Origin of the sequence: Blautia sp. DFI.6.71 (assembly GCF_020593585.1) — a bacterium.
In the GTDB taxonomy this organism is placed as follows: Bacteria; Bacillota; Clostridia; order Lachnospirales; family Lachnospiraceae; genus Blautia_A; species Blautia_A wexlerae.
The window spans coordinates 1-57,671 of sequence record NZ_JAJDMJ010000005.1; the positions used below are offsets into that span (position 1 = coordinate 1).

The 57,671-nt window shown below is 42.9% G+C and carries 47 protein-coding genes and 1 tRNA gene; 10 read left to right on the forward strand and 38 right to left on the reverse strand.

From position 1 onward, the window contains the following. The 7 genes from LJE12_RS04050 to LJE12_RS04080 form a co-directional block, all read right to left on the reverse strand. Positions 1-322: MerR family DNA-binding transcriptional regulator (locus LJE12_RS04050; protein ID WP_227292089.1), on the reverse strand; the 322-nt coding region annotated here is incomplete at its 3' end. A gap of 441 nt (positions 323-763) precedes the next feature. After that, positions 764-2,341 (reverse strand): Na+/H+ antiporter NhaC family protein, encoded by a 1,578-nt coding sequence (locus LJE12_RS04055; protein ID WP_390388391.1) that lies wholly within the window; start codon positions 2,339-2,341, stop codon positions 764-766. 162 nt (positions 2,342-2,503) lie between these two features. Then, the gene (locus LJE12_RS04060) at positions 2,504-3,352 is read right to left on the reverse strand and encodes a hypothetical protein (protein WP_118613578.1); all 849 of its coding nucleotides are present in this window, start codon (positions 3,350-3,352) and stop codon (positions 2,504-2,506) included. 18 nt (positions 3,353-3,370) lie between these two features. Then, positions 3,371-4,462, reverse strand: a complete 1,092-nt coding sequence (locus tag LJE12_RS04065) for a DUF6077 domain-containing protein (RefSeq protein WP_227226811.1) — start codon at positions 4,460-4,462, stop codon at positions 3,371-3,373. Beyond that, a complete protein-coding gene (locus tag LJE12_RS04070) occupies positions 4,459-6,876 on the reverse strand; it encodes a xanthine dehydrogenase family protein molybdopterin-binding subunit (protein WP_227226810.1) in 2,418 nt (805 codons plus the stop codon). Before LJE12_RS04070 ends, LJE12_RS04065 begins: the two co-directional genes overlap by 4 nt. A 2-nt stretch (positions 6,877-6,878) precedes the next feature. Beyond that, positions 6,879-7,346 (reverse strand): (2Fe-2S)-binding protein, encoded by a 468-nt coding sequence (locus tag LJE12_RS04075; RefSeq protein ID WP_008703339.1) that lies wholly within the window; start codon positions 7,344-7,346, stop codon positions 6,879-6,881. Continuing rightward, entirely contained in the window at positions 7,336-8,154 is an 819-nt protein-coding gene (locus tag LJE12_RS04080) for an FAD binding domain-containing protein (protein WP_008703340.1), read from the reverse strand. Before LJE12_RS04080 ends, LJE12_RS04075 begins: the two co-directional genes overlap by 11 nt. A gap of 598 nt (positions 8,155-8,752) precedes the next feature. On the opposite strand from LJE12_RS04080, the gene LJE12_RS04085 reads away from it, so the two are divergent. Beyond that, positions 8,753-9,340 carry a cytidylate kinase-like family protein gene (locus tag LJE12_RS04085; RefSeq protein WP_227226809.1) on the forward strand — a complete coding sequence of 196 codons (588 nt, stop codon included), beginning with the start codon at positions 8,753-8,755 and terminating at the stop codon, positions 9,338-9,340. A 79-nt stretch (positions 9,341-9,419) separates the two neighbouring features. Here LJE12_RS04085 and LJE12_RS04090 read toward each other — a convergent pair whose 3' ends face one another. Further along, positions 9,420-10,520 carry a DUF362 domain-containing protein gene (locus LJE12_RS04090; RefSeq protein ID WP_227226808.1) on the reverse strand — a complete coding sequence of 367 codons (1,101 nt, stop codon included), beginning with the start codon at positions 10,518-10,520 and terminating at the stop codon, positions 9,420-9,422. Between the two features lie 97 nt (positions 10,521-10,617). Then, the gene (locus tag LJE12_RS04095) at positions 10,618-11,160 is read right to left on the reverse strand and encodes a phosphatase PAP2 family protein (protein ID WP_118330412.1); all 543 of its coding nucleotides are present in this window, start codon (positions 11,158-11,160) and stop codon (positions 10,618-10,620) included. Between the two features lie 248 nt (positions 11,161-11,408). Here LJE12_RS04095 and LJE12_RS04100 point away from each other — a divergent pair, with 248 nt between their 5' ends. Beyond that, positions 11,409-12,791, forward strand: a complete 1,383-nt coding sequence (locus tag LJE12_RS04100) for an MATE family efflux transporter (protein WP_082809136.1) — start codon at positions 11,409-11,411, stop codon at positions 12,789-12,791. Positions 12,792-12,948: 157 nt separating this feature from the next. Here LJE12_RS04100 and LJE12_RS04105 read toward each other — a convergent pair whose 3' ends face one another. The 3 genes from LJE12_RS04105 to LJE12_RS04115 form a co-directional block, all read right to left on the reverse strand. Next, positions 12,949-13,380, reverse strand: coding sequence for a DUF6465 family protein (locus tag LJE12_RS04105; protein WP_008703348.1), 432 nt, complete (start codon positions 13,378-13,380; stop codon positions 12,949-12,951). A 108-nt stretch (positions 13,381-13,488) separates the two neighbouring features. Next, entirely contained in the window at positions 13,489-15,882 is a 2,394-nt protein-coding gene (locus tag LJE12_RS04110; RefSeq protein WP_227226814.1) for an ABC transporter permease, read from the reverse strand. Between the two features lie 11 nt (positions 15,883-15,893). Continuing rightward, positions 15,894-16,592: an ABC transporter ATP-binding protein gene (locus LJE12_RS04115; RefSeq protein ID WP_008703350.1), complete on the reverse strand. Its 699-nt coding sequence runs from the start codon at positions 16,590-16,592 to the stop codon at positions 15,894-15,896. A 399-nt stretch (positions 16,593-16,991) separates the two neighbouring features. Here LJE12_RS04115 and LJE12_RS04120 point away from each other — a divergent pair, with 399 nt between their 5' ends. Together LJE12_RS04120 and LJE12_RS04125 are read left to right on the forward strand one after the other, a co-directional pair. After that, positions 16,992-18,227 (forward strand): iron-containing alcohol dehydrogenase, encoded by a 1,236-nt coding sequence (locus LJE12_RS04120; protein ID WP_227226807.1) that lies wholly within the window; start codon positions 16,992-16,994, stop codon positions 18,225-18,227. A gap of 114 nt (positions 18,228-18,341) precedes the next feature. After that, positions 18,342-19,721, forward strand: a complete 1,380-nt coding sequence (locus tag LJE12_RS04125; RefSeq protein ID WP_227226806.1) for an aldehyde dehydrogenase — start codon at positions 18,342-18,344, stop codon at positions 19,719-19,721. Positions 19,722-19,730: 9 nt separating this feature from the next. Here LJE12_RS04125 and LJE12_RS04130 read toward each other — a convergent pair whose 3' ends face one another. Beyond that, positions 19,731-20,450 carry a GTP pyrophosphokinase gene (locus tag LJE12_RS04130; protein ID WP_025578246.1) on the reverse strand — a complete coding sequence of 240 codons (720 nt, stop codon included), beginning with the start codon at positions 20,448-20,450 and terminating at the stop codon, positions 19,731-19,733. A 503-nt stretch (positions 20,451-20,953) separates the two neighbouring features. On the opposite strand from LJE12_RS04130, the gene LJE12_RS04135 reads away from it, so the two are divergent. After that, positions 20,954-21,622: a restriction endonuclease gene (locus LJE12_RS04135; protein WP_227292087.1), complete on the forward strand. Its 669-nt coding sequence runs from the start codon at positions 20,954-20,956 to the stop codon at positions 21,620-21,622. Positions 21,623-21,627: 5 nt separating this feature from the next. On the opposite strand, the gene LJE12_RS04140 is transcribed toward LJE12_RS04135, so the two are convergent. The 4 genes from LJE12_RS04140 to LJE12_RS04155 form a co-directional block, all read right to left on the reverse strand. Then, entirely contained in the window at positions 21,628-22,212 is a 585-nt protein-coding gene (locus LJE12_RS04140) for a DNA-3-methyladenine glycosylase I (RefSeq protein WP_227226804.1), read from the reverse strand. A 142-nt stretch (positions 22,213-22,354) separates the two neighbouring features. Then, the gene (locus LJE12_RS04145; protein ID WP_227226813.1) at positions 22,355-23,032 is read right to left on the reverse strand and encodes a DUF4317 family protein; all 678 of its coding nucleotides are present in this window, start codon (positions 23,030-23,032) and stop codon (positions 22,355-22,357) included. After that, positions 23,025-23,297 (reverse strand): hypothetical protein, encoded by a 273-nt coding sequence (locus LJE12_RS04150; protein ID WP_227226803.1) that lies wholly within the window; start codon positions 23,295-23,297, stop codon positions 23,025-23,027. Before LJE12_RS04150 ends, LJE12_RS04145 begins: the two co-directional genes overlap by 8 nt. A 219-nt stretch (positions 23,298-23,516) precedes the next feature. Beyond that, positions 23,517-24,470 carry an RNA-guided endonuclease InsQ/TnpB family protein gene (locus tag LJE12_RS04155; protein ID WP_255610763.1) on the reverse strand — a complete coding sequence of 318 codons (954 nt, stop codon included), beginning with the start codon at positions 24,468-24,470 and terminating at the stop codon, positions 23,517-23,519. 20 nt (positions 24,471-24,490) lie between these two features. Between LJE12_RS04155 and LJE12_RS04160 the strand changes: the two genes are divergently transcribed. Together LJE12_RS04160 and LJE12_RS04165 are read left to right on the forward strand one after the other, a co-directional pair. Then, a complete protein-coding gene (locus LJE12_RS04160; protein WP_227226801.1) occupies positions 24,491-25,249 on the forward strand; it encodes a DUF4376 domain-containing protein in 759 nt (252 codons plus the stop codon). A 51-nt stretch (positions 25,250-25,300) separates the two neighbouring features. After that, positions 25,301-25,777 carry a putative ABC transporter permease gene (locus LJE12_RS04165; protein WP_173683709.1) on the forward strand — a complete coding sequence of 159 codons (477 nt, stop codon included), beginning with the start codon at positions 25,301-25,303 and terminating at the stop codon, positions 25,775-25,777. 30 nt (positions 25,778-25,807) lie between these two features. Here LJE12_RS04165 and LJE12_RS04170 read toward each other — a convergent pair whose 3' ends face one another. The 3 genes from LJE12_RS04170 to LJE12_RS04180 form a co-directional block, all read right to left on the reverse strand. Next, complete coding sequence (locus tag LJE12_RS04170) at positions 25,808-26,431, reverse strand: hypothetical protein (protein ID WP_173683710.1); 624 nt, start codon at positions 26,429-26,431, stop codon at positions 25,808-25,810. 509 nt (positions 26,432-26,940) lie between these two features. After that, on the reverse strand, positions 26,941-29,571 hold the full coding sequence (ppdK, locus tag LJE12_RS04175) for a pyruvate, phosphate dikinase (RefSeq protein ID WP_227292088.1): 2,631 nt from the start codon (positions 29,569-29,571) through the stop codon (positions 26,941-26,943). A 356-nt stretch (positions 29,572-29,927) separates the two neighbouring features. After that, positions 29,928-31,184 carry a 6-phosphofructokinase gene (locus LJE12_RS04180; RefSeq protein WP_008703460.1) on the reverse strand — a complete coding sequence of 419 codons (1,257 nt, stop codon included), beginning with the start codon at positions 31,182-31,184 and terminating at the stop codon, positions 29,928-29,930. Positions 31,185-31,669: 485 nt separating this feature from the next. Here LJE12_RS04180 and LJE12_RS04185 point away from each other — a divergent pair, with 485 nt between their 5' ends. Continuing rightward, positions 31,670-32,545: an aldose 1-epimerase family protein gene (locus LJE12_RS04185; RefSeq protein ID WP_173701257.1), complete on the forward strand. Its 876-nt coding sequence runs from the start codon at positions 31,670-31,672 to the stop codon at positions 32,543-32,545. A 148-nt stretch (positions 32,546-32,693) separates the two neighbouring features. After that, positions 32,694-33,566, forward strand: a complete 873-nt coding sequence (locus LJE12_RS04190; RefSeq protein ID WP_173679521.1) for a homocysteine S-methyltransferase family protein — start codon at positions 32,694-32,696, stop codon at positions 33,564-33,566. 256 nt (positions 33,567-33,822) lie between these two features. Here the strand turns inward: LJE12_RS04190 and LJE12_RS04195 are convergent, their stop codons facing one another. The 11 genes from LJE12_RS04195 to glgB form a co-directional block, all read right to left on the reverse strand. Beyond that, positions 33,823-34,956, reverse strand: coding sequence for a DUF362 domain-containing protein (locus LJE12_RS04195; RefSeq protein WP_227226800.1), 1,134 nt, complete (start codon positions 34,954-34,956; stop codon positions 33,823-33,825). A 5-nt stretch (positions 34,957-34,961) separates the two neighbouring features. Continuing rightward, entirely contained in the window at positions 34,962-36,596 is a 1,635-nt protein-coding gene (gene ptsP, locus LJE12_RS04200) for a phosphoenolpyruvate--protein phosphotransferase (protein ID WP_025577630.1), read from the reverse strand. A 25-nt stretch (positions 36,597-36,621) separates the two neighbouring features. Next, the gene (locus LJE12_RS04205; protein WP_025577627.1) at positions 36,622-37,656 is read right to left on the reverse strand and encodes a polyamine ABC transporter substrate-binding protein; all 1,035 of its coding nucleotides are present in this window, start codon (positions 37,654-37,656) and stop codon (positions 36,622-36,624) included. Positions 37,657-37,745: 89 nt separating this feature from the next. After that, positions 37,746-39,590: an extracellular solute-binding protein gene (locus tag LJE12_RS04210; RefSeq protein WP_227226799.1), complete on the reverse strand. Its 1,845-nt coding sequence runs from the start codon at positions 39,588-39,590 to the stop codon at positions 37,746-37,748. 11 nt (positions 39,591-39,601) lie between these two features. Next, on the reverse strand, positions 39,602-40,417 hold the full coding sequence (locus tag LJE12_RS04215) for an ABC transporter permease (RefSeq protein ID WP_022381260.1): 816 nt from the start codon (positions 40,415-40,417) through the stop codon (positions 39,602-39,604). Next, entirely contained in the window at positions 40,417-41,463 is a 1,047-nt protein-coding gene (potA, locus tag LJE12_RS04220; protein ID WP_020993963.1) for a spermidine/putrescine ABC transporter ATP-binding protein, read from the reverse strand. Before potA ends, LJE12_RS04215 begins: the two co-directional genes overlap by 1 nt. Positions 41,464-41,507: 44 nt before the next feature. Further along, positions 41,508-42,281 (reverse strand): ABC transporter permease, encoded by a 774-nt coding sequence (locus LJE12_RS04225; protein ID WP_227226798.1) that lies wholly within the window; start codon positions 42,279-42,281, stop codon positions 41,508-41,510. Next, positions 42,278-43,141: an ABC transporter permease gene (locus LJE12_RS04230; protein ID WP_118571072.1), complete on the reverse strand. Its 864-nt coding sequence runs from the start codon at positions 43,139-43,141 to the stop codon at positions 42,278-42,280. The genes LJE12_RS04225 and LJE12_RS04230 overlap by 4 nt, the downstream gene beginning before the upstream one ends. Continuing rightward, positions 43,128-44,336 carry an ABC transporter ATP-binding protein gene (locus tag LJE12_RS04235; protein ID WP_118613545.1) on the reverse strand — a complete coding sequence of 403 codons (1,209 nt, stop codon included), beginning with the start codon at positions 44,334-44,336 and terminating at the stop codon, positions 43,128-43,130. The genes LJE12_RS04230 and LJE12_RS04235 overlap by 14 nt, the downstream gene beginning before the upstream one ends. A 634-nt stretch (positions 44,337-44,970) precedes the next feature. Beyond that, a tRNA-Thr gene (locus tag LJE12_RS04240) sits at positions 44,971-45,043 on the reverse strand. 60 nt (positions 45,044-45,103) lie between these two features. Further along, positions 45,104-47,404, reverse strand: coding sequence for a 1,4-alpha-glucan branching enzyme (gene glgB, locus LJE12_RS04245; RefSeq protein WP_022381049.1), 2,301 nt, complete (start codon positions 47,402-47,404; stop codon positions 45,104-45,106). Between the two features lie 253 nt (positions 47,405-47,657). Here glgB and LJE12_RS04250 point away from each other — a divergent pair, with 253 nt between their 5' ends. After that, a complete protein-coding gene (locus tag LJE12_RS04250) occupies positions 47,658-48,632 on the forward strand; it encodes a carbohydrate kinase family protein (protein WP_022381048.1) in 975 nt (324 codons plus the stop codon). A 195-nt stretch (positions 48,633-48,827) separates the two neighbouring features. Here LJE12_RS04250 and LJE12_RS04255 read toward each other — a convergent pair whose 3' ends face one another. From LJE12_RS04255 to tgt, 7 genes are all read right to left on the reverse strand, one after another. After that, positions 48,828-49,991, reverse strand: coding sequence for a phosphoglycerate dehydrogenase (locus tag LJE12_RS04255; RefSeq protein WP_008703483.1), 1,164 nt, complete (start codon positions 49,989-49,991; stop codon positions 48,828-48,830). Continuing rightward, positions 49,991-51,073, reverse strand: a complete 1,083-nt coding sequence (gene serC, locus LJE12_RS04260) for a 3-phosphoserine/phosphohydroxythreonine transaminase (RefSeq protein WP_119245638.1) — start codon at positions 51,071-51,073, stop codon at positions 49,991-49,993. Before serC ends, LJE12_RS04255 begins: the two co-directional genes overlap by 1 nt. Beyond that, a complete protein-coding gene (ilvB, locus tag LJE12_RS04265) occupies positions 51,057-52,748 on the reverse strand; it encodes a biosynthetic-type acetolactate synthase large subunit (RefSeq protein ID WP_055151287.1) in 1,692 nt (563 codons plus the stop codon). The genes serC and ilvB overlap by 17 nt, the downstream gene beginning before the upstream one ends. Before the next feature lie 75 nt (positions 52,749-52,823). Next, positions 52,824-54,497 carry a dihydroxy-acid dehydratase gene (gene ilvD / locus LJE12_RS04270; protein WP_118521614.1) on the reverse strand — a complete coding sequence of 558 codons (1,674 nt, stop codon included), beginning with the start codon at positions 54,495-54,497 and terminating at the stop codon, positions 52,824-52,826. A 107-nt stretch (positions 54,498-54,604) separates the two neighbouring features. Next, positions 54,605-55,687, reverse strand: a complete 1,083-nt coding sequence (gene leuB / locus LJE12_RS04275; RefSeq protein ID WP_008703487.1) for a 3-isopropylmalate dehydrogenase — start codon at positions 55,685-55,687, stop codon at positions 54,605-54,607. A gap of 188 nt (positions 55,688-55,875) precedes the next feature. Further along, positions 55,876-56,175, reverse strand: a complete 300-nt coding sequence (gene yajC, locus LJE12_RS04280; protein ID WP_008703490.1) for a preprotein translocase subunit YajC — start codon at positions 56,173-56,175, stop codon at positions 55,876-55,878. A gap of 248 nt (positions 56,176-56,423) precedes the next feature. Further along, positions 56,424-57,575, reverse strand: coding sequence for a tRNA guanosine(34) transglycosylase Tgt (gene tgt / locus LJE12_RS04285; RefSeq protein ID WP_008703492.1), 1,152 nt, complete (start codon positions 57,573-57,575; stop codon positions 56,424-56,426). Positions 57,576-57,671: the final 96 nt, after the last annotated feature.

Here is a 57,671-nt window from a genome sequence, read left to right on the forward strand (position 1 = left end):
TATAGTTTAAACCACTGCCATACTCTTCAATACATTGGTCTACAATCATTCCTCTGGCATTACAGAATTGACGTAAAAACGATACCTGATCCTGTAAATCATCCTTTTGATCTCTTGTAGAAACTCTTGCATAAATAACAACCTGTCGAGTATCATTCTCTGTATTTATGCCTTTGAATTGAAGATATTGGCTGTAAGTATAATAACGCCTGTCAGTTGGAGTTCGATTTGCTTTTAGCGTTCCTTCCCTGTCCCAACGCTGTAATGTTTTCACAGAGACACCTAATAATTCAGCAAAATCTTTTGGTTTATAATTAGTGATATTCGATGTGTTCATAGCAATACCTCCATGAGCACATTTTAACATATTTAATCACTAATATCAATATTATTGATCGCTTAAAAATCCTCCTTTTTGATAAAATCAGTGACAAAAAAGATATCGTTACTGAGAACAAAATGAACAGTAACGAGATATCCTGTCACTCGATATCATACAATAAAATCCAACAAAATACAAGGCGATTCCCCATTCCTGCCCTTTTGAAAAAATTTCCAGGTTACTGTTCACTACTGTTCACTCCGTTCACAGTAACGTAGCCAAAATTCCAGATTGCCTGCGGCAATGGAATTTTGGCTTGTATGTCTCGAGATTTTGGCATATTCATGCCAAAACACCTCGCGGGATAGTGATGTGTGAACAGTAACCTTGTTATAAAAAAATTATGGGCAGTCATGCATTGTGCTGACTGCCCGGTTTTATTTACATTTTCAGATCGTCGAATTTTAATCGGATGATCACCAGGGTGATCGCCATAAGAACGATTCCTGCAGGAAGTGCGATCCATGCTGTCTGTACAAATCCTGCGATAATATAAGTCAGGAAAGATACTGCTGCTGCAACCATTGCATAGGGAAGCTGTGTGCTGACATGATTTACATGTTCACACTGTGCACCTGCTGATGCCATGATGGTTGTATCGGAAATCGGTGAACAGTGATCTCCACATACAGCACCTGCCATACATGCAGAAATAGAGATGATCATCAGTTCATGATTTGTTCCTGAGAATACATTAACAACAATCGGGATCAGGATACCAAAGGTTCCCCATGAAGTACCTGTCGCAAATGCGATAACAGCCCCGATCACAAAGATAATTGCAGGAAGGAAATTCATCAGCCCGCCTGCAGAGCTTTTAACAATTGCAGATACAAATACAGATGCACCAAGGCTGTCTGTCATGGCCTTCAATGTCCAGGCAAAAGTAAGGATCAGGATCGCAGGTACCATTGCCTTGAATCCGTCCGGAATACACGCCATACAGTCTCTGAAATTCATAACACGACGTATCAGATATAAAACAATCGTGATAACCAGTCCGAAGAAGCTTCCAAGCACCAGTCCCACAGATGCATCACTCTGTGAAAATGCAGTTACAAAATCAGTTCCGCTAAAGAAACCACCTGTATAGATCATACCGATTACGCAGCATATTACAAGGCTTATGATCGGGATCAGAAGATCGATCACCTTGCCACGCGGATTACTTTTCTCATCTTCAGACGCGTTTGCATAAGGACGTGCAGGTGTTGTGTAGATATCGCCTTTTAAAGCATTTGTCTCATGAACACCCATTGGTCCGAATTCTACTTTCATAAGAACCATTGCCACCATCATGAAGATCGTAAGCAGTGCGTAGAAGTTATAGGGAATTGCATGTACAAACAGAGTAATTCCATCCTCTCCTTCTACAAATCCGCTGACTGCCGCAGCCCATGAAGAAATCGGTGCAATGATACATACCGGTGCTGCTGTGGCATCGATCAGGTACGCCAGCTTTGCGCGGGACACATTGTGCTTATCTGTCACAGGACGCATAACGCTTCCTACTGTCAGACAGTTAAAATAATCGTCAATAAAGATCAGTACACCAAGAATGATGGTTGAGAGTTCCGCACCAACTCTGCTTTTAATCCTCTTACCGGCCCAGCGTCCGAATGCTGCGGAACCGCCTGCCCTGTTCATCAGACATACCATGGTTCCCAGAATAACAAGGAAGATCAGGATACCCATATTATAAGAATCTGTCAGAACGCTGATCATTCCGCCTTCAAAAATATGAAGGATTGTTCCTTCGAAATTAAAATTAGAGTAAAACAGTGCACCAACCAGTATTCCTACAAACAGTGAACTGTATACTTCTTTGGTGATCAGTGCCAGTGCAATGGCAACAAGCGGCGGAACCAACGACCAGAATGTGCCGTAAAATTTCGCAGATGCAGCCACCTCTTCCTCTGCTGCAAGTACAGTCAGCGGACTTGCCAGTATCAGCAGCATCAGTGCTGAAAGGCAGAACGAAAGTCTTTTTATGTTACTTTTCATTTCTTTTCTCCTTCTCTTGTAAGATATATGATATTTCGATCATAGCACGCCTCTTAATTAATGCATTTGAAACAGCTTGGCAGAATTTCACGCTCTGATGAGCCGGATCAATATGCATTATTTACGAGGATTGCTATAATCAAATCTGTAAATGTAGCAAGATTCCGTCTGTGCGATCAGTTCACAACCACACTCTGTCAGAAAATCATGGTCAACCAGCCCGATCTGTGTTACTACGAAATCTGTCTTTGATTTCTTCAACGCAGCCTGAAACCCTTCTTTATCTTCATAGATATGATAATCGATCACATCCAGCAATGCTTTCTGTCTTTTATAGAAACTGCTGTTCTCATCATAGTTTCCCGCCACTGTACTGCCTGATCTGTAGATACTTGCATTTCTGCTTATTACAGTGGCGATCCCCGCATCATACTGTCGCACAATGCTGTTAAGACTGCCGTCAAAAACAACCCTTGGAAAATCATTCTCCTGGTTCTGGTGGATCACGTCGCAGACTGCACGCAGATCATTGGGCACCTTATAAATATTCTCTGCCATTGCAAAATTGGTCACTACCCCGTCCAGCGGATTTCCCAGGATCACAAAACCTGTCAGCGCAGCTGCAGCCATAAGAACTTTTATCCAGGTCTTTCTAAAAGCGGTCACAAGTCTGACTCCATAGTAGGCAACCGCCGGGATCACAGGAAGAATCCAGATAAACCGGTAATATTCATTCTCAAACTTCGCCTTTGCAATAAGATATTTTACAACTAGCGGATTATATACTGTCAGCAGCAGAAATACTGTATAGCCGATAAATATCCCGGACTTTCTTTTTCTCCCCAGGACCAGTGTGCAGATCAGTCCTACAGCAAACAGAAGAGGATACCAGCAGGAACCCCAGTACAGCTTCATACATGCATCAACAAAGCGCAGTCCCAGTTCCTGAATTGTTACACCTGCCATTTTTTTCTCCTTTCTGTATTATGATGCAGCCAGCGTCAGCAGACCAATTCTGCATGCAAAAAATACAGCTGCATATAATGCCGACGGAAGCATACACACTGCACAATATACCAGCCCTGAAAATCTCTTATTCATAACTGCCGCCGGAGCCATTCCCGCTGCGATCACGATAGGAAAGATGATAGCAGAACCGGAAAATGTCAGCGCACTGACCGCTGTGACAAACAATATGATCCAGACATTCCTGCTGTTTTTCTCCTGCAGATACCAGACGGCACACATGAGAACTGCAGGGATGGCAATGTTGGCAAGGATGGCTTTTCCCTCGTAGCTTCTGGTAAAGAAAAAAGTTCCGGAGGAATAAATCGTACCGCAAAACAGCTGTAAAACACAGACAAAGACAAGCATCAGATCTGCTTTCTTCCTGTTTCCGTCAAACAGTCTCTTACCGATCTGATAAATGATCAGATTGGCAGTCACTACATTCATACATGACATTACCTGCTTTGCCTGCACAATGGGATGGATTCCCAGAAGTCTGCACCACACTGCATTATGCATCGGATATGCGGAAAAAACATATCTGGCCTGAAATGCCTTCTGAATCGCTCCGTTAAAGGGATTATATCTGCCAAGAGTATCTGTGTATACAGAAGTACTCACTGTACCTACATAATACGCCGCATCTACTGTTGTATCCTCGTAAAAGATCACAATCAGACACTGCAGCAATACTACGGCACCTGCAAGGATAATCATCACAGAGTGATTTTTCCATATTTCAGAAATGCTTCCAAAAATCCCACTACATGTTTCCATTTGTCCGGCACGTATTCTCCGTTGTTTTTTTATTGTGTAGATCACAGCTGCGCAGATAACCAGAGCCATAATTCCTGCCCATATATAAGCCGCAGCTGTCAGGGATACCCATTTCAGTGTCATCGGTACGATTACCAGTTCAAACACTGCAAAGTAAACCAGATATCCCAGTATGAAAGTCAGGGAACAATCCCCTTTTACTTTCAATATCCGGACCAGAACAATGCCTGCTGCATAAAAAACTATAAACTCCAGGGCAAAACCTGCACAGGCAAGGCATAATTCTCTCATTCTTCCACCTTTGTCCCTGACCGGATGGATTCGCGGTTTTTCAAAATCTCCATGGCAATCTTCTCAGGAGTCATCGGAAGCTCTGTCAGACGCACACCTGTTGCATTATAAATTGCCTCAGCCAATGCCGGACATGGAGTATCAATTACAAGCTCACCAATGGATTTGGCACCAAAAGGACCGCTCTTTTCGTAACTGCACTCGAAATCCACGCGGATATTTCCGATATCCTGTCTGGTTGGGATCTTATACTGCATAAAAGAGTTGTTGCGGATCTTACCTTTATCTGTATATTGTACATCTTCCCAGAGAGCCATGCCAATTCCCTGTGCAATACCGCCCTCCGTCTGTACACGTGCAAGATTCGGATTGATCGGTGTACCGCAGTCAACAACCGCCACATAATCCAGAACATCCACACTGCCTGTCTCTGTATCCACCTCTACTTCTGCCATACCTACCATAAACGGCGGCGGCGAGATCGGTGAAGAATGCTGTTTCACAACCTGAAGCTCGATATTGTTAAAGAAAGTGCTCTTTAATGCGATATCTTCCAATGAAACTTTCTTCTGGGCATTTTCAGAACTGATGGCATCCATATCAACACTATAGCCCTCTTCTGCATCTGTCATATGACCTGCTGCATTTCCGTCTGCCCCATCGCTTATCTCAAGTGTCTCATCATAGAATACACAGGATCCGTCAAAATCAACTTTTCCCTCATCTACTTCCATCATCTTTGCGCCAAGCTTACAGATTTTTTTCTTCAGCTCCTCGCAGGCCTTCATAACCGCTACACCGGTGGTATAGGTTGTGGCGGAAGCATAGGAACCAGAATCATAAGGAGAGATATCCGTATCCACACTGAATACTACTATGTTATCCATAGGCGTATTCAGACAGTCAGCCGCAATCTGCGCCATAACGGTATCACAGCCTGTTCCCATATCTGTACATCCAAGTGCCAGTGTATAAGAACCATCTTCATTCAGCTTAATATCTGCGCCGCCTACGTCAACTCCTGCAATAGAGGATCCCTGCATAGCCATGGCAACACCGACTCCGCGGACCTTTCCATTTCCCATATCCCTGCATGGATATTTGGAATCCCAGTCCATCATCTCTTTGGCGCGCGCCATACAGCGGTCCATGGAACAGCTCTGTGCATAAGGAACATCCGGATATCCAGGAAGAGGACCGCCCTCTACAGGCATATTCATTTCTTTTACCTTAACAGGATCCATTCCCATCTTATGTGCCAGCTCATTTACTGCAGATTCCACTGCAAAAATACCCTGGGTTGCACCATAACCACGATAGGCACCTGCAGCCTGCACATTTGTATAGACAACATCAAAAGCAAACCTGTGGGCTTCTGTATGTCTGTAAAGAGCGATTGATTTATGACCGCTGAGTCCTACTGTTGTAGAACTGTGTTCTCCGTATGCCCCAGTGTTGGACAAAGTATAAAGATCAATTGCCTTGATGATACCATTTTCATCTGCACCTGCGCGTACTGTGATCTCCATCTCATGGCGCGGTGAAGAGCAGATCATGGACTCATATCTGGAGAAGATCATCTTGGACGGGCGGCCTGTTTTCCAGGTCACGATCGCCGGATAGATCTCACTGACAGAGGTCTGCTTTGCACCAAAGCCGCCACCGATCCTTGGCTTGATCACACGTACTTTGGAAGCAGGAATGTCCAGTGCCCTTCCAACGATCCTTCGCACATGGAATGGGATCTGTGTTGAGGACAGAACGATCAGTCTGCCGAAATGATCCATATAGCAGGCTGTGCGGAAAGTCTCCATCATAGTCTGCTGGTTTGCTCTTGTATGATAAGTGCGCTCTACAGTATATTTACACTTTGCCAGAACTTCATCTACATTTCCATGTTCTTCCACTGCAGATGCACATAAGTTTCTTTTGTTGTCTCCGCCAAGAGGAATTTTCAGCTTCCAGTCATCCTCCGGATGGACCAGGATCGGATTATCTTTTGCCTTGTGGATATCCAGAACCGGTGTCTCCACGCGGTAATCTACGCGGATTCTCTTCAATGCTTTATCTACCGCCTCTTCTGTCTCACCCGCAACAATGGCAACTGCATCTCCCACAAAACGTACATGACGGTCAAGAATCAGTCTGTCATCCGGACTCATCTCCGGTGCAGTCTGGCCGGCAAGGGTAAAACGTTTCTGAGGCACATCTTTATAGGTAAGGATACATGCAATTCCGGCCACCTTCTCGGCAGTACCTGTTTTAATATCTTCCACCCAGGCGTTGGCGTGGGGACTTCTCAGTATCTTCACGATCAGGCAGTCCCTTGGTGCCAGATCATCTGTATAGACAGGCTTTCCGGTTACCAGTGACATTGCATCTGTTTTACGTACAGGTTGATTTACATATTTCATCTTTATGCTTCCTCCTGTGCTTTCTTATATTTCAGGAACTTCAGGATACTCCTTGTCTGGGAAACAAAACCGGAACATCTGCACAGATTTCCCGCAAGATATTCTTTGATCTGCTCCTCTGTGGGATCTTTGATCTCGTTGAGCATCGCAAATACATTCATGATAAATCCCGGATTGCAGAAACCGCACTGTTCCGCACCTTCATTCGCCAGAAAGCTTCCAAACTCCTGCGCTTCTCTCTGCATTCCTTCCAATGTAACAATTTTCTTTCCCTCGATGCGTGCTGCAAGTGTACTGCAGGAAAGCACCGGACGACCGTCCATAAGAACTGTGCAAAGACCACAGTTCGCAGTTTCGCAGCCTCTTTTCACGCTGAAACAGCCCTGTTTTCTTAAGAAATCGATCAGCAGTGTATCCGGGGAGATCTCTGCGTGGCGGTTCACTCCGTTAAGCCAGAAATTAATATTCATTTTTCATCCCTCCTACTGCTTCCCAGGCTCTTCTTGTCAGTACTTTTACAAGAAGGGTTCTGTATTCCTTTGATCCTCGCATATTGCCTGCAGTAGGAACGTTCTCTGCCGCATATTCTGCAAAGGCTTCGATCGCCTCTTCCTTCTGCTTTTTTGTCATGTTCCGGAAATTCTTCAGGATCTGCTTCTTATCTTCCACGATCATGGCACGTGCAGGTCTGGCACCTATCACAGTCCTTGCCTCATTTCCGATCACAGAAGCTGCACAGGTCAGCACCGGGAAATCTGTTTTTATGTTTCTCTGACTTAAGTAACAGGTAAGAAGTGGCTCTTTTCGCACGATGATATTTACAAGGATGTCATTGTCCTTCTTCATATTTACAAATTCAGTCAGTGGAATACGGCCTGCATCATATAATTCTACCCATGTATCCATTCCCAGGAACATGGTCAGAACATCTGAGAAACCATATCTTCCATAAATGCTTCCTCCCACAGTGGCACAGTTTCTGAACTGTACGCCTACAATGTGGCAAAGGCTTTCTTTCATAGCTCCATGTGTGTAGGTATTCAGAGCTTCATTTGTCTCCAGGTCATGAAGCGGAGTCATACATCCGATGACAAATTCGTCATCATTCTCCGAAATCGCATCCAGCCCCAGACCGGAAAGATCAATCGCTGTGGATATTGCTCTGTTGCCCATTTTCATCCAGACCATTCCCCCAAGAATACGGGCTGTTTTCTTCTGGTTCAGTTCATAAGCTTCCGCCAGACTGTTTACCTTTACATAGCTTTTGATTTTCAGCATTATGTATCGTATCCCTTTCTTACATACTTTTCATATCTCTTGTAATATTTTGACTCGGATCTGTCGTCAGACAGCCAATTTAATATAATACCATAGCTTAAAGAAAAAATCTATAAATATCCTCTATTTCATAAATAAATTTTTGTTACTGTTCACTCCGTTCTCAGTAACGTAGCCAAAATTCATTCCAGATTGCCTGCGGCAATGGAATTTTGGCTTGTATGTCTCGGCAGTAATCCTGGTCAGGCGGACAATATCATCCGCTTTGCTGCTTGCTGTAAATATTACTCTAATTCTAGCATATGACAGCCAAAAGTGTCTATTGATAAAACTATCCAAAAAAACACTTTTCAAAATATTATCGGATTAACTGTATCATTTGTTTCATTGCGAATCGTTTTTGTGCACTGTACCTAAATATTTTCGTAATATATTTGGTTTTTTATATATTTTACTGGATTTTTTCAAGTATCAATGTTATAATGTTCACAAATAAAAGACTTATCACTGTTAATTGCAGATAACAGGTACAATTTGCGAATATCCGCCTGAATCTATATCGTTCAATAACAGAGATGTCATAAAGGAGGGTTTGATTATGAGTAAACGCGTGATTACAATAAACAGGATGCTCGGCAGTAATGGCCGCCTGATTGGTAAAGCTCTGGCAGAAGAGCTTGGATTTGCTTTTTATGACAAAGAGCTGATCGATATTGCAGCTCAGAAAGAGAATATTCCTTTTGATTTGCTTGCCAAGGTTGATGAGAAACGTGGCAGCCAGTGGCGTTTTCCCATTGACCATGAACTTCAAATGGACAGCGATTTTCACTTTGTTCCCATGAATGATGTGCTCTTTGATCTTCAGCGAAAGATTATTCTGGATGCTGCTGAGAAAGAAGATTGTGTGATCGTTGGCCGATGCGCCAATCACATCCTCGACAATAAATGCCTGAGCGTATTTATCCATGCACCATTTGAGTATCGTGTACAGACTGTCATCGAGCGTACAGGACGGGAAGAAAAAAGTGCACAGAAGCTGGTTAAGAAAGTGGATAAAGAACGGCGTACTTATTATGAGTACTTTACAGATAAGAAATGGAAAGATATTTCCCAGTATCATCTGGCATTTGACAGCAGTAAATTTGAGCAGGATAAAATTATACAGATGATAAAGATAGCATTGTAAAATCAAACAGGGTTCCAGATTCAAAAGTCTTATCATGCAGGCACGAACGACTTTTTGAACCTGGGCCCCTGATATCATATTATTTATTTTCTCCCAGAATATACTGCTTCAGGAAATCATAAATCTGATTCTCTGTTGGAGGACATCCCTTTACGTTATATTCAAATTTACAGGTGCATGCACCTACACCCAGTTTTCCTGTTTTTCCGCGGTATCCCTGGCCGATGCAGATTTTCGTGTCCAGTTTCTCGAAAAGGCCGTCATTTTTAAGCATTTCCAGAGCCGGGATGAGATAACCATAGCAGGCACTGCAGGATTCTACTTCTTCTACTGCATCCTGAAGTTCTACCACTTTTCTTGATTTCGGAAGTTCTTTGCGGGCATTTTCCTCACAGTATATGATGCGGGAATTTTTCAGATCAGTACTTCCAACCCCAAGCTTCTCTGCCAGTTCAATATACGGTACATCTTTCGTTGTATAATGCATGATCTGACATACATAAGAATCGATCAGTACCGGATCCATCCCCGCCCAGATACGGTTCATCACTACCGGATTTCCACCATCCTCGAAATCCAGATCCCCACAAATGTTATCAACCACGACAAAATCCTGATGGAGCCCCGCATTCAGATGTGCAATCGGTTCATGCAGTCCCATCGCATGAAAATGACGCTTCTCTGTATTGGGGATCAATCCTTTCATATTTTTCAATGCACATGTGATCTTTGTCTGACAATGGCCTTTCAATACCGGAACATTAATCAGAAAATCGATATTTGCCGCACGTTCACAGACATTCAGTTTCATCCCCCTGCAATCTCTTTCAATCCCCTTGTCTTTCTGCATATCCCAAAAAGGCACCTGATATTTTTCCGTTAGTTCACGATATCCGCACACTTCGTATGCTTCTGTAGTCTTATCTCCCACCCAGGAGCCTTCCAGAATGGCAATATTTCCATATCCGTTTTCCTGCAGATACTCAATAATTCCCGCCACAATTTCCGGATGTGTGGTAGCTCCCCATGAAGCCTCGGAAGGTGATACAAGATTAGGCTTGATACCAATCTGCATCTTTTTATCTGAAATTACAGACGCCAGGCCGCACTGTGCCAGCAGTTCCTTTGTCATTTCTTTGTAATTGGTTCCGCTCTTTATATAGATTTCATTTTTGTTCATTACAAGATTATCCTTTACACTTTACATTCGAATATTTTTCTGCTGATTTTTGCATATCTTTTTTGTATTTCCCCCCGGAAGTTTTCTTCTGAACCGGTCAGCTTTTCTGAGGTGAAAACGTTCTCCGCATCAGCCTGCATGCCACTGTACTTGTGAGCAATGCCACCAGAAATCCTGCCAGAACATCCCCCGGATAATGTACGCCCAGATAGAGTCTGGAAAAAGCAATCATTCCGGCCAGAACAACAGGTAAAATTCCCCATTTCCCGGGCAGCATCCGCAGACAGACCAGTGCAACGGCAAAGGAAGCGCAGGTATGGCCGGATGGAAATGAATAGTCTTTCGGTCTGGTGATCAGCGGAATGATCTGTGTATAAGTATCAAAAGGTCTTGGACGGGCTACTGCATTTTTTATCAGCAGATTTGTGATCAGAAACCCTGACAGCAGCGAGAGTGCCGCTGTCACTCCTGTTTTGCGTGTTTTCCCGAAACAGATCAGAAGCACACATAATACGATCCAGAACCATCCTCCGTTTCCGAGGAAGGTGACTGCTCTCCAGAACGGAGTCAGGGCATCCACCCTTAAATGTTCCTGGATCCACAGTAAAATATTCATATCTAATTGCTGTAATGTCGTCATAAACTTCTCCCATTATATTTTTTATCAGTCACAGTATGTATTCCTCTCAAAATACATACGAATTATATCAGTCCGACTTCTTTTGTGCAAGGTATTATAAGCAAAGTTGATTTGTTTAAGGACTCAAAAGTCAAAATAACGTAGAAATCAGTCAAAATACCGATAGCGTTTTTCTGCCGGAAGGATTATGCTGAAAGCAGACTAATAAAACTGCCTGATCGGGCAAATACTTATTACGGGGGGTAAATATGATAAACACATTATCGGCCGGTAAGGATAATTTTTACCGGCAGATGCTTAAACTGACGATTCCGATCATTATCCAGAATCTGCTCAGTGCAGCGGTTAACTCCGCAGATGTAATTATGCTTAATTATGTGGGACAGTCTGCGATTTCTGCGGTGTCTCTGGCTGCCAATTACTCCAATATCCTGTTTATGGTATATTATGGACTTGGTACAGGCGCATCTCTTCTGTGTGCGCAGTATTTCGGAAAAAATAATATGCAGGCTATTCATGCGATCGAGGGAATTGCCCTCCGCTTTTCCATCATAATCTCGGGAATCGTAGCACTGATCGCATTTACTGCTCCTCAGCTTATGATGAAGATTTTTACTTCTGATCAGAAACTGATCTCTATCGGTTCTTCTTATCTTAGGATTATGGGAATTACATATCTCTGTTGGGGAATTACAGAGGTTTATCTGGCGATTTTGCGCAGCATCGGACGTGTAACGATCAGTATGGCATTGAATATGCTGGCTTTTATATTGAATATTATCCTGAATGCCACTTTTATCTTCGGGCTTTTCGGCGCACCGAAGCTGGGGGCTACAGGTGTTGCCATTGCAACTGCTGCTTCCAGACTGATCGAACTGGCAGCATGCGTGATCGTTTCTTTCCTGAGCAAAGATGTTAAATTGAACCTGACCTTTATGTTTATCCGCAGTAAGGTGCTGTTTGGCGACTTCGTCCGGCTGTCACTTCCCGCTCTTGGAAATGACGTTTCCTGGAGTGTTGCTTTCTCCATGTACTCTGTGATCCTGGGACATCTCGGAACAGATGCCGTTGCAGCCAACTCTCTGGTTACGGTTGTCCGCAATATCGGTTCTGTGTTCTGCTTTGCAATTGCCAGTGCGGGAACGATTCTTCTTGGAAATGTAATGGGAAAAGGGGATCTGGAGAAATCGAAGGTGTATGCTTCCAGAATGCTGAAGATGACCATTATAGCCGGTGCCATTGGCGGTGTGATCGTATTTGCCATCACGCCTCTGGTCCTGAGATTTGCATCCTTAAGTGACGGGGCAATGCATTATTTGAAGTACATGCTGCTTATCAATACCTATTATATTATGGGTTCTGCGGTAAACACAGCCTTGATCGCCGGGGTATTCCGCGCAGGCGGTGATACGAAGTTCGGACTGATCTGCGATACCATTGATATGTGGGTATATGCGGTACCTCTGGGATTTTTTGCGGCCTTTGTCCTGAAGCTTCCGGTATTGTGGGTCTACTTCCTGCTCTGTACAGATGAGTTTGTGAAATGGCCATGGGTATTCCATCATTACCGCCAGGGGAAATGGGCACAGAATATTACAAGGGAGGATCTGTTTGAGCAGAAAGCTTCCTGAGATATCATCCATATCCGCCGCAGTGTGGTTCTATCATAAATAAGCAAAACAGCAGGTCTGTTCATTCTATGAACAATCCTGCTGTTTTTATGTCTGCAGATTTTCTTTCCGAATCCCTGCAGACATCCATTTTCGGTTTATAAAAAATGCTTACAGATTATAATGTATTCAGGTCGATTCTGTAATCGTCAGAGCCCTGTCCGTCTACTGTGTAGTAAGCGGCTTTCTGCTCAACATTTACATAAACGCTGATTTCTTTTCCTTCGATGCCTTTGTCTTTGATGTCTTTTTTGATTGCTTCCTCGATGGAGCTCATTGTAACTGCAAAACCAGGTAATTCGATAGTTGTTTCTGCGAATTTTTTGATGTCGATATTTTTAGCCACTTCTTTTACTGCTTTCTTTACAGTTTCTTTTGCTTCTTCTACAACCGGAGCCTTCGCAATATCAGCTGCAGCGTCTTTTGCTTCTTCAATTACTTCTGAAGCCTTTACAGTTGTTTTCTCAACTGTCTCTTTGACTGCTTCTGTAGCCTTTGTTGTTGCTTCTTTAATAGTTTCCTTTGCTCTTGAAGTTGTTCTTTTTCTCATAATAATCTCCTATTCCAACTGATTGGTCTAGAGCGTGTCGCTCTAACAGTTTCCTGTGTAACCGTACCACAAATTCCAGACAATGTCAAATTTTTATCAAATTTTGTCCTACTCGACATTTTTTAAGGCTTCATCCATAGGAACCTTCTTCACTCTCCGAAATTCCAGCAAAGCAACGATTCCGTATGTAATGATTCCTGCTGCAAACATCTGCACATAGATCATCGGGTCGATCCAGAGCGTGATCCATCCGGAAATACTGGACAGCATCATCTCCCGGAACAGAACTTTCATGATTACTGTTTCCAGCGGCAGACTCAAAAGCAGACAGAACACCACCACCAAAGACGTGGACATAATATATAGCTTGCTGATCTCGCCATTTGTATAGCCCAGGATTTTTACCATTGAAATAGACTGGGCATTTTTTTCGATAATGATCTTGGAAAGAAGATAGATCAGTACCATATAGATCATAATGGCAAATCCGTTTACCATACCCATCATACTTCCCATGGATACATCCAGCTGTCTGGAGATCTTTGTCAGTGCATCAAGGTCAACTACAGATCCTATATACTGGCTCTTGATATCTGTAAGCTCTGTATCTGAGAAATACCCACTGTAATAATCCTCTCCCAGATCAAAAATATCATTCAGTTCACTGTGGGGCATAAACACACACAAGGCAGCCGTATAATCATAAACTCCTGCTATTTTAAACGAATATTTCTCTTTTTCGTATTTTTCTTTCAGAGTGATGGTATCCCCCACATGAAGCAGGAATTTATCCGCATATGCGCTCGAAATATAAACTGCTGCGCTTTCTTTTTCTGCATTTGCCGTATTCTTGTTATCTGCTTTTTCTTTATTTCCCGCTTCATCTTTTTTATCTTTTGTATTATTAAAATCTATCGTTACATACCTGCTGTCCGGTTCGATCCCGTAAAGCAGTACTTCCTCACTCTTATATTTTCCTGGCAGTGTATTCAGGGAATAAGCAGAAAATTCCTCTGCATCTTCATTGTCTGTTCTGGAATCCATATAAAACTCCAGCAGAGAGATCAGACCGTCAAATTTATTTCCACTTACTGCGCTGACCGGAACCTGAAGCATATACTGGTATTTTGCCAGCATGTTGTTCTGGATTTCCACCTGGTAATGGGACAGTGCCGAAGGAAGCAGCAATCCAAACATCAGCAGCAGATTTGCAAACAGGATCCCGATAAACAGAACCATATAATTACTCATATTCTGAAAAATCACCCGAATCCGGAATCTGGAAAAGATTTTCATCTTCGGACTCAGATAAATTGCCCTCTTCTGCTTTCTTCCCGACAGATCCCTGCGCAGGAATTTTAACGGTGACAGCTTCAGCTTATGTCTGAGCACTCCGTAATTTACCACCAGCATAATAACTACCGGAACCAGAGTTGTAATCCCAAATGCCTCCCCATTCCATACGGTCACATAAGTCGGAAGACTATAGCTTCCATAATACATATCTGCACATACATCCTTTAATACAGTGTATCCAAGGATATTTCCGATCAGTGCACCCACAAAAGTAACCAGCACCGGAAGTGTCATATAGTGAAGAATCAGTTCCTGTCTGGTATATCCGGACGCACGTAAGGTACCGATAACACCGGCTTCTTTCCGTATCGTATTGCTGATGGTAATTCCGAATACAAAGGCCATGATCACCATAATAATATAAAGAAGCATGATCATCATGGCCTTGTCTCCACCCATATCATCCCCTGTAAAAGTAATGGCCTGATTCAGATACCGGGGTACAAAAGCCTCCAGTGTGACAATCTTTCCCATATCCTCCATCAGATCCTCGGAAACTTCTTTCTCTTCCTTTTCTGTCTTCGGTTTTTCGTCATAGATCCAGGAATAATTGTACTGCAGTTTTTCCTGATCCAAAGAATCAAACTCCTCCTCAGTCACAACAGAAACCCCAAATTTCACAGCATCAAACATGGAATCGTTGTTATTCTGAAACAGGCAGCTGTAGTCGGAAAGTGCCACCAGGCCGGTAATCTTCCAGGTTCTTTTTCCGCTCCGGAGCGTATCTCCCACAGACAGATTGTTGTTGTCTGCATACATTCTGTCAATGGCAATCTCTCCTGTCCCGGCAGGCAGCTCTCCCTTCATCAGGCAGACCTTGTCCACCTGCTGCCTGTTTTTAAAAAAACGCATGGTGCTTCCATTATCCAGAGGTTCCTCCACATAATAATTATCATACAGCTTTACACCCAGCGCCTCTATTTCTTCTCTCTGGGTTTTGTGGATTTGCTCTGCTGTGCGAAAGTTTCCGTCTTCTATGTTGTACTTCCCAAAACCTTCATTGTAAGCAATAAGCATACTGTTATCTGCAACCAGAAAGCCTGACACAAATCCAATGGATGCAACCATCAGGATAAATACAACCAGATATTTTCCCAGTTCTCCCTTCAGTTCTCTGGGCAGACGTTTGCGTAAAGGATTTTTCATCATATGCCTCCTTACCAGTCAAGCTCTGCTGCCGGGATCTTATGCTCATTGAGGTAATTTTTGCGGATCATCCCATCGCGAAGCTTCACCACACGGTCAGCCATATCTTTGATGGCATCGTTATGCGTTACCATGACGATGGTGTTGCCGTATTTCTGGTTTACCGTCTCGATCAGCTTCAGGATTTCCTTGGAGGTATTATAATCCAGGGCTCCTGTAGGCTCATCGCAAAGAAGAATATCCGGATTCTTTACAATGGCTCTGCCAATGGCAGTCCTTTGCTGCTGACCGCCGGAAAGCTGATTGGGAAGCTTTCTCTGGTGCTCATAGATTCCCAGCGTATGGAGCAGTTCATCTACATCCAGCGGCTTATCACTGAGATAGGCTCCCACCTCTATATTCTCCCGCACTGTAAGATTGGGGATTAGATTATACATCTGAAAAATATATCCCAGATGCTTACGCCTGTACAAAGACAGATTCTTCTCCGACATATCTGCCAGACGCTCCCCGTCTATGACCAGATTTCCCTCGTCTGCACTGTCAATCCCACCGATAATATTCAGAAGCGTAGACTTACCGGAACCAGACGGACCCAGAAGCACACAAAACTCTCCTCTCTCAATGTCAAGATCCAGCCCTTTAAGCACATCCACCCGGCTGTCCCCTGCACCAAAAGACTTCTGAATTCCCTGTATCTGCAGAAACATTTTTTCATTCCTCCCTCATATCCACTTCCTGTGGAGCAAATTTCTTTAATTCTTTAATATAATAACACTGCTGTTTTACAATATTGTTATACTTCGCTAACTTTAGGTTAGTATAAACTTACTCCATTGTCAACTGATTTTCGTAGTTTTGTAAAATTTTATGGATATGTTCGTTACTGTTCACTCCGTTCACAGTAACGTAGCCAAAATTCATTCCAGATTGCCCGTGGCAATGGAATTTTGGCTCGTATGTCTCGGAATAAGCTCTTTTACCAAAGATAAATTTTGAACATCAAAATATATTGACTTTTCTTTTTTACCTTGTTATATTTTTTTCTGAAGTAACTGCTGTCCGGCAGTCTGCAAAGCAGCAGGCTGCCCCCAGGAAAGGAATTATCCATGAACACTCTCAGAAAAATATATTGCAGGGCTTTTCAGAAAGCTTTTCACATTGCAATTCCCTTTTTACCTTACAGAAAACCTAAAATCGCAGGAAGCGTCAAGGAACTCCCTGAAATCATCATGCGCCACAAATGTACTCATGTACTGATCATTACAGATGGCGGTATCATGAAGCTTGGACTTACCCGAAGACTGGAAAAAGCTTTAAAGGAGGCAGGCATCCCCTATACCATTTATGATAAAACAGTTGCCAACCCTACTACTGTCAATGTCCGCGAGGCGTTGGAGCTTTACCATAAAGAAGGCTGTGATGCCATCATCGGTTTCGGCGGCGGTTCCAGCATGGACTGTGCAAAGGCAGTCGGTGCCTGTGCGGTCAAACCCAATCAGTCTCTGGCTCAGATGAAGGGAATCCTGAAGGTGCATAAGAAACTTCCCCTTCTCATGGCAGTTCCAACCACTGCCGGAACAGGAAGTGAGACCACTCTCGCCGCTGTTATCACAGATGCAGACACCAGATACAAATACGCAATCAACGATTTCCCGCTGATTCCCCGCTATGCAGTGCTGGATCCCAAGGTTACCTTAAGCCTGCCCCCATTTATCACCGCAACTACAGGTATGGATGCCCTGACTCACGCAGTGGAGGCATATATCGGCAATTCCACCACCATTGATACACGCAGGGATGCATTAAAAGCGGTAAAACTGATTTTTGAAAATATAGACATTGCCTATGAGCATGGCGATAATATTCAGGCAAGACGAAATATGCTCCACGCCTCCTTCTACGCAGGCTGTGCTTTTACCAAATCCTATGTAGGATATGTTCATGCAGTCGCTCACTCTCTGGGTGGACAGTACAACGTTCCCCATGGACTTGCCAATGCCATTCTGCTGCCGCTGGTACTTCGGGAATATGGCTCCTGCATTGACAAAAAGCTCCACAGACTTGCCATTGCAGCAGGACTTGCAGACAAAAATACGCCGGACCATGAAGCAACAGAGCTTTTTATCCGGGCAATTGAAGAGATGAAAGAGCGATTTGGAATCGTAAATATCGTAAAAGAAATTCAGGAAACAGATATCCCCAAGCTTGCCCATTATGCAGATAAAGAGGCCAATCCTCTGTATCCTGTGCCGAAGCTTATGGATGCCTCCGAACTGGAGAAATTTTATTACATGCTGATGTCTCTGACTTCCAAGGAAAATACCTCAGAAGCTGAGAAGTAACTGTTAATATTCTTCTATCCTGCAAAGCGTTTTTTATAAAAATATCAAAATACAGGAACCTGCAGACTCTCAATAGTTACCTGATATCTATATTATATAAGGAAATAATGTATTATGACAGAAACAGAAATTAAAGAAATCGTTCAGAAACAACGCAGCTATTTTTACACAGGTGCCACTTTACCGGTAGAAAAAAGGCTGGATGCCTTAAAAAAATTAAAGACCTGTATTCAGAAATATGAACCACTGATCAATGAAGCACTGAAACGTGACCTTGGAAAAAGTAACTTTGAATCCTATATGTGTGAAGTGGGACTTGTGCTCTCAGAACTCAGCTACATGATCCGCCATACACCTTCCTATGCAAAAGAAAAAACAGTACTGACTCCCCTTGCCCAGTTCGCTTCCAGAAGCTATAAGAAGCCATCTCCTTATGGTGTTGTCCTGGTTATGAGCCCATGGAATTATCCTTTCCTGCTCACCATTGATCCGCTGATCGATGCGATTGCAGCCGGAAATACAGTTGTACTGAAACCAAGTGCCTACTCTCCTCACACCAGCCGGGTGATTGAAACCATTATCACCGAATGTTTTGATCCCCGGTATGTGGCTGTGGTAAACGGCGGACGTGCGGAAAATAACACTCTTCTCAATGAACATTTTGACTATATTTTCTTTACAGGAAGCCAGCATGTTGGCAGGGAAGTAATGGCAAAAGCATCTGTACATCTGACCCCGGTTACCCTGGAGCTGGGCGGTAAAAGCCCCTGCATTGTAGAGAAAAATGCCAACCTGAAACTTGCAGCCAGAAGAATTGTATTTGGAAAATATCTCAACTGTGGTCAGACCTGTGTAGCACCTGATTATATTTACTGCGACAGAGAAATCAAGGATGAACTGATCCGACAGATCCAGAAACAGATCAGGAAACAGTTTGGTTCCACACCTCTGAATAATAAGAATTATGGGAAAATTATTAATGAAAAACACTTTACTCGTATCTGCAATCTGATCGATCCCAGCAAGGTAGTCTGTGGCGGTGACAACAATCCGGGAGCTCTTCAGATCGCTCCTACTGTTATGGATAATGTAACCTTCGGGGATGCAGTAATGCAGGAGGAAATCTTCGGTCCTGTGCTTCCTGTGCTGGCCTATGATTCCCTGGATGAAGCCATCGAAAAGGTCAACTCCATGGCACATCCTCTGGCACTATATATCTTCACCTCCGACAAAGAAGCTGCGGAAAAAGTTACTTCCCACTGTGGATTCGGAGGCGGATGTGTCAATGACACCATCATCCACCTGGCAACCAGTGAGATGGGATTTGGCGGCTTTGGTGAAAGCGGAATGGGTTCCTACCATGGCAAAGACGGTTTTCATACCTTCTCCCACTATAAGAGTATTGTAGACAAAAAAACATGGCTGGATCTGCCAATGAGATACCAGCCATATAGAAAAATTTATGAAAAATTATTGAGGAAGTTCCTGAAATAAGGAACTTTCTCAGGATTGATTCCCCTTATCAGCTCTGCTGACCAGTTGATTACGAATTTCCTGCATCCGGTTATCCAACTGAGCACTCTGGGTGGCACACGCCAGAAGCTCCTCCTGCAATTGCTGTGCCTGATCTGCCGGGATATCTTTTTTATAGCGAAGCTTATGTTCCAGACTTGCCCAGAAATCCATGGCAATAGTTCGAAACTGGACTTCCACATTTACCATTTTTTTGTTTTTCTGCAGAAAGATAGGCACCTGCACGATCAGATGCAGGCTTCTGTAACCACTGGGTTTTGGATTTTTTATATAATCTTTTTTCTCGATCAGTACAATATCATCCTGACGCAGAAAGCTGTCTGCCAACTCATAGATATCCTCCGGAAAAGAACAGATTACCCGGACACCTGCGATATCCTTGATATTTTCTTCTATAGCAGTTAAAGACATGGGAATATTTTTTCTGCGTATTTTCCGCACAATGCTGTCATAAGATTTAATTCTGGTTTTAATACCCTCGATAGGATTTTTATCATATTCCAGGGAATACTCCTGATTCAGCACTCTGAATTTTGTCTCAATCTCCATGACAGCACACTGATAGTAAGACATCAGCAGATCAAAGGGCCTTTTATTTTTCTGGATCATTTCCAGAAATTCTTCAGACAGCAGACTCCTGCGGATCAGCTCGTCCTTTCTGGCTTCTATACGGTTTTTTCGTTCCGACATAATTTCTTCAAAATATTTCAAATGCTTATCCCCCTCTTACGGTTTTGTATAATTACTATAGCAGTCCTCGTAAATAATGCATTTAATAGGCTCGCTATAAACTGTCCACTTTTTTCAGCAGCAATAAATCAAAGACTATTATAACACAATTCCCGCAAAGAGTAACCATTCTCGTTACTGTTTATTCCATTCTCGGTAACGTCTCAGTAACGCAACCAGTAAACCAGCCAGTAAACAATAACCCCTTCTTCTTTTCTTCGCAAAACACTTGTTCTTTATCATCAAACATGGTATTCTTATTTTGTTGCAGACTGTTATCGTAATTCAGGAAAATACCGTAACACCAGCCATTTCATTACTTACAGTATTTTCCTGAATTTCTATAAATGGTATGTTGCAGATATAATATATTGCAAATATGCACTACATCTATAGCAATCCTCTTAAATGTATCATTTACGAGGACTGCTATACAATTTTATATAATACAGGAGACTCAACACATGGATGGATATGAATTTGAATATCAATGTGCAAAGATACTAAAGCGAAAACATTTTTCTAAAATAAAAGTAACCCAAAGCTCCGGAGATCAGGGAATCGATATCATTGCTTTCAAACATCGAAAAAAATACGGGATACAATGTAAATATTACACCCATCCTGTTGGAAATAAAGCCGTTCAGGAAGCCTATGCAGGTGCAAACTTCTACGACTGCGATAAAGCTGTTGTAATGACAAATATAACCTTTACAAAGTCAGCAACCCAGCTTGCACAGAAACTGGATGTTGAACTATGGCCTGACTGCCCTGTTACACCCTTTTACAGTTTACCGTTTAAAATCATGAGTTTATTAAATGCAGTGCTTTTTCTTTACGCAGTGCTCGCATTTCTCTCCCTGAAACCTGAATTTGATTTTATTCATCTTCCCTTTGTTCCTGATACCCTGACGCTGGTCATCATTCTTACAGCTTCTATTTCCGGTATCTTCGGCTGGAGTTTTTTTCTGTGTAATCTCATTGCTGCAGGCGCATACCTTTATCTTGCATTTCATACACTCATTCTGCCGATATATGCAGAAACAGGCAGCTGCACAAATATACATCTGCTTTCTCTGATTCCCGCAGGTGTACATCTGCTTCATGCAGGATGGATAAAAATCAGGAAATAACAGTCTTATGAATAACTATTATAATGCTCAGCTTCCTGATTTGCCAAAAAGCAGCCCTGCTCATGAGAAGAGAGAACTCCTACTGCCTGTAAATAGGCATAGATAACCGTTGTTCCCACGAACTTCATGCCGCGTTTTTTCAAATCTTTTGATATACAATCGGACAGTTCTGAACTTGTCCGGCCGGTTTCACAGACTACTTTGCCATCTGTCCAATGCCAGATATAGTCCGAAAAGCTGCCGTACTCCTTCTGAATTTCCAGGAACGCACATGCATTGGTAACAGCAGCCTGTATTTTCAGGCGGTTTCGTATGATGCCGGGATTACTCCGCAGTGCTTCCAGCTTGTCCTCAGTGTAAGCGCTGACTTTCTCCGGATTGAAGTTGTCAAAAGCCTCGCGAAAAGCATCTCGCTTGTTCAGAACACATTCCCAGGACAGGCCCGCCTGAAAGCACTCCAATATCAGCATTTCAAAGAGCTTCCGGTCATCATGCACCGGAATGCCCCACTCCTCATCGTGATAACGGATATACCGCTCATTTTTCGGATTTGCCCAGCAACATCGTATCTTGCCATCTGCCCACTTCATCCATATACCGCCTTTCCATATATTTCTCCAAATAGCTTCATTTTAATTTAGTCATTTATGCATAAAATGACTAAATTGAATTACATATGATTTAATTAAGATTTATCTATCACAATCCTCATAAATGACCACCCTGTTCAGATTATTGCCCTATTATCCTGTCCAGAAATCCCTCGTCCAGATGCTCCGGTATTTCAAAGAATACATCTATTTTTCCAGGTTCTGCGGAACGGTCTTCAAAGGCAGGGAAAATAAAGCCGCATTTTGGAGTTCCGGCATTGTAATCTTTATCTACCGAAGCCACCACACAGATCAGGAAACTGTATATTTCTTCTGACTCCCACTGTTCGCTGTGGTCTGAGCCTTTCTTTGGAATATCATATATTCCATGATAAATATAAATTCCAAACTCCTGTCCCCGCAAGCGGTTTGTTCTATTTGATGAATCTCTTGTACTGTAGATCCCCTCTGCAAGCTGTTCACAGAGAGTCTGAACCAGAAGATCATCTTTTAATCCATATTGCGATAATGCCATCAGCAGTTTGTGGATGCTGTCATATGCCATATCCCCTTCAGGGAATTTATAACGTTTTAACTGTTCATTTGTTTTGGAAAAAGGAATGGTTTTCGCAAGATCCAGATTTACCTGCTGATCATGTTTGCTCATATTTTTGAAGCTTACATTGAAGGTATTATCTATGTATCCCTCGTCATCTATATATGCTCCTGCTGCACGCACAAAGCAGTTTCTGGATAATGTCATCCTGCGGGTTAATTCCAGCATATCATTTCGGTTGATCTTTGTATCTTTTTTATTCATCAAAATGGTTCCATCCTCCAAAAATACCTTTATCGCTATGTCCTGTCTTATGTCCATTTTCATTATAATGATTCATATTTCCAAAACAATCAGGGCGGCTTTCACCTATTTTGTTTCCATTAGCATCATAATTTTCCATACTTCCAAGCCAGCCTGGACGACTTTCACCAGTCTTATTTCCATTGGCATCATAATTCTCCATGCTGCCAAGCCAGCCTGGACGGCTCTCTCCTATAAAGTTTCCGTCCGCGTCATAATACTTCATAGTTCCAAATAATCCTGGGCGACTATAACCTTTTTTACTCATATATATGTACCGTTACTGAAAACTTATAAAAAGTTATAAACTTCTATGTTCCATTCCTACTTCAACGAGTATGCTTTTGATGATATAAATATCAATCTACTCACAAGTTCTTGTACTCTCCATAGGCGTAAATTCCGGACTAACGTATCCGTACATATTTGCATTAACGTTTCAGTGTCAGCTTGCAAATTTTTCTCCATAAGTCTTGAGATTTATAGATATCTGGAAATCTCTGTCAATCATATTCCCACACGCACATCTATAAACTCTGTCAGATAACTTCGGATCTTTTTTGATGTTTCCACAACAGCTGCAAAGTTTTGATGATGGATAAAACTGATCAGCCACAATAAGCTGGATCCCTTTATCGCTGCACCTATATTCAAGCTGTTTTCTAAACCCAAAAAATCCCTGTGCCTGAACTGCTTTGGATAAATGTCTGTTTTTCATCATTCCGCTGACATTCAGATCTTCAATACATATAAATCTTGGTTTTCGATCTACGATCTCCGATATGGTCTGATTTAAATAATTTTTACGGATGTTTGTTAATCTGTGATTTCGTTTTAATAAAAGTTTTTCCTTTTTGATCACATTATTTGTTTTACAGTAACTTTCCCCTTTCTTATTTTTCTCGTAAGAACGAGAGATACTACGCTGTAATCTGCGTTTCTGTTTTTCTGATTTCTTTACTTTCTGACCTTTATTGATGTTCTTATACTTAGTCCCATCAGAGCAGACAGCCAGATCTTTGATTCCCAGGTCTATGCCGACTCCGTCATCATTAAGTGTTTCCCTGCAGTCAGGAAATTCTACACATACGCTGATCCACCAGTTCAATCCGTCAAAGGATATTCTCGGGTTCATATATTTAGCATTTGTCGGAATACGTCCATGTTCTGCAAGTCTTACCCAATTCATTTTTTGTTTATTTGCTTTCCTGCTGGAAGAAAAGCCTTCAAATTTAACGTGTGTATTACTGAAGCGTATCTTAACGTTGTCCTGATAGAACTTCGGCATTGCTCTCTTTTTTGACTTGAATCTTGGGAATTTCTGCAAACCCTTAAAAAAGTTCTTATACGCAGTACAGGCATCTTTGATTGCCTGTTTTGTTACATTATAGGTAAACATTATAAAAGGAGAAAACCGAAATGTTGTACTATAAAGTAATTAATGACAATATATTTATTGGTATATCTACTGCTTTGGATTTATGCAAATATAAATTGCGTGATGGTTTACCGCCACTTATGCTTACTTGTAATCTTGACGAAGCTCAATATATTGTTTGTGCCGACAACTATTATCATGATTCCTGGTTGCGTCCGGAAACTGTAAAAGGTCTATACCCTTCCGCTTCTATCATAGAAATTGACAAAGAAGAATTTATGGCACTCAACAAATCAATAGAGCCTGGAGAACAAATCGAAGTTCCGAAAACACCAGAGATACCAGATATTGATAATACGCCATCAGACCCAAATCAGGAAATTACAGTTGAATATGTAAAAAATACAAAAATAGCAGAGATGAATATGATGTGTACGAATCTTATTCAGAAAGGATTTGATATAAAGTTAAGCGATGGAAGCTCTTATCACTTCTCTCTTACCGAACAAGATCAACTCAATCTTATTACACTTTCTACTATGGTTGCATCTGGAGAAACCGAAATCCCATATCATGCCGATGGTGAACTTTGTAAATTCTATACAGTAAATGATATTAATGCCATCTTGACTGCTGCAACCGCTTGGAAAACCTATCAAGTTACATACAATAATTCTCTAAAAAAATACATCAATTCACTTGAAAAGATAACCGATATTTCTGCCATTACTTATGGTATAGAAATTCCTGTTGATTATCAATCAGATGTATTGAAAGCACTACTTATGCAACAACAATAATTATGTTGCACTTAAATAATCGGAGTGTCAATATTTTTATAAGGAGTGTATATGAAAGACAAATTTTTAAAGAATTTAGTTTTGTTTCTGGTTGGCTTCTGTTCTTATATCACTATAGAAACACTGTTTCGTGGATATAGTTATTGGCAAATGGGGATATGTGGTGGACTGGCAATTGTAATTCTTGATAAAATAAATGATATAATCTCATGGGATATTGACATTGTTATTCAAGGACTGACTGGCTCGCTGCTCATTACGCTGATGGAACTTTCTATTGGTTTGGCTTGGAATTATCTGCCAATTCCTCATATGTGGGATTACTCAAATCTGCCACTCAACTATCATGGGATTATCTGTGTTCCATTTATGGTTATTTGGTTCTTTTTATCATGGGTAGCAATCTTACTGGCAGACTGCATTAATTACTATGTTTTTGAAGAAATGCCAGTGCCATATTATAGATTATTTGGAAAGATTGTTTTTAGGTTCAAAGAAAAAGAATGTAAATTAAATAAAAGGGTGTAGTTATTTTCACCCTTTTATTTTTTTACGATTTTAAACATAGTCTATATCTATACCTTCATTATGGAATTTGTTCAATAAATATTCTTGGCTTATGTCCAAATTAATAATTTTAGGAACTGTTATCTTTTCTAAACTATTTCTTATTTCTGCATTTTTGCAAAGATCATGGAAATCTATGTACGTATGTACTGCATATAATCCGTTTATTTCATCCACAAACCATCCGGCAAGACCTACTGGACATACAATCCAACCTGATACAGATTTACCCGAAGAATTAAAGAAATATTTTTTATTATCTATCGTTACAAAGCCTTTATAAAAGTTAACTTGACTTTTGGAATTGAGATAATAGTATTTTGTACCGATTTGTTTCTGGATATTTTTCTCGGCACATCTTTTTCCGTTTGGTTGGTAATAATAGTTATAACCTTTAATTTTGACAATCTTATTTTTTACCATTCTTCCTTTTTTGTCAAAATAATAATAGTATTTCCCGATCTTTTTCGATCCAGTAATCTTCTTATTATTAATATAATAATATTTATTTTGACCATTTATTTTCCATCCATTTGTAGCTGCATTAATTTGATATGATGGAATTAACAATATAAGAAAAATCAACATAACACATATAATTTTTTTCTTTTTCATACTCAATACCTCCCCATAGTTTATCTTATTTACATTATATTATATTATGTTTTATGCTCTTTATCAAGCACATTGTATCATAAAACAAAAATGACCCAGAGAACTGTATTTCTACAATTCTCCAGGGTCGATTTTTACGTTTGGACACTTTCGGGGATGGTTGGCTATTTTACCTCTTTAGAGGATATTTAGCTTTGCCCCTTAACAATATGCTGTTATGGGGCACACCACTTCATCCTCAAAGGGGGCAAATCCCGCATCGTCCTAATAGAAATCAAGCCCATATCCTCAGAATTTGGAATAGAAACTAAATAAAATTTATCTTTTATTGAAGTATGAAAAATCGCATAAATTCAAGGTTTTGCTCTATGCAGTAAAACAAAAAAGACCCTGAAGAACTGTATTTCTACAATTCTCCAAGGTCGATTTTTACGTTTGGACACTTTAGGGCTGGTTGGCCATTTTACCTCATCAGAGGATATTTAGCTTTGCCCCTTAACATATGTTAATTATGCATTCTTCTCAGCGATAGCTGCCTGTGCTGCTGCAAGACGAGCGATCGGTACACGGAATGGTGAGCAGGATACATAGTTAAGACCGATCTTGTGGCAGAATTCTACAGAAGACGGATCTCCACCATGCTCGCCGCAGATACCTACGTGAAGGTTCGGGTTAACCGGTTTGCCGAGTTCGATAGCCATCTTCATCAGCTTGCCAACGCCAACCTGATCCAGTTTTGCAAATGGATCGTTCTCGAAGATCTTAGCGTCATAGTATGCGTTGAGGAATTTACCTGCATCATCACGGGAGAAGCCGTATGTCATCTGAGTAAGGTCGTTTGTACCGAAGCAGAAGAAGTCTGCTTCTTTAGCGATCTCATCAGCTGTAAGAGCTGCTCTCGGGATCTCGATCATTGTACCAACTTCATACTGAAGGTCAGAACCAGCGGCTTTGATCTCAGCATCAGCTGTCTCAACTACGAATTTCTTAACATATTTAAGCTCTTTTACATCGCCAACAAGTGGGATCATGATTTCCGGTTTGATTGTCCAGTCCGGATGAGCTTTCTTAACTTCGATTGCTGCGCGGATAACTGCTGTTGTCTGCATCTTAGCGATTTCAGGATATGTTACAGCAAGACGGCATCCACGATGTCCCATCATCGGGTTGAACTCATGAAGAGAAGCGATGATAGTCTTGATCTGCTCTACAGTTTTGCCCTGAGCATCTGCAAGTTTCTTGATGTCAGCTTCATCTGTAGGAACGAACTCATGAAGAGGCGGATCCAGGAAACGGATAGTAACAGGGTTACCTTCCAGAGCTTCAAAGAGACCTTTGAAGTCATCCTGCTGATATGGAAGAACTTTTTCAAGTGCTTTCTCTCTCTCTTCTGCTGTTTCGGAGCAGATCATTTCACGGAATGCATCGATACGTCCCTCACCGAAGAACATATGCTCTGTACGGCAAAGACCGATACCTTCTGCACCAAGCTCTACAGCTTTCTTAGCATCTGCAGGAGTATCTGCGTTTGTACGAACTTTCATTGTTCTGTACTTGTCAGCCCATGCCATGATGCGTCCGAACTCACCAGCGATTGTAGCGTCTACAGTCGGGATGATTCCGTCGTAGATGTTACCGGTTGTACCATCGATGGAGATGAAGTCTCCTTCGTGGAATTCTTTACCAGCAAGTGTGAATTTCTTGTTTTCTTCGTCCATAGCGATATCACCGCATCCGGATACACAGCACTCACCCATACCACGGGCAACAACTGCGGCGTGAGATGTCATACCACCACGAACTGTCAGGATACCCTGAGCAGATTTCATACCTGTGATGTCTTCCGGAGATGTCTCAAGACGTACAAGTACGACTTTCTCTCCTCTTTCAGCCCATTCAACAGCGTCATCAGCTGTGAATACGATCTTACCGCAAGCAGCTCCAGGAGAAGCGCCAAGGCCTTTACCCATTGGTGTAGCAGCTTTCAGAGCAGCAGCATCAAACTGTGGGTGAAGAAGAGTATCAAGGTTACGTGGGTCGATCATAGCTACAGCTTCTTCTTCTGTTCTCATTCCCTCATCAACAAGGTCACAAGCGATCTTTAAAGCAGCCTGAGCTGTTCTCTTACCGTTACGTGTCTGAGGCATATACAGTTTACCATGCTCTACAGTAAACTCCATATCCTGCATGTCTCTGTAGTGTTTTTCAAGTGTTTCGCAAACCTGTTTGAACTGTACGAATGCTTCCGGGAATTTCTGTTCCATTTCGGAGATGTGCATAGGTGTACGAACACCGGCAACAACGTCTTCACCCTGAGCATTTGTAAGGAATTCACCAAACAGACCGTTAGCTCCTGTAGCAGGGTCACGTGTGAAGGCAACACCTGTACCACAGTCATCACCCATGTTACCGAATGCCATCATCTGTACGTTAACAGCTGTACCCCAGGAATACGGGATATCGTTGTCACGACGATATACGTTCGCACGTGGGTTGTCCCAGGAACGGAATACGGCTTTGATAGCACCCATTAACTGTTCCTTAGGATCAGTTGGGAAATCAGCACCGATTTTTGCTTTATATTCAGCTTTGAACTGTTCAGCTAATTCATGAAGGTCTTCTGCAGTAAGTTCAACATCCTGCTTAACACCTCTTTTAGCTTTCATCTCATCGATAAGTTCTTCGAAATATTTCTTTCCGACTTCCATAACTACATCAGAGTACATCTGGATGAATCTTCTGTAGCAGTCCCATGCCCAACGAGCATTGCCGGATTTTTCAGCAAGTACGTTAACAACGTCTTCATTTAAACCAAGGTTCAGGATAGTATCCATCATACCTGGCATAGAAGCTCTCGCACCAGAACGAACGGAAACAAGCAGAGGATTTTCTTTGTCACCGAATTTCTTTCCGGTAACTCCTTCCATTTTGGTGATTGCTTCCATGATCTGAGCCATGATCTCATCATTGATCTGTCTTCCGTCTTCATAGTACTGAGTACAAGCTTCTGTTGTGATTGTGAAGCCCTGAGGTACAGGAAGACCAAGGTTTGTCATTTCAGCAAGGTTGGCACCTTTACCACCCAGAAGGTTTCTCATATTAGCGTTACCTTCTGTAAACATGTAAACCCATTTTGCCATTTTACATTTTCCTCCTAAATTATTGTTCTTTTGTAACTATTCAGCATTCTGTTGTGAAGTAACTGAACAGCCACACCTTTCGCACATAAGTAAATATATGTTTCTTATACGCACATAATTATTTTATAGAATTTGTGTCATTTCGTCAAGGTTATTCTGCTAAAATTAGCTAAAATTTTTATACATTCTGCATAAAGTGATTTATTTTATTATTCTTATTATTGTTAAGGTTTTCTCAGTCCTTTATTCTGGTCTTTATCTACATTTTTCTCTCACATCTCATATATAACAGGAAAAAACGGGAAGCAAAACAGATAAGTTGATCTGCCCGGCTGCCCGTTTATAATTTTTATCAATTATTTTTTTCTGCCTTTTTTCATGTTCAGTACCAGATGTCTCGGCATACCATTTACCATAATAGGCTGATAATCTCCCTGGATCAGAGGTTTAATATAGTCTACAAAATCCTTAGTTACGTTTGTAGCATCTTTATTCATCCATTCTCTCGGAACAAGTTTCTCCTCATTTGCGATTCTGTGTACATCGTAGATACCTGTAGCTGCCATGTAGGGATCATCGGAAACACGGTCGATAACAACCATCTTACCTGTGTCACCTTCATCTGCAGCTTTAACTGCAGCACCACCTACCATGAATGCTTCATCAATATCCACTCTGGATGCCATATGGGAAGCACTTCTCTGTAATGTGGAAAGTTCAACAGCTCTTGTCTTGCATCCGCACTCCGCTGCCAGGAAGTTTGCCAGATAAGTGGCTGTTCCCTGAAGCTGTTTGTGTCCAAATGCATCCACATAGTCTCCCACGCTTCCAAGCTCACATACATATCTTCCGTCTGCCAGCTTGATTCCCTCGGAAACTGCGATTACAATAGATGCTTTTTTATTCAGAAGATCTTTTACTTTTGCAAGGAATTTCTCAACATCAAAAGGCACTTCCGGCAGATAGATCAAATCCGGTCCGTCGCAGTCCTCAGATTTTGCCAGTGCTGTGGCACCTGTAAGCCATCCGGCATTACGTCCCATAATCTCCATGATCGTAATCATATTTTTCTTATAAGTAAGTCCCAGTGCATCGCGGATCACTTCTTTTGTGGATGCGCCGATATATTTTGCAGCACTTCCGAATCCGGGTGTATGGTCTGTCAGCGCCAGGTCATTGTCGATTGTTTTCGGAACACCAAGGAACTTCTGAGTCTGTCCTGTGAGAATCGCATAATCGGACAGTTTCTTGATCGTATCCATGGAATCATTTCCGCCAATGTAGATAAACGCATAGATATCCAGTTTATTTAAGATCTCAAAAATTTTCTCATAAATTGCTTTATCTTCGTGAATCTCAGGAAGCTTGTAACGACAGGAACCTAAAAATGCAGATGGTGTTCTCTTGAGTAATTCGATATCCAGTTCTGAATGAATCTGTGTTGACAGATCAATATACTGTTCATCCAACAGTCCCTGAATGCCGTGAAGCATTCCGTATACTTTGTCAAATCCTCGTTCAATGGCATTCTTATAAACTCCGGCAAGACTGGAATTGATTACTGCAGTAGGTCCTCCTGATTGTCCAACAATGATATTTCTTTTTTTCGCCATAGCAATGACCTCCTTGTTTTCACGTTTTGTTCATTATGTCTTAGAGTGTGTCTGAAAAATGCTTTACGCAAGATGTGTGGCACAATTTTTCAGACACGCTCTGGTCCCGCAGGACTCGTTGAGGTAAATTGTAACAAATATTTTTTTATTCGTCAATCATTTATTGTGGTTTTTACACATATGTTTTCTGTATTTCGTCACTATATCAGTGTATTTTTCAATTTACCACGACATTTCAGATCTATTTTTGTATATTTATAACTATAATTAATCCGGCCCATGTGTTATACTTATAGACAGATTGATTCCGGCATCAACTTATAGCAATCAAAACCTTTTTAAAAATTGCCGGACATCAATGTCCGTGACTATTCGGTACCTTCGCAGTTACGAACCAAAATGCATTTCAAATCACCTTCGGTGATTTGCAGAATACTGCCAGCTGAACAGTTACACAATATTTATCGATCAAGGAGGATTCATTTATGATCCATACAATTGAAAACGACTATCTTAGAGTATCTGTAGACGATCATGGTGCTGAGCTTTGCAGCATTTTTGATAAAGTACATAACAGAGAAGTGATCTGGCAGGCAGATCCGGCTTACTGGAAACGCCACGCACCGGTTCTTTTCCCTAATGTGGGACGTCATTTTGAGGATCACTATCGTATTAATGGAGTCGAATATCCCTCCAGTCAGCATGGGTTTGCCAGGGACAGCGAATTTACCTGCGTGGATATGACTGCTGATTCCATCACCCATAGGCTGAAATCTTCTGATGCCACAAGAGAAAATTATCCATATGATTTTGAGCTGAAGATCAAGCATGTTCTGGAGAAGAACCAGGTCAGTGTATGCTGGGAAGTGATCAGCCTTAATGATAAAACCATGTATTTTACAATTGGCGGCCATCCTGCATTCAATGTACCTGCCGGAGGAATTGGCTCCCAGGAGCAATATCATCTTACTTTCGACGGCCGGGATTCCCTTTCCTATCTGCTGATCGACATATCATCAGGCACCGCGGTCGCAGATAAAGCTTATACACTGGAGCTTGAGAATGGTTCCTGCCTTATTGATGCTCACATGTTTGACAAAGATGCCCTTATTTTTGATGACCAGATTGAAAAGGCCGGCATCGCTTTCCCTGACGGAACTCCTTATGTGGAACTGATCTGTCATGGATTTCCAAGCTTTGGCATCTGGTCCGTCCCGGGTTCTCCTTTTGTATGTCTTGAACCATGGATGGGACGCTGTGATGATTTTGGATTTAAGGGCGAGCTTCCGGAAAAAAAATATATCAACACTCTGGACAAGGATGAAATTTTTACTGCATCATATGAAATAAAAATTTATTAATTTTCTCCATTTATCCTGAAAGCTGTGCTATAATGTCACAGTATATGAAAGTCATCCTGTCCGGTATCCACGAATTTACCCATGCAGACATGACTGATTCATGGCAGCCACTCAGGACTTTCATAGAAAAACACAGGAGGAAATTTCCATGACTAAAGAAGAATTTCAGAAGCTGACACAGGATGTTGTACTGCTCGACGGCGCTACCGGTTCCAATCTTATGGCCGCCGGAATGCCAAGAGGAATCTGTACAGAAGCATGGATCATGGAGCACAAAGAAGTTCTGCAGAATCTGCAGAAGGCTTATGTTGAAGCAGGAAGCCAGATCGTATACGCACCTACTTTCGGCGGAAACCGTTACAGTCTCGGACTTCACGGACTGCAGGATAAGCTTGCGGAAATGAACCATGCACTTGTAAATATTTCCAGAGAGGCAGTAGGACATAAGGTCTATGTTGCCGGTGATATTACCACAACAGGCAAGATGATGGAGCCTGCCGGTGATCTCACCTATGAGATGGCATATGAAACATACTGTGAACAGATTAAGGTTCTTGAGGATGCAGGTGTTGATCTGATCGCTGCGGAAACCATGATCAATATCGAGGAAACACTTGCTGCACTGGATGCTGCTGCATCCGTAAGTTCTCTTCCTGTAATGTGTACAATGACCGTAGAAGCTGACGGAAGCATTTTCAGCGGAGGAAATGCTGTGGAGGCTGCGATTGCCCTTGAGGGTGCAGGTGCTGTGGCAGTTGGGATCAACTGTTCTGTAGGACCTGACCAGCTGGTATCCGTTGTCCGCAATATCAAAGAGAACGTATCCATTCCTGTCATTGCCAAACCTAATGCCGGTATGCCGACGATTGATGATCAGGGAAATGCCATTTACAGTATGGACGCCAAAAGCTTTGCTGAACATATGAAGGTTCTGATCGAAAATGGTGCGTCTGTTGTCGGAGGATGCTGTGGTACTACTCCGGAATTCATCCGCGAGATAAGCAGAAGCCTCGGAAGATAGATTTTGTATCTTCGACAGCCATAGTCAGACGAATAACGAATATTCGCAGCCAAAGCAGGGAACTTTCCTGATTCGGTTAAAGAGGGATATGACTCAAAAAAGCACATAACTTAGGATAGAATCTGTCTCAATCCGAGATATTCTCATCCTCTGTTATGTGCTTTTTGGTAATTGTCCGGCTTTCCTCTGTCCTGATCCTGCGAAAATACCGTGGCAATTCTATAAACAGTTGCGCTTTTTATTATCTGCTTTTCATCTACTTCACTTTGATTGCTTTTTTCGGGCACATCTCCTGGCAGCAGAAACAGCGGATACACTTTCTGTAATCATATACCGGCGGCTTTCCTTTGCCTTTTCTGAAATCCACAGCTTTCCCCGGAACCGGACAGCTCTGCACACAGATCCCGCAGCGGACACATTTATCAGCTTCTATATATGGTTTTTTCTGAAAAATGTTTAACGCTCCCGCCATTCTTGTCCAGATATTCTTTCGCACTTCTGTACGGTCTACATTAAAAACCGGATTTCCGTATTTTTTCACTGCCTCTGCCATGGAAATCTCCCCGTCTGGTGTCAGAAGGGTAATCTCCTCTTCTTTCCATGTACCAAGTCCCATTTTCTCACCATGATAGTTCGTCGGAACCATCTCCGGTTTCAGATAAACCAGACGGCTGAATACACTGTCCAGTGCAACCGGATCGGTGGACATCAGCAGTACATTCATAGGAACCGGATCTCCCGAACCCGGTCCGTTGCCCTCCATGGCCACAATCCCATCCATCACATACAGCTTCGGTGCCACACATTTATTCAGATCAATAAGCATTCTGGCAAAGCTGTCTGCACTCGGGTACTGCGTGTGCCCCTTCGCTTTATGGAATCCATATACAAACCCATAGCTGTTCTTAACCGCACCGGTGATACGTTCTAATGCATGTGTTTTCATCTTGCTCAGGGAAATCACACAGTCCTGCTCCAACAGTTCTTTTGGCAGGATAAATTCCTTTGCCTGGACTCCCTGCGGATAAGCAGTTTTCACGCCCTCAGAATAATCAACAGCCGGAATATGATATTTCTCCAGATAAGTATCCATTCCTGTTCCGCGAATCACTGCCTGAGTGGTTCCATGACCGCAGGAATCTGCAAGCACAATATTCTCATACCCACTTTCACGCAGGATTCCCGCAAAAACTCCTACTACAACCGGATGTGTGATCACTGCTTTCTCTACCTCTGCTTTTTTCAGCAGATTCGGCTTCAGCAGGATCTTCGCATCCTTTGGAATCAGAGTCTCCACTCCACCCAGAAAATCCAGCCCCTGTTTCAGCAGCATATAGATTTTTTCTTCATCATATTCCCGGCAGGGAAGTAATACCACTTTACTTTTCACCAAATTCACGCACCTTTATCATCTCCGGACAGATCCACCTGTCTCAGTGCTTTTCTTACCGGCAAAATACATGCCGGCACTACAGAGAGACAGTCCACACCCATCCTCAGAAATTCTTCTGTCAGGGCAGTGTCTGCTGCAAGTTCCCCGCAGATACAGACACGTCTGTTTTCTGCATGTCCCGCTTCGATCACCATTTGAATCATACGCAGCACTGCCGGGTGATGGTCATTATATTTCTTGCGCAGAAGCGGATTCTGTCTGTCCATCGCCAGTGTATACTGACTCAGGTCATTGGTTCCAAGACTCAGGAAATCCACTCTTCTGGCAAGCTCCCGGCTGATCATGACTGCTGCCGGAGTCTCGATCATGATTCCTGTCTTAATATGTTTATACGGAATTCCTTTTTCATCCAGCCCGATCTTTACTTCCCGGATAATTTCTTCAATCTCATCCATTTCCTCTTCTGAGCTGATCATCGGATACATCAGCGCCAGATTTCCATATGCACTCGCCCTGAAAATTGCCCGAAGCTGTGCCTTGAACATTCTTTTTCTGTCAAGGCAGAGACGGATTCCTCTGTTCCCCATGATCGGATTTGTCTCGTCCGGGATATTCAGATATTCTGCCTGCTTGTCTGCTCCGAGATCTGCCGTACGGATCACAGTGAGCTTTTCTCCCATGGTCTCCGCAATCTTTTTGTATGCAAGAAACAGCTCATTTTCACGAGGATAATTTTCTCTTCCAAGATACTGGAATTCACTGCGCAGAAGACCAATCCCGGCAGCTCCGTAATACAGCACACTGTTCAGGTCGTCCATATTTCCGATATTGGCATAGATTTCAATTTTTCTGCCATCTTTTGTGATATCCGGTTCTCTCCTTAATTTCAGAAGCTCTTCTCTTTCTTCTTTATCAGCCTGCCTGCGGATCTCATATTCTTTTTTTACCTCTTCATCCGGATCAATATACAAAGTTCCGGTATATCCGTCCACAATAGCCTGCCGTCCGTCCCACTCCGAATCTGTGTCAATTTCCAGCAGAGCCGGTATATTCATTGTTTTTGCCATAATGGCAGCATGAGACATGTCGGAACCATGATGGGTAACAATAGCCATCAGTTTATCCTTATCCATCTCCATCAGTTCTGTTGGCGTAATACTCTCCGTCACAACGATCACAGGCTCATCCCCAAGATCTATCCTGGGAGAGATACCTCCCAGTTCACCGATCAGGCGGTCGGAAATCTCCCGCATATTATCCAGCCGTTCTTTAATCGCAGGCTCTTCCAGAGTTCTGAAAGTCTTAAGCATCTCATCCCTTGTAGTCATTACCGCATAGGCAGAATTTACTTTTTCACTCTGTATGACACTCTCAATGGCACGTTGAAAGCTTTTTCCCTCCAGCAGATTCTTTTGTCTGAGAAAAATCTCTGCCTGGGTTCCCTGAATTATGCAGTTTTTTTCATATAAATCCTCCAGCTGTTCCATGACTCTGGTGCGCGCCTGCCGGAAAATATTCAGCTCTGTTTTCACATCTGTGATTTCGTACTGGCGCATCTGATATTCGCTTTTATGATAATACAGTATCTTACCGATGGCAATTCCGGAAAAGGCACCGGTTCCCTTGTAAACATCCATATTAACTCCTTAGTTGATTAACCCCTTAGTCGCAGGCAGCCTTAAATTCAGTCCAGTTCTTCTGATACTGTGCGTCTGCGTCCTGGCTTACATTCTGGACGATCTCGCCCTTTGTAACGTCATCCGGAACTACCAGATCCGGATTTACCAGCTCATCTGCTGCTTTATTTGTGCTGTAATAGCCGATATAGTCTGTGCATTTCGCTGCAACCTCCGGCTGCATGATGTAATCCATGAAAGAATATGCCGCATCTTTATCCGGCGCTTCACTTGGAATAAACATACCCATAATACCAAATCCAAGTCCTTCTTCCGGATATACCACCTTCAGATCAGGATTCTCAGCCAGAGCAGCTGTTACCTGAGAGGTATAAAGAAATGCAACACTTGCTTCTCCGTTGAGAAGTGCATTCTGTGTATTGTCATCCTGGATCAGACGTACATTCGGAGCAAGTTCCAGAAGCTTCTCTCCTGTCTTCTTGATCACGTCAACGTCCTCTTCATTCATGCTCTCGCCCATGGAAAGCTGGGTGATACCATTGATCACACGATAGTTTGCAGTCAGTGCAATGCTGTCCTCAAGAGACGGATCCCAGAGGTCTTTATATCCTTTGATATCAATATCCACCTGTTCCGGATCATAAACGATCAGCGGGATGCCTGCTCCGTAAGGAACTGTGTATTCATCGTCTGGATCATAGAACTGTCCCTGATATAATGGGTTGATATTTCCGATATTCTCCAGAGAATCCTTGTCAAGCTTCTCTGCAAGTCCTTCCTGGATCGCAGTTTCCAGAATATAGTCATCTGCGATCACGATATCATAGTCACCGCCCTTTGCCATGGAAAGCTTCTCAAGCATGGTTTCATCTGTATCGAAGTTTGAATAAACAACCTTAACTCCTGTCTCTTTTTCAAAATCATCCAGAACTTCCTGCGGGAACATTCCCTCCCATGTAAAAAGTACAAGTTCTTTATCATCTCCTGCATCCTTGAATCCGGTGAATGCTGTTCCTGCCATTAATGCACACATCACTACTGCAAGTACTCTTTTTTTCATAAATGATCTCCCTTCTTATGCTCTGCATTGTTGTCTATATCAGTCACTGTCCGCCTTCCACCGTATCGGCAGACAGCGGCTATCCTTTTTTACTTTGCTTTTACTTTTGTCCAGAGTTCCGCAAATTTCTGCTTGATCTTTGGCTGCTGATAAGCAAAGATTTCGTTATTCGGGTTGGTTGTATCCGGAATATAAGAACTGATCCCGGCATAGTCCCCCTCCTTCATGGTTTCAAAAGCACTCTTCACTGTAGAAGTATACCCTACTTCTTCCGTATTGGAAAGAGCAGATTTATCACTGATCATAAAATCAATAAATTCATGGGCAAGCTGTACTTCGCTGCAGTCCTTTGTGATAACCATTGCATCATACCATCTGTTGGTTCCCTGTTCCGGTGTGAAGTAGTCCAGATTCGGATTTTCACTGATAATGTAAGATGCATCTCCGGAGTACACAACTGCCAGCGCTTTGTTTCCTGAAATCATGTTGTCGATCACATCATCGCCTGCATAGATCGGATCCATAGTGTCACGCTGATCGATCAGCCACTGATAAGCCTCCTCGATCTCAGACTCATTTGTAGTATTCATGGAATACCCAAGTGCTTTTAATGCTATCATAAAGGAATCTCTCTCAGAATCATACATGTAAATATTTCCTTTATATTTCGGATTACACAGAAGATTCCAGCCATCTTTCAGATCAGCCTCATCTACTACTGTCTTATCATAAAGGATTCCTACTGTTCCCCAGAAATACGGACAGGAATAACGGTTGCCCGGATCATAGCTCTGGTTCATGACATCATTCAGCAGATTTTTCTTATTCGGAATTTCTTTCCAGTCAAGTGCCTGCAGATATTCTTCTTTGATCAGTCTCTCAATCATGTAATCAGACGGGATCAGCACATCATAAGTCTCACCGCTTGAAAGCTTGGTGTACATCATCTCATTTGACTCAAAAGTCTCGTATACGATGGTACAATCATATTCTTTTTCAAAATCCTCCAGCAGGGAAAGATCCATGTACTCTCCTGCATTGTAAACTTTCAGCACATGAGTGGACTGTGCCACGAATCCCCATTTGATCAGCCCTGCCGTAACGGCAACAACCAGAACTGCAGAGACAATTTTTACTGCTTTCCTGTTCAGCTTTCTGGCTTTATTCTTAAACTTCGGAAGCAGATTGGACAAAAGCAGTACCACGATGATGACTACGATCACGATGGTTGACAAAGCATTGATCGTCGGATTGATACGCTTTGTCATATTATATACAACAATAGAAATATTCTTTACACCATTTCCTGATACGAAATAGGAAATAACGAAATCATCAAATGACATGGTAAATGCAAGCAGCGCGCCTGCGAAAATACCCTCTTTGATCATCGGCACGATAACCTTTGTCAAAGCCTGAAAAGGTGTTGCCCCAAGGTCCATGGCAGCATTTGCCATATTCGGATCCAGAGCCCTTACCTTCGGATAAACGCTGGTAATTACATACGGAGTACAGAACGCAATATGTGCCAGCAGCATAGTCAGATACCCTTTTCGAAATCCCAGAGAAGAGAACAACAGCATCAGGCTGATGGCAGTTACGATCTCAGGATTCAGGATAGGGATATTATTAATATTCAAAAGCAGTTCCTTGATTACCTTCTTTGATTTGGATAAACCGATCGCTGTAATGGTTCCAAGTATTGTAGAAACAATGGTCGCAATGATCGCAATGGTAACAGATACATAAACTGCCTTAATTACTTCCCCGTTACCGAGAAGTTCCTGATACCAGCGCAGGGAAAAGCCTGTAAATCTGGTCAGTGACTTGGATGAGTTAAAGGAAAAGATCATCGTCACCAGGATCGGCAGGTAAAAGAAAGTAAGGCAGAGTACTACATATAACATTGAGAAAAATTTATTATTACGTTTCATGCCGTCCTCCCTTATTCATCTTTATCCATCTTCTTCATCAGGCTCATAAAGATCAGAATGAGCACAGCCAGAATCAGAGAAATCGCACTTCCGAAGTTCCAGTCGCCAACAGAGATAAACTGAGACTCGATCAGGTTACCGATCAGCATGTACTGTCCGCCTCCGAGAAGTTTCGGAATAACGAATGTGGAAATAGACAGCAGGAATACCATCATGATTCCATTGAGCACACCGGGGATGGACAATTTCCAGATAACCTTTGTAAAGGTCTGAAATTTATTTGCCCCCAGATCATAGGCAGCCTCGATAAAGGATTTATCCATTTTGCTCAGGGATGTATGGATCGGGATGATCATAAACGGCATAAAGTTACAGACCAGACCAACCACTACGGAAAAGTCTGTATACATCATTGTCACCGGGGAAATCCCCAGTAATCCAAGCAAATGGTTGATGATACCATTGTCCGACAGCAGGTTCATCCATGCATAGGTACGCAGAAGCATATTGATCCATTCCGGAATAGTTACCAGCAGGATCAGAAGACTCTGGGATTTTTCCGGACATTTGGAAATAATATATGCCAGCGGATAGCCAAGTCCCAGACAGATGACCGTCGTCAGGATTCCAAGCTTAAAGGACTTGAAAATAACGCTCATATACGTAGCTTCCAGGAATTTGCGGAAATTCTCCAGGGTAAAGGAGAACGTCAACACCTCATTTCCATCTTCTGTAAATGCATATAATGCGATCAGTATCAGCGGGATGACAATGACCACAAATGCCCACACAAGATATGGTTTGATAAGATTTCTGTACTGTTTCATCAGTAGCTTCCCATCTTACACATAACATGGATGTCTTCAGGCCCGAATTTCAGTCCCACTTCCCTTCCGACTTCCGCATAATCTGTGGTATGAACCATATAAGTACGAAGCTCTGTCTCGATCAGGATCTCATAATGCACGCCCTTGAAGGTAATATTGCGCACGATTCCCCTGATCTTTGCCTGACCGGGATCTACGATATCCAGATCCTCAGGTCTTAATACAACTTCAATCTCTTCATTATCTTCAAATCCCTTATCCACACATTCAAACTCAAATCCGTCAAAAGCAACCAGATAATCACGGATCATGGTTCCCTCGATAATATTAGATTCACCGATAAAGCCTGCAACAAAACGGTTTTCCGGCTCATTGTAGATATCTGTAGGCGAACCGATCTGCTGAATCTCACCGTTATTCATAACAACAACCGTATCTGACATGGACAGGGCTTCTTCCTGGTCATGGGTAACATAAATGAAAGTTATGCCGACTTCCTGCTGGATCTTCTTTAATTCTACCTGCATCTGTTTACGGATCTTTGCATCCAGTGCACCCAGGGGCTCATCTAAAAGCAGAACCTTCGGCTCATTTACCAGAGCTCTGGCAATGGCCACTCGCTGCTGCTGTCCACCGGATAGCAGAGTTACATCTCTTTTCCCAAAGCCTTCCAGACCAACCATCTTCAGCATACGCTCCACCTTCTGGGCGATGACAGTTTTATCGACCTTCTTCAGGTTCAGCCCGAAACCGATATTCTCCGCCACATTTAAATGAGGAAAAAGAGCATACTTCTGAAACACAGTGTTAACCTCTCTCTTGTACGGGGGAAGCTTGGAAATCTCAATCCCGTTAAACAGTACTTCTCCGTCACTTGGTTCTTCAAAGCCTGCAATGATTCGAAGGGTGGTTGTCTTTCCACATCCGCTGGGTCCCAAAAGCGTCAGGAATTCCTTTTCGTAGATATCCAGATTGATGCCGCGCAAAACCTGCTGATCATCAAAATTCTTGGTCAGATTTTTTAACTCAATCAGTTTGTTCATCATCTTTTCCTTCCTCTGAATGTATTCTATTTTTGTTGCTATAGCATTTATTTTTTCTTCTTTGTTATCAGTGAATAAACAATAAAAATAACCAGTGTAGCTGTCAGCAGAATGGTACACAACGCATTGATCTCCGGCGTCACTCCTGTTTTCAGCTGTGTGTACACCTTGATCGGCAGCGTAGACAGACGCGGTCCGTTTACAAAAATACTTATTACCACATCATCCATAGACATGGCAAACGCAAGCAGCGAACCTGAAATTACCGCCGGCATAATTAAGGGCAGCGTAATATCCCAGAAAGCCCTGAACGGTCCTGCCCCCAGATCTCTGGCTGCCTCTTCCAGTGCCGGATCCATACCTGCCAGTCTTGCCTTCACTTCCATTAGAATATAAGGCACGCAGAATACCGTATGGCCTATTAACAGTGTCAGCATGCCAAAGGGCAGGTTCAGCATATAAAAGAATGCCATCAGCACCATACCAAGGATAATCTCCGGTATCATTAACGGCAATATGGAAATGTATTCCAGCGCCCCTTTTGACTTCCAGTGAATCCTTGATAACCCAACTGCACCCAGAGTACCGATCACTGCACTAACCAGACAGCTTAATACCCCAAGGATCAGACTGTTCACCAACGCTTCCAACATGGCCCTGTCATGGATCAGTTCCTGATACCATTTCAAGGAAAAGCCTGTAAATTTCACTGGCAGTTTGGATTCATTAAAGGAGAAAACGATCACTACCGCGATAGGGAGATACATCAGAAAGAAAATCAGCCCCATATAAAATCCGGCAAATCTTGAATTCTTTTTCATCCGATTCCCTCCAGTTCTCTGGCATTTGTCACTTTCCTGTAAATCATGATCAGTACAGTTGTAAGTACCATCATCACCACAGCAAGTGCTGCTGCAAATGGCCAGTTACTTCCTCTTGTCATCTGATCCTGGATCAGGCTTCCGACAAGTACCACTTTATTTCCACCCAGGATATCTGCAATAAAGAACAGTCCCATGGATGGCACGAAAGTCAGGATCACACCCGAAAGCAGTCCGGGCAGTGTAAGCTTCAGTGTTATGGTAAAAAATGCCTGTATTCTGGATGCCCCAAGGTCTCTGGCAGCCTCCACATAAGACCAGTCCAACTTCTCTGCGCTGGAGTATACAGACATGATCATAAACGGGAGAAGCACATAAATCATACCGATCACAATTGCCGGATAGCTGTACAGGATGGACAGCGGTTTCTCAATGATCCCGAGTTTTATCAATACAAAATTCAAAAGTCCTTTTTTCTGCAGAATAATGATCCAGCCATACAGACGGATCAGGGAATTTACCCAGAACGGCGTAGACAACAGAAGCTGTGCCTTTTTCTTTCTGTGCTCCGGCAACCTCGCCATAAAATACCCGAACGGATAGCCGATCAAAGCGATCACTATCGTACTGGTAAATGCCAGCTTCAGTGATTCCACAAATGTATTCAGGTATACAGGTTCCAGAATATTTCTGTAATTGTCCAGCGTAAATTTCCAGGTCACCCCAAATCCTCTGGAGGGCGTAGCAAAACTAAGCGCCACCATATAGATAAGGGGGCATACCACAAACACAATGGTAAAAATATACAGTGGAAGTGCCATCCATGCAGAACTGTCAGAACGGTTTCTACGCTTCTTCATGAATATCCTCCCTGTCTACCAGTACTGCATCTGCCGGCAGGAAACTGCATCTAACTGTCTGGCCTTCTGCTACGGATGCGTCGATTCCGTATCTGCTGGCGATCAATTGTGTACCATCGCTCAGCTTCAGAGTTACACGAAGCTGACCTCCTGCGAAGTTCTTCTCTGTAACAGTTGCCTGTAAACCTGATACACTATTCTTATTATGTGCATCCAAACCACCGCCTGACACACTTATATCAACAGTGTCTCTGTGATCTGTACCGGTATCACCGATTACAGCAGTTTCCTGTAACAATATATTTTCGCTTCTCACAGCCAGAGTTACTTTCTCTCCTGCTGCCAGGTATTGTTTTGCCCTTGTATCCCCTGTATCCTGCTGACTTGTTTCAAGCTTTACAATTACCCTGTCATTTCCAATCTTTACGATTGCATTCTCTCCCTGAATACTCTCTGCAACCCCATGCAGGATATTTGCATTTCCTACAAATGTTGCCACATAACTGGTCTTTGGATGATTATAGATCTCATCCGGTGTTCCGATCTGCTCTATACGTCCGTCCTTCATCACCGCGATCCTGTCAGACATATTGATAGCTTCTTCCTGATCATGAGTGATATAGATAAATGTAATTCCCAGTTTCTTCTGCAGATGCTTCAGTTCTATCTGCATCGCACGGCGAAGCTGCAGATCCAGTGCTCCCAGCGGCTCATCCAGAAGCAGTACCTTGGGATTATTCACCAGTGCTCTCGCAATGGCAACTCTCTGTTTCTGACCGCCCGAGAGTTCGGAAGGCTTTCTTTTTTCATATCCTTCAAGCTGCACCAGTTCCAGCATCTGAGAAACTTTTTTCCTGATCTCACTCTTAGGAACTTTTTTCAGTTTCAGACCATAGCCAATATTCTCCGCAACATTCATATGTGGAAAGAGGGCATAATTCTGAAATACTGTATTCACATCCCTCTGGTTCGGCTCCAGACCTGTCACTTCCCTGCCATCCAGCCAGACACTTCCTGCATCGGGCTGTTCCAGACCGGCAATGATTCGCAATGTTGTCGTCTTGCCGCATCCCGAAGATCCCAGCAAAGTAATAAACTCCCCTTTACTGATCTCAAGACTGATATTATCCAGAACTGCTTCGCCTTCTGTAAAACTTTTCTTTATCTCCTTCAGTTCAAGTGAAACCTCTGCCAACTATACTCAGCTCCTTTCATATAAAAAAGATACCTCTTTATACTAAAAAAGATACGAAACCACGCGTAAAAGCTCTCGCCCCTACATCGGTTTATGCCAATGCTGACGCCTGTTACAGTGCCAGTCTCTGCATGGTTTCGCATCTGTATATGTCCATTTTTCCAATTATAGATATATCCGGTCCGTCCTGTTCCATCCAGTCTGCGTGCACTCCTGACCATGATGTCCACATAAGAAAACCGGAAATCAACCATTCTTCTTGATAGATTCCCGGTCATTATTTATTTGGTATAATCCAAAAGTTATATTAAAGGATAGGCCCGAGATTGTCAAGTAAATTTGTTACTGTTCACTCCGTTCACAGTAACTTAGCCAAAATTCATTCCAGATTGCCTGCGGCAATGGAATTTTGGCTTGTATGTCTCGGGATTTTTGCATATTCATGCCAAAACACCTCGCGGGATAGTGGCGTGTGGACAGTAACGTAAATTTCTCTTTACAATCATTTCAATTCCTACCGGCAATTTTAAGGTACTCACCATACGAACCTCCATAAAAACATAAAAAATCCACTATACTCTGCTTTTCAGTATAGCGGATTTTCTATAAAATTACAATTGCCCAATATCTTTCAAGCTGAAAATGAGACTCGAACTCACGACCCCTTCATTACGAGTGAAGTGCTCTACCGACTGAGCTATTTCAGCTTATGCTGTAATCTGTCAGAAATTGATAATTCTGACAGCCACAGCATTTAGTTTATAATATTATTTCTTCTCTGTCAAGTCCTTTTTGACCGGTATTTTCTCCTCCGTTTTATTCACTATTTGGGGTGCTTCTTTTGTCACCTTTTTCGTCACCGGTTTCACTGCAGTTTTTACAGCTGCTTTTGTTTTCCCGGCAGCCTTTCGTACAGTTCTTGTCTTGGTGATGGATTTCTTGATCTGGCTGTGCTCGGCAGCAGGCTTTTTCTCAATTTCTTCCGGAGTGCAGGTAAAGACTGCCACGCCAAGTGCCGGAAGCTTTACTGTGATGGAATACTCTCTCTCATCACACTCAGCCTTCTTCGCTGCTTTAACTCTCGTATTTACTACACCATTACCACCGTACTTTTTATCATCACTGTTAAAGATTTCTTTATATTTGCCGGCAAAAGGAACTCCCACATTGTAGTTTTCATATGGGATTGCCGCGAAATTGCAGACAGCCAGAACAGTTTCTTCCGGTTTCTCTGTCTTTCTCATGAATGCGATCACATTCTCCTCATACTTCATCAGCTGAACCCATTCAAATCCATCATATTCATCATCCAGCTGATAAAGTGCAGGATGAGCAAGATACATATTATTGAGGTCTTTGACAAATACTTCCAGTTCCTTTGGCATATCTTTATCCGGTGCCATCATCTTGCATCCCGGATGAAGCATCATATAAGCATAAGCCTCTCTGATCTGCGCATTCTTCTGTTCTTCACTTCCCGGCAGCTTATCCGCGAAATCCTTCAATGTACCAACATCCCTGCTGCCAAGCGTCAGAATATAATGTTCGCAGTATGCATAGAGCATGGACATAGTCAGCTGATCATGGTAATTCTTTCTCTCAATAGGATCCTTGCTCAAATATTCAAGCAGATCTTTTGTCCATCCGCCACTCCACTTATAGTCAAATCCCAGATGGTCATTCTCCACACTGTCTGTCAGCTCCGGCCAGAGTCCGTTCTCCTGAGCAACTAAAAGCAATCCGGGATTTCTCTCCTTTATCACAGAATTCAGATGCTTCAGAAATTCCAGAGCATCCAGATTTTCATTGGTTCCGTAAATATTAGGTGTCCACTCTCCCGGATTTCTGCCATAATCCAGATACAGCATGGCATCCACATCGTCCATACGCAGACCGTCAGCATGGTAGACCTCAGCCCAGAAGCAGGCATTGGAGATCAGGAAATCTTTCACCATCGGGCTTCCGTAATTATAGAGCAATGTTCCCCAGAACGGATGAATGGCCTCTGCCGGATTCTGTCTCTCATAAAGAGGTGTTCCGTCAAATTTCTCCAGACCGGAGGCATAACGCGGGAACTGTGCAGGTGTCCAGTCCAGAATCACACCGACCCCCGCCTGATGCAGCTCATCTACCAGCTTCTGAAAATCCGCCACGCTTCCAAATCTGGAAGTAGGTGCATAATATGCATATGTAGAATAACCACCTGTAATATCATCCAGATATTCCATCACAGGATGGAGTTCCACATGGGTAAAATCTTCCTCTGCCAGAAATTCCACCAGTTCCTCAGCGGATTTCCATTCCTCCAGAGATGTTTCATATATAGAAACCGGCTGTTTCCTGTCATCAAATCTGTGACGCTCTTTCATCCAGTCTCCGTCATTCCACTGAAAAGCACTTACATCTGCTACAACAGATGCTCCCTCAGGATCATGGTCTGCACTGTTCCCATAAGGATCAGCCTTTAACAGAACTTCGCCGCCTTTGACTTTAATTTCATATTTATAATGTGTCCCTGCCTCTACCCCGGGTACAAACAGCTCAAAGATACCGGACATAGGCATACGATGCATAATAGTCGCACGTCCGATCCATCCATTAAAATCACCTGCAATATTTACACTCACTGCGTTCGGAGCCCAGACAGCAAAAAGAGTACCTTTCACTCCTTTAATCTCCATTGGATGAGCGCCCAGCTTCTTATATGCCTCATAATAAACACCTGCGCAGAAAGCCTTCTCCTCTTCCTCTGTGATCTGGCATGGAAAAGCATAGGGATCATAACATTCTGTCTCTGTCTCTCCCATTTTTATAAGAAATCTGTATTCCGGCACCTTGCGTACAGGAAGCAATACTGCAAAATATCCGGCCTCGTCCTCTTTCTCGCAGACATAGGTTTTCTTTCCGCTGATCACACTGACTTCTTCTGCATCAGGAAAAAATCCCTGAATAAGAACTCCGTCCTGTGTGATCCTTGGTCCCATCACATCTCTGGGAGCAGTTTCCTCTCCATACACAATAGCTTCAATCCTCGGCCAGTCCATATAGCCGTATACTTTTTCGTCCATAGCTGCGTTACCTCCCCGATTGTCAGAAATACGATGATCGGTTACCCTTACCGGCAGCGTATTTATGGTACATTAAACGTCACCTGTAAACAATAACAAATCAAGTTATGTTTATTTTAGCATCTTTGCACAAAAAAATAAAGAAAATTGTTTGACAAATTCCCTTTCCTGCGCTAAATTTATGTTATTAACTATGGAAAGAATCTTGTTCCGGATACTATGCTTCTTTCCATCACAACAAGGAGGATACAAAATGGGAAACAAAGCCTTTGACGTAACCGCATTAGGCGAATTATTGATTGACTTTACTGAAAACGGAAGCAGCGCACAGGGGAATCCAATGCTGGAAGCCAATCCGGGCGGTGCTCCATGCAACGTGCTTGCAATGCTTGAGAAGCTTGGCAAAAAAACTGCATTCATCGGCAAAGTCGGAAACGACATGTTCGGAACCCAGCTTAAGAATGCCGTAGAGGAAGTAGGAATCGACACCCGCAATCTTGTAATTGATAACGAAGTACATACAACACTTGCATTCGTACATACCTATCCTGACGGAGACAGAGATTTCTCCTTCTACCGTAACCCGGGTGCAGATATGATGCTCACCAAGGATGAAATCCAGGAAGACCTGATCAGAGATTCCAGAATCTTCCACTTCGGAACTCTTTCTTCCACTCACGAAGGAGTACGCGAAGCAACCCGCTATGCCATCGATGTTGCAAAAGAAGCCGGATGTATCATCAGCTTTGACCCGAATCTTCGTCCGCCATTATGGAAATCTCTGGATGACGCAAAGGCAGAGATCGAATACGGCCTTGGCAAATGCGATATTCTGAAAATCTCAGATAACGAAGTTGAATTCCTGTTCGGAACTACAGACTATGACAAGGGTGCCGCACTTCTGAAAGAGAAATACAACATTCCGCTTATCCTTATCACACTGGGAAAAGACGGAAGCCGCGCTTACTACAAAGACATGAAAGTGGAGGCTGCTCCTTTCCTTCAGGAAAAGACTATCGAGACAACAGGTGCAGGCGATACCTTCTGCGCAAGTTCCTTAAACTATGTTCTGGAACATGGTCTGGACAATCTGACAGAAGAGAACTTAAAAGAACTGCTCACATTCGCAAATGCGGCAGCTTCTCTGATCACCACACGCAAGGGTGCTCTTCGCGTTATGTCCACCAAAGAAGAGGTTCTTGACTTTATGAAATCAAGAGGATGCTGATTTAACATCATAATTTTTTAAGGAAGCCCTCTGGCACCGCCAGACTGGGCTTCCTTTTTTTATCATAAAAATCAAAAAATATCTCCTGGCGATTGAAAATCTCAATCAGACAGGAGATATTTTAAATATATAAATCTCTATTACAAATCAACAGTCAGTCATTATAAAAATACTAAACCGTTAACTTGTATCTTACTATTTTACCACACGTACTCTGGAAACACCTTCAATTGCTTTCAGTTCATCCAGTGCTTCTCTGGATGCTGCGCTTTCCAGATCAATGAGAGTATAAGCATATTCGCCTTTACTCTTGTTTGTCATATCTGCGATGTTCAGGCCTTCTGCACCAAGGATCTTGGTGAACTGGCTGATCATGTTCGGGATGTTTTTGTGGCAGATGGCAATACGTCCTACTGCCACGCAGGTTCCCATATCACAGTTGGGGAAGTTTACAGAGTTTTTGATATTTCCGTTCTCAAGGAAATCTCTCACTTCTTTCACTGCCATTACTGCACAGTTTTCTTCGGATTCCTCTGTGGATGCTCCAAGATGTGGAGTTACCAGGATTCCCTTATGTCCTGCTACTGTATGGTTTGCAAAGTCTGTCACATATTTCTTTACTTTTCCGCTATCTAATGCTTCGATCAGAGCATCTTCATCAACCAGAAGATCGCGGGCAAAGTTCAGAAGTACTACGCCGTCTTTCATCTTGTCTAATGCTTCTTTGTTGATCATCTCTTTTGTGCTGTCAAGAAGAGGCACATGGATGGTGATGTAATCACACTGGGAATAAATCTCATCCAGGCTCTTGATGTGCTTGATGGTGCGGGAAAGATTCCATGCAGCATCAATAGAAATATATGGGTCATATCCGTATACTTCCATTCCAAGTGCAGAAGCAGCGTTTGCCACCATTGCTCCGATGGCACCAAGACCGATGATACCCAGTTTCTTGCCCATGATCTCGCATCCTGCAAACTGTTTTTTCTGTTTCTCAGCAAGTTTATCGATGTCTTCCTGATCTTTCTCTTTGGCAACCCATTCGATACCGCCTACGATATCGCGGGAAGCAAGAAGCATACCTGCAAGTACAAGCTCCTTCACACCGTTTGCATTGGCGCCCGGTGTATTGAATACTACCACACCTTTTTCTGCACAGTCCTTTACAGGAATATTGTTGACACCTGCACCTGCACGTGCGATTACCTTCACGCTCTCAGGAAGCTCCATGTCATGCATTTTTGCGCTTCTTACAAGGACTGCATCACACTCCTGCAGATCTTCGCTTTTCTTATATTCTTCATCAAATAATCCCAGACCTTTTTCTGCAATGGGATTCAGGCAATGATACTGAAACATTATGCATTTTCCTCCTCAAACTTCTTCATGAAAGCAACCAGTGCTTCCACCCCTTCTTTTGGCATAGCATTGTAGATACTTGCACGCATACCGCCCACTGTACGATGTCCCTTTAAGTTTACAAATCCTGCCTCTTTTGCTTCTTTTACAAATTTGGCATCCATGTCCTTGTCACCTGTTACGAAAGGTACATTCATGAGAGAACGGTCTTCCGGCACAACAGTTCCTTTGAAAAGCTTGCTCTGATCAAGGAAATCATAGAGGATTTTCGCTTTCTCAATGTTACGTCTCTGCATTTCTTCCAGGCCGCCCATTTTCTTCAGCCATTTGAAGACCTTACCGCATACATAGATGCAGTAGCAGTTTGGAGTATTGTAAAGAGAACCTGAGTCTGCCTGTGTTTTGAATTTCAGCATAGTAGGTGTTCCTTCCAGAACATCATCTGTGATCAGATCTTCGCGGATAATGGAGATTACCATACCTGCAGGTCCGATATTCTTCTGTACACCGCCATAGATGATTCCATATTTGGATACATCAACAGGCTCGGATAAGAAGCAGGAGGAAACATCTGCTACCAGAGTTTTTCCTTTTGTGTTAGGAAGCTTCTTGAATTTTGTTCCGTAAATCGTGTTGTTTTCACAAATGTATACATAGTCTGCATCCGGGCTGATCGGAAGGTCGCTGCAGTCAGGAATATAGGAAAAAGTCTTATCCTCGGAAGAAGCGATCTTGTTTGCTTTTCCATATTTCTGTGCTTCCTGGTATGCTTTCTTTGCCCACTGTCCTGTTACAATGTAATCAGCAACCTTGTTCTTCATAAGGTTCATAGGGATTGCTGCAAACTGCTGGGAAGCTCCGCCCTGAAGGAATAATACCTTATAGTTATCCGGAATCTTCATCAGATCACGAAGATCCTGCTCTGCCTCATCGATGATCTTCTGGAAATCAGCACTTCTGTGGCTCATTTCCATTACAGACATACCGGAGCCCTGATAGTCCATCATCTCCTCTGCTACTTCTTTCAGTACCTCTTCCGGCAGTACAGCCGGTCCTGCGGAAAAATTATACACTCTGCTCATTGTTTTTCATATCCTCCTCATCAAAAATATCATCAATGCTTGCGCCTGCCGGTACCATCGGAAATACACTGAGATCCTGATCGATCATACAGTCAAGTACGATAGGTCCCGGACATGCCAGAGCCTCTTTTAATGCAGGCTCTACCTCTTCCATCTTTGTGATACGGATTGCTTTTGCTCCCATGGCTTCTGCCAGCTTCACAAAATCTACTGCATCATTTAAAATTGTATGGGAATATCTGTGGTCATAGAACAAGGTCTGCCACTGACGTACCATTCCCAGTACATGATTGTTCAATACGATTTCAATTAAAGGTCTGCCACAGCGGACTGCTGTTGCGATCTCATTCATATTCATACGGAAACAGCCGTCACCTGCAATGTTTACCACAGTTTTGTCCGGTCTTCCCATCTTGGCACCAATGGCTGCACCAAGTCCATATCCCATAGTTCCCAGGCCACCGGAAGAAAGGAAGGTTCTTGGCTCTTTGTATTTAAAATACTGAGCTGCCCACATCTGGTTCTGTCCAACCTCTGTTGTGATAATGGCATCTCCTTTTGTCAGTTCGTACAGCTTCTCAATAATGTATGGGCCTGTAAGCTGGGAATGATCATATCTTAACGGATATTTTTCCTTCAGTTCACTGATATGTGCAGTCCATTCCGAATGTCTCATTTCCGGAACCTCTGCCAGAATACGTTTGAGAACTTCTTTCTCATCTCCTACCACACTTGCATCTACTACGATGTTTTTGTTAATCTCAGCAGCATCTACGTCAATCTGGAGAATCTTCGCATTCTTTGCAAAGGTCTTTGTGTTTCCTGTGACACGATCACTGAATCTGGCTCCCAGCACGATCAGGAGATCGCAGCCTGAGACACCAAGATTGGAAGTTTTTGTTCCATGCATTCCAAGCATTCCTGTGTACAGAGGATCTTCTCCGGAAAATCCTCCCTTACCCATAAGACTGTCACATACAGGAGCGTCGATTCTGTGAGCAAGTTCTGTCACTTCTCTGGATGCCTCTGAGATAATCGTGCCGCCGCCTGTAAAAATAAATGGTCTCTTCGCTTCTTTGATCATCTGTACTGCAGTTGCAATGTCTTCGTCTTTGATAGTGTCTGTTTTCGGTGTGATCTCAGCAGGAGCGCAGGCAGTATATTCATATTTCGCACCTGTCACATCCTTGGTCACATCTACAAGCACAGGACCGGGACGTCCGCTCTTTGCAATATAGAATGCTCTGCGTACAGTGTCTGCCAGAGTAGTAATGTCTTTTACGATAAAGCTGTGCTTTGTAATAGGCATTACAATTCCTGTAATATCAACCTCCTGGAAAGAATCCTTTCCGAGAAGCGGGGTTCCCACGTTACATGTGATTGCCACCATTGGTACGGAATCCATGTATGCGGTAGCAATTCCTGTTACCAGATTGGTAGCTCCGGGACCGGAAGTTGCAAGACACACGCCGACTTTACCGGTAGCTCTTGCGTATCCGTCTGCTGCATGGGATGCTCCCTGCTCATGGGAGGTCAGTACATGTGTGATCTGGTCTTTATATTCATAGAGGGCGTCATATACATTCAGGATGGCACCGCCCGGATATCCGAATACAGTGTCAACGCCCTGTTCTTTTAAACATTCAACGATGATTTCAGCACCTGTAAGCTGCATCTTTACATATCCTCCTAACTTTTCAGGCAGGAATCACAGGTTATGCTGCAATTCCCGCCGGGTACTTGTTCATCTTTATTTTGCTTTTGGTACCTCAAGGATCGCTCCTCTGTTTCCGGAGGTTACCATGGCAGCATATCTTGCAAGATATCCTGTTGTTACCTTTGGCTCACGAGGCTGCCATTTAGCTTTTCTTGCCTGCATTTCTTCATCGGAAACCTTGATCTCCAGTTTCAGTTCCGGAATGTTGATGCTGATGATATCCCCTTCTTCAACAAGTGCGATCGGTCCGCCGACTGCTGCTTCCGGTGATACGTGTCCGATGGATGCTCCTCTGGATGCACCGCTGAAACGTCCGTCTGTGATCAGGGCTACAGAAGATCCCAGTCCCATACCTGCGATCGCAGATGTAGGGTTCAGCATTTCTCTCATGCCAGGACCGCCTTTCGGTCCTTCGTAACGGATAACTACTACGTCACCCTCTACGATCTTGCCGCCTTTGATAGCTGCGATTGCATCTTCTTCACAGTCAAAGACTCTTGCAGGTCCTTCATGGACCATCATCTCTTCTACAACTGCAGAACGTTTTACAACACCACCGTCCGGTGCAAGGTTACCCTTAAGAACTGCAAGTCCGCCTGTCTGGCTGTATGGATTGTCAATCGGTCTGATAACTTCAGGATTTAAGTTTACACAGTCTTTGATGTTCTCGCCTACTGTCTTGCCTGTGACTGTCATGCACTCAGTATGAAGAAGTCCCTTCTTATTCAGTTCGTTCATAACTGCATATACACCGCCAGCTTCGTTCAGGTCTTCCATGTATGTCGGGCCTGCAGGTGCAAGGTGGCAGAGGTTTGGAGTCTTTGCACTGATTTCATTTGCAAAGCTGATATCAAAGTCCATTCCGATCTCATGAGCGATAGCCGGAAGGTGAAGCATACTGTTTGTGGAGCATCCAAGTGCCATGTCTACTGTCAGGGCATTGAGGATTGCTTCCTTTGTCATGATATCTCTTGGACGGATGTTCTTTCTGTACATTTCCATAACCTGCATACCTGCATGTTTTGCAAGACGGATACGTTCGGAATATACAGCAGGAATAGTTCCGTTTCCTTTCAGGCCCATACCAAGAACCTCTGTCAGACAGTTCATGGAGTTTGCTGTGTACATACCGGAACAGGATCCGCATGTAGGACATGTTTTCATTTCACATTCTGTCAGGCCGTCCTCATCAAGCTTGCCTGCTGCGTAAGCACCTACTGCCTCGAACATACTGGAAAGACTTGTCTTGTGTCCGTTCAGATGTCCGGCAAGCATTGGACCGCCGCTTACAAATACAGTAGGAACATTCAGTCTGGCTGCTGCCATCAGAAGTCCGGGTACGTTCTTGTCACAGTTTGGAATCATTACCAGTGCATCAAACTGATGTGCCATTGCCATAGCTTCTGTGGAATCTGCGATCAGGTCTCTGGTAACCAGAGAATATTTCATTCCAACGTGTCCCATTGCAATACCGTCACATACTGCGATTGCCGGGAACATAACAGGTGTACCGCCTGCCATTGCCACACCAAGCTTAACTGCCTGTGTGATCTTGTCAAGGTTCATATGACCTGGTACGATTTCATTGTAAGAACTTACGATACCTACCAGAGGTCTGTCCATTTCTTCTTTTGTCATTCCAAGAGCATTAAACAGGGAACGGTGAGGTGCCTGCTGTGTGCCTGTTTTTACTGCATCACTTCTCATTGTTTTATTTCCTCTTTTCTTACTGTTTTATTTATTTTTAATGATTCAACCGAAATTCCTGACTCCGTAATCTGCCTGCGCCGACTGAATCCTCTTAATATCAATTCTTACAGAGCTGCTGCGATCAGATCGCCCATTTCCTTTGTTCCTACAAGCTTGCATCCCTCTGACATGATATCACCTGTGCGGTATCCCTCTGTCAGGACTTTCTGTACTGCTGCTTCTACTGCATCTGCTTCTTTATCCATATCAAGGGAGAAGCGAAGCATCATTGCTGCGGAAAGAATGGTTGCAATAGGGTTTGCCTTATCCTGTCCTGCAATATCAGGTGCAGAACCATGGCTTGGCTCATAGAGACCGAATTTTGTCTCATTTAAGCTTGCAGATGAAAGCATTCCGATGGAGCCTGTTACCATACTTGCCTCGTCTGAAAGGATATCTCCGAACATATTCTCTGTCAGGATAACATCGAACTGTTTTGGATCACGTACAAGCTGCATTGCGCAGTTGTCAACCAGCATATGCTCTAAGGTAACATCCGGATAGTCTTTGGCAACTTCCTCTACCACTTTTCTCCAGAGTCTGGAAGAATCCAGAACATTTGCCTTATCTACGCTTGTCACTTTATTTCTTCTCTTACGTGCGATCTCAAATGCTTTGATGGCAATACGGCGGATTTCGTTTTCGTTATAGGAAAGTGTATCAATCGCTTTCTTCACGCCATTCTCTTCAATTGTCTGACGTTCTCCGAAATACAGGCCGCCTGTAAGCTCACGTACAATGATCATGTCAAATCCGTCTCCGATAATCTCATCGCGGAGAGGGCACGCTTTTCTCAGCTCATTGTAAAGGTAAGCCGGTCTTAAGTTTGCAAAAAGATTTAATGCCTTACGGATTGCAAGAAGTCCTGCTTCCGGGCGTTTGGACGGCTCAAGCTTATACCATGGAGAAGTTTTTGCATCTCCGCCAATAGAGCCCATCAGTACGGCGTCTGATGATTTGGCAGTGGCAATTGCCTCATCAGTAAGGGGTACGCCGTGTACATCGATGGATGCGCCGCCTAACAGAACTTCTGAATAGGAAAAGCTGTGTCCATATTTCTCGCATACCTTGTCCAGTACTTTCTTTGCTTCTCTTACGATTTCCGGTCCGATTCCGTCGCCGGGGATCAATGCAATCTTATAATCCATAATAATTTCCTCCAAAAATACTCTAATTGCGTAATTGTTATTATAATAACGCACTTTCCGACAGATTTCAACCTATTAAAGTGAAAAAATACAAAAGTGCTGTTTTCCGGAGATTTTACTGTAAAAATAAAAAAACAGAACCACAGCCATCACTGACTATAGGTTCCGCTTTTTTCATATCTCTTTCATTATTCGGCAGCGCTTCCGGCTTTCTCAACTTCAGCGATTGCCTGTTTTCTCATTGGAATACGGCAGTTTTTGTTGTTACCGAATTCTACGATCACGTCTTCTTCTGTCATGTCAATGACAACGCCATAAAAGCCGCCGGTAGTAACAATGCTGTCGCCAACTTCCATGTCATTTAACATTGCCTGAAGTCTCTTCTGCTCTTTTTTCTGAGGGCGAAGCATTAAGAAGTACATAATTCCGAACAGTACTACCATCCAGACAATAGCGCCAACCATACCCATTCCGCTTGATGCGTTCATTTTGATTCCTCCTGTAACTTTTCCTGTTATTCTGCATATTTGCAGTCCATCATGTATTCACAGACCGTCCTGACGGCTGCTCATACTGAAGAGCTGCTTTGCGATCCACTTATAATCTCCGTTACCTTCTGTATGAAATCTTGTTTTCATGCAGAACAATCTGATTAAAGCGTCACTACACATCATACACAAAAAACCGCTTTACTTCAAGAGTTTTTGGCATATTTAATAATTATTTTATATACAGATTATCTTTTCGAGTTAATTTTTCCCTCTTCAAAGCCTTCCAGCCGCATTTTCTTATATTCTGCGAAGTTTCCTGCATCAAGAGCATCTCGGATTTCTTCCATCATATGATTATAGAAATACAGATTGTGAAGTACACAGAGACGCATTCCCAGCATTTCCTTTGCTTTCAGAAGATGACGGATATAGGCTCTGCTGTAATGCTGGCATGCAGGACACTGACAGCCTTCTTCGATAGGACGTGTGTCCAGTTCATATTTTGCATTGAACAGATTCATCTTTCCATGATTGGTATATACATGTCCATGGCGGCCGTTACGGCTTGGATATACGCAGTCAAAGAAGTCAATACCACGTTCAACACCTTCCAGGATATTTGCCGGTGTTCCCACACCCATCAGGTAAGTAGGTTTATTCTGAGGAAGATAGGGGACTACCGCATCCAGGATCCTGTACATCTCTTCATGGGTTTCTCCAACTGCCAGACCGCCGACAGCATAGCCATCCAGATCCATTTCAGAGATCGCTTTGGCATGCTCAATACGGATATCTTCATAAACAGCACCCTGGTTGATTCCAAACAGAAGCTGTTCTTTGTTAATGGTATCCGGCAGACTGTTCAGTCTCGCCATTTCCGCTTTACAGCGGGCAAGCCATCGTGTGGTTCTGTCTACAGACTTCTGCACATAATCCCTGTCAGCCACACTGCTGGGACATTCATCAAATGCCATGGCAATAGTGGAAGCAAGATTGGACTGGATCTGCATACTCTCTTCCGGACCCATAAAGATCTTATGCCCGTCAATATGGGAGTTAAAATAGACTCCCTCTTCTTTGATCTTTCTCAGCTTTGCAAGGGAAAATACCTGGAATCCGCCTGAGTCTGTAAGGATTGGTTTGTCCCATACCATAAATTTATGAAGGCCACCTAACTGCTTTACTATTTTATCACCCGGACGCACATGAAGATGATAAGTATTTGATAATTCTACCTGTGTTCCGATCTGCTGTAAATCCATGGTGGATACAGCGCCTTTAATCGCACCGATCGTTCCCACATTCATAAAAACAGGAGTCTGGATCGTACCATGCACTGTATGAAATTCTGCACGCTTGGCACGGCCTTCTGTTTTAAGAAGTTTATATTCTGCCATTTTTTCTCTCCTCTTGATAAAAATCACTTTTTCTATTATATCCCGAAATAGCTGAATTTTCAACTGCAAATAAGGTAATCATTGGTAAAGTTTCAT

Excerpts from the sequence above, each read along its gene's own strand:
- LJE12_RS04130 (WP_025578246.1), bottom strand. The coding sequence starts at position 20,450 with ATGTCGGAACGAAAAAACCGTATAGAAGCCAGAAAGGACGAGCTGATC.
- LJE12_RS04210 (WP_227226799.1), bottom strand. The coding sequence starts at position 39,590 with ATGAAACGTAATAATAAATTTTTCTCAATGTTATATGTAGTACTCTGC.
- LJE12_RS04255 (WP_008703483.1), bottom strand. The coding sequence starts at position 49,991 with ATGTTTCAGTATCATTGCCTGAATCCCATTGCAGAAAAAGGTCTGGGA.
- LJE12_RS04065 (WP_227226811.1), bottom strand. The coding sequence starts at position 4,462 with ATGAGAGAATTATGCCTTGCCTGTGCAGGTTTTGCCCTGGAGTTTATA.
- potA (WP_020993963.1), bottom strand. The coding sequence starts at position 41,463 with ATGATGAACAAACTGATTGAGTTAAAAAATCTGACCAAGAATTTTGAT.
- LJE12_RS04250 (WP_022381048.1), top strand. The coding sequence starts at position 47,658 with ATGGGAAACAAAGCCTTTGACGTAACCGCATTAGGCGAATTATTGATT.
- LJE12_RS04170 (WP_173683710.1), bottom strand. The coding sequence starts at position 26,431 with ATGAAAAAGAAAAAAATTATATGTGTTATGTTGATTTTTCTTATATTG.
- leuB (WP_008703487.1), bottom strand. The coding sequence starts at position 55,687 with ATGGATTATAAGATTGCATTGATCCCCGGCGACGGAATCGGACCGGAA.
- LJE12_RS04115 (WP_008703350.1), bottom strand. The coding sequence starts at position 16,592 with ATGTTTCTGCAGATACAGGGAATTCAGAAGTCTTTTGGTGCAGGGGAC.
- LJE12_RS04190 (WP_173679521.1), top strand. The coding sequence starts at position 32,694 with ATGACTAAAGAAGAATTTCAGAAGCTGACACAGGATGTTGTACTGCTC.
- LJE12_RS04150 (WP_227226803.1), bottom strand. The coding sequence starts at position 23,297 with ATGAAGTATTATGACGCGGACGGAAACTTTATAGGAGAGAGCCGTCCA.
- LJE12_RS04110 (WP_227226814.1), bottom strand. The coding sequence starts at position 15,882 with ATGAAAAATCCTTTACGCAAACGTCTGCCCAGAGAACTGAAGGGAGAA.
- LJE12_RS04060 (WP_118613578.1), bottom strand. The coding sequence starts at position 3,352 with ATGGCAGGTGTAACAATTCAGGAACTGGGACTGCGCTTTGTTGATGCA.
- tgt (WP_008703492.1), bottom strand. The coding sequence starts at position 57,575 with ATGGCAGAATATAAACTTCTTAAAACAGAAGGCCGTGCCAAGCGTGCA.
- LJE12_RS04145 (WP_227226813.1), bottom strand. The coding sequence starts at position 23,032 with ATGAATAAAAAAGATACAAAGATCAACCGAAATGATATGCTGGAATTA.
- LJE12_RS04160 (WP_227226801.1), top strand. The coding sequence starts at position 24,491 with ATGTTGTACTATAAAGTAATTAATGACAATATATTTATTGGTATATCT.
- LJE12_RS04055 (WP_390388391.1), bottom strand. The coding sequence starts at position 2,341 with ATGCTGCTGATACTGGCAAGTCCGCTGACTGTACTTGCAGCAGAGGAA.
- ppdK (WP_227292088.1), bottom strand. The coding sequence starts at position 29,571 with ATGGCAAAATGGGTTTACATGTTTACAGAAGGTAACGCTAATATGAGA.
- LJE12_RS04155 (WP_255610763.1), bottom strand. The coding sequence starts at position 24,470 with ATGTTTACCTATAATGTAACAAAACAGGCAATCAAAGATGCCTGTACT.
- LJE12_RS04085 (WP_227226809.1), top strand. The coding sequence starts at position 8,753 with ATGAGTAAACGCGTGATTACAATAAACAGGATGCTCGGCAGTAATGGC.
- serC (WP_119245638.1), bottom strand. The coding sequence starts at position 51,073 with ATGAGCAGAGTGTATAATTTTTCCGCAGGACCGGCTGTACTGCCGGAA.
- LJE12_RS04225 (WP_227226798.1), bottom strand. The coding sequence starts at position 42,281 with ATGAAAAAGAATTCAAGATTTGCCGGATTTTATATGGGGCTGATTTTC.
- LJE12_RS04185 (WP_173701257.1), top strand. The coding sequence starts at position 31,670 with ATGATCCATACAATTGAAAACGACTATCTTAGAGTATCTGTAGACGAT.
- LJE12_RS04135 (WP_227292087.1), top strand. The coding sequence starts at position 20,954 with ATGGATGGATATGAATTTGAATATCAATGTGCAAAGATACTAAAGCGA.
- LJE12_RS04140 (WP_227226804.1), bottom strand. The coding sequence starts at position 22,212 with ATGAAGTGGGCAGATGGCAAGATACGATGTTGCTGGGCAAATCCGAAA.
- LJE12_RS04090 (WP_227226808.1), bottom strand. The coding sequence starts at position 10,520 with ATGAACAAAAATGAAATCTATATAAAGAGCGGAACCAATTACAAAGAA.
- yajC (WP_008703490.1), bottom strand. The coding sequence starts at position 56,175 with ATGAACGCATCAAGCGGAATGGGTATGGTTGGCGCTATTGTCTGGATG.
- LJE12_RS04095 (WP_118330412.1), bottom strand. The coding sequence starts at position 11,160 with ATGACGACATTACAGCAATTAGATATGAATATTTTACTGTGGATCCAG.
- glgB (WP_022381049.1), bottom strand. The coding sequence starts at position 47,404 with ATGGACGAAAAAGTATACGGCTATATGGACTGGCCGAGGATTGAAGCT.
- LJE12_RS04100 (WP_082809136.1), top strand. The coding sequence starts at position 11,409 with ATGATAAACACATTATCGGCCGGTAAGGATAATTTTTACCGGCAGATG.
- LJE12_RS04215 (WP_022381260.1), bottom strand. The coding sequence starts at position 40,417 with ATGAAACAGTACAGAAATCTTATCAAACCATATCTTGTGTGGGCATTT.
- LJE12_RS04180 (WP_008703460.1), bottom strand. The coding sequence starts at position 31,184 with ATGGCGAAAAAAAGAAATATCATTGTTGGACAATCAGGAGGACCTACT.
- ilvB (WP_055151287.1), bottom strand. The coding sequence starts at position 52,748 with ATGCAGCTTACAGGTGCTGAAATCATCGTTGAATGTTTAAAAGAACAG.
- LJE12_RS04075 (WP_008703339.1), bottom strand. The coding sequence starts at position 7,346 with ATGAATATTAATTTCTGGCTTAACGGAGTGAACCGCCACGCAGAGATC.
- LJE12_RS04205 (WP_025577627.1), bottom strand. The coding sequence starts at position 37,656 with ATGAAAAAAAGAGTACTTGCAGTAGTGATGTGTGCATTAATGGCAGGA.
- LJE12_RS04125 (WP_227226806.1), top strand. The coding sequence starts at position 18,342 with ATGACAGAAACAGAAATTAAAGAAATCGTTCAGAAACAACGCAGCTAT.
- LJE12_RS04165 (WP_173683709.1), top strand. The coding sequence starts at position 25,301 with ATGAAAGACAAATTTTTAAAGAATTTAGTTTTGTTTCTGGTTGGCTTC.
- LJE12_RS04105 (WP_008703348.1), bottom strand. The coding sequence starts at position 13,380 with ATGAGAAAAAGAACAACTTCAAGAGCAAAGGAAACTATTAAAGAAGCA.
- LJE12_RS04120 (WP_227226807.1), top strand. The coding sequence starts at position 16,992 with ATGAACACTCTCAGAAAAATATATTGCAGGGCTTTTCAGAAAGCTTTT.
- ptsP (WP_025577630.1), bottom strand. The coding sequence starts at position 36,596 with ATGGATGTTTACAAGGGAACCGGTGCCTTTTCCGGAATTGCCATCGGT.
- LJE12_RS04070 (WP_227226810.1), bottom strand. The coding sequence starts at position 6,876 with ATGAAATATGTAAATCAACCTGTACGTAAAACAGATGCAATGTCACTG.
- LJE12_RS04080 (WP_008703340.1), bottom strand. The coding sequence starts at position 8,154 with ATGCTGAAAATCAAAAGCTATGTAAAGGTAAACAGTCTGGCGGAAGCT.
- ilvD (WP_118521614.1), bottom strand. The coding sequence starts at position 54,497 with ATGAGAAGTGATGCAGTAAAAACAGGCACACAGCAGGCACCTCACCGT.
- LJE12_RS04230 (WP_118571072.1), bottom strand. The coding sequence starts at position 43,141 with ATGAAGAAGCGTAGAAACCGTTCTGACAGTTCTGCATGGATGGCACTT.